The organism is Roseinatronobacter ekhonensis (assembly GCF_900499075.1).
GTDB classification, from domain to species: domain Bacteria; phylum Pseudomonadota; class Alphaproteobacteria; order Rhodobacterales; family Rhodobacteraceae; genus Roseinatronobacter; species Roseinatronobacter ekhonensis.
The window spans coordinates 1-57,671 of the sequence record NZ_UIHC01000002.1 but is presented as its reverse complement, the minus strand read 5'-3'; the positions used below and the strand labels follow the sequence as shown (position 1 = coordinate 57,671).

General features: G+C 62.4%; 46 protein-coding genes and 1 pseudogene (1 of these 47 running past the window's edge). 22 read left to right on the top strand and 25 right to left on the bottom strand.

Translation table 11 applies throughout. The features are described from left to right. The 6 genes from ROE7235_RS01225 to argH form a co-directional block, all read right to left on the bottom strand. Positions 1–547, bottom strand: the 5' portion of a protein-coding gene (locus tag ROE7235_RS01225) for a hypothetical protein (RefSeq protein WP_245963848.1). The gene continues 254 nt to the left of window position 1, outside the view; 547 of the gene's 801 nt are visible here — the first part of the coding sequence; its start codon is at positions 545–547; its stop codon lies off the left edge, out of view. Positions 548–664: 117 nt separating this feature from the next. Then, entirely contained in the window at positions 665–3,217 is a 2,553-nt protein-coding gene (locus tag ROE7235_RS01220; protein ID WP_121092842.1) for a DUF4175 domain-containing protein, read from the bottom strand. A gap of 21 nt (positions 3,218–3,238) precedes the next feature. Beyond that, the gene (lysA, locus tag ROE7235_RS01215; protein WP_121092841.1) at positions 3,239–4,510 is read right to left on the bottom strand and encodes a diaminopimelate decarboxylase; all 1,272 of its coding nucleotides are present in this window, start codon (positions 4,508–4,510) and stop codon (positions 3,239–3,241) included. A gap of 86 nt (positions 4,511–4,596) precedes the next feature. Next, positions 4,597–4,911, bottom strand: a complete 315-nt coding sequence (locus tag ROE7235_RS01210) for a DUF2834 domain-containing protein (protein WP_121092840.1) — start codon at positions 4,909–4,911, stop codon at positions 4,597–4,599. Continuing rightward, entirely contained in the window at positions 4,908–5,045 is a 138-nt protein-coding gene (locus ROE7235_RS20055; RefSeq protein WP_183073238.1) for a hypothetical protein, read from the bottom strand. The genes ROE7235_RS01210 and ROE7235_RS20055 overlap by 4 nt, the downstream gene beginning before the upstream one ends. Further along, positions 5,042–6,433: an argininosuccinate lyase gene (argH, locus tag ROE7235_RS01205; RefSeq protein WP_121092839.1), complete on the bottom strand. Its 1,392-nt coding sequence runs from the start codon at positions 6,431–6,433 to the stop codon at positions 5,042–5,044. Before argH ends, ROE7235_RS20055 begins: the two co-directional genes overlap by 4 nt. Before the next feature lie 183 nt (positions 6,434–6,616). Here argH and ROE7235_RS01200 point away from each other — a divergent pair, with 183 nt between their 5' ends. After that, entirely contained in the window at positions 6,617–7,444 is an 828-nt protein-coding gene (locus ROE7235_RS01200) for an EAL domain-containing protein (RefSeq protein WP_121092838.1), read from the top strand. Between the two features lie 164 nt (positions 7,445–7,608). Further along, positions 7,609–8,034 (top strand): universal stress protein, encoded by a 426-nt coding sequence (locus tag ROE7235_RS01195; protein WP_121092837.1) that lies wholly within the window; start codon positions 7,609–7,611, stop codon positions 8,032–8,034. 50 nt (positions 8,035–8,084) lie between these two features. Here ROE7235_RS01195 and ROE7235_RS01190 read toward each other — a convergent pair whose 3' ends face one another. Beyond that, positions 8,085–9,044: a glycosyltransferase family 2 protein gene (locus tag ROE7235_RS01190; RefSeq protein WP_121092836.1), complete on the bottom strand. Its 960-nt coding sequence runs from the start codon at positions 9,042–9,044 to the stop codon at positions 8,085–8,087. A gap of 69 nt (positions 9,045–9,113) precedes the next feature. Then, on the bottom strand, positions 9,114–9,293 hold the full coding sequence (locus ROE7235_RS01185; RefSeq protein WP_121092835.1) for a hypothetical protein: 180 nt from the start codon (positions 9,291–9,293) through the stop codon (positions 9,114–9,116). Between the two features lie 124 nt (positions 9,294–9,417). On the opposite strand from ROE7235_RS01185, the gene leuB reads away from it, so the two are divergent. Then, on the top strand, positions 9,418–10,524 hold the full coding sequence (gene leuB, locus ROE7235_RS01180) for a 3-isopropylmalate dehydrogenase (protein WP_121092834.1): 1,107 nt from the start codon (positions 9,418–9,420) through the stop codon (positions 10,522–10,524). Between the two features lie 211 nt (positions 10,525–10,735). Next, positions 10,736–12,943 (top strand): NADP-dependent isocitrate dehydrogenase, encoded by a 2,208-nt coding sequence (locus tag ROE7235_RS01175; protein ID WP_121092833.1) that lies wholly within the window; start codon positions 10,736–10,738, stop codon positions 12,941–12,943. A 162-nt stretch (positions 12,944–13,105) separates the two neighbouring features. Here the strand turns inward: ROE7235_RS01175 and ROE7235_RS01170 are convergent, their stop codons facing one another. The 6 genes from ROE7235_RS01170 to betI form a co-directional block, all read right to left on the bottom strand. Then, a complete protein-coding gene (locus tag ROE7235_RS01170) occupies positions 13,106–13,873 on the bottom strand; it encodes an ABC transporter permease (RefSeq protein ID WP_121092832.1) in 768 nt (255 codons plus the stop codon). Next, positions 13,870–14,661 carry an ABC transporter ATP-binding protein gene (locus ROE7235_RS01165; RefSeq protein ID WP_121092831.1) on the bottom strand — a complete coding sequence of 264 codons (792 nt, stop codon included), beginning with the start codon at positions 14,659–14,661 and terminating at the stop codon, positions 13,870–13,872. Before ROE7235_RS01165 ends, ROE7235_RS01170 begins: the two co-directional genes overlap by 4 nt. 53 nt (positions 14,662–14,714) lie before the next feature. Next, the gene (locus ROE7235_RS01160) at positions 14,715–15,719 is read right to left on the bottom strand and encodes an ABC transporter substrate-binding protein (RefSeq protein ID WP_121092830.1); all 1,005 of its coding nucleotides are present in this window, start codon (positions 15,717–15,719) and stop codon (positions 14,715–14,717) included. Between the two features lie 130 nt (positions 15,720–15,849). Next, entirely contained in the window at positions 15,850–17,487 is a 1,638-nt protein-coding gene (gene betA / locus ROE7235_RS01155; protein ID WP_121092829.1) for a choline dehydrogenase, read from the bottom strand. Between the two features lie 256 nt (positions 17,488–17,743). Next, entirely contained in the window at positions 17,744–19,189 is a 1,446-nt protein-coding gene (gene betB, locus ROE7235_RS01150; RefSeq protein WP_121092828.1) for a betaine-aldehyde dehydrogenase, read from the bottom strand. Continuing rightward, positions 19,186–19,770, bottom strand: coding sequence for a choline-binding transcriptional repressor BetI (gene betI, locus ROE7235_RS01145; RefSeq protein ID WP_121092827.1), 585 nt, complete (start codon positions 19,768–19,770; stop codon positions 19,186–19,188). The genes betB and betI overlap by 4 nt, the downstream gene beginning before the upstream one ends. 101 nt (positions 19,771–19,871) lie before the next feature. Between betI and choX the strand changes: the two genes are divergently transcribed. The 13 genes from choX to ROE7235_RS01080 all read left to right on the top strand — a co-directional run bounded on the left by choX (position 19,872) and on the right by ROE7235_RS01080 (position 36,229). Beyond that, positions 19,872–20,795 (top strand): choline ABC transporter substrate-binding protein, encoded by a 924-nt coding sequence (gene choX / locus ROE7235_RS01140; protein ID WP_121092826.1) that lies wholly within the window; start codon positions 19,872–19,874, stop codon positions 20,793–20,795. Positions 20,796–20,851: 56 nt separating this feature from the next. Next, positions 20,852–21,703 carry a choline ABC transporter permease subunit gene (choW, locus tag ROE7235_RS01135; RefSeq protein WP_121092961.1) on the top strand — a complete coding sequence of 284 codons (852 nt, stop codon included), beginning with the start codon at positions 20,852–20,854 and terminating at the stop codon, positions 21,701–21,703. Further along, positions 21,700–22,752 carry a choline ABC transporter ATP-binding protein gene (gene choV, locus ROE7235_RS01130; RefSeq protein WP_121092825.1) on the top strand — a complete coding sequence of 351 codons (1,053 nt, stop codon included), beginning with the start codon at positions 21,700–21,702 and terminating at the stop codon, positions 22,750–22,752. The genes choW and choV overlap by 4 nt, the downstream gene beginning before the upstream one ends. A 348-nt stretch (positions 22,753–23,100) precedes the next feature. After that, positions 23,101–25,389, top strand: a complete 2,289-nt coding sequence (locus ROE7235_RS01125; protein WP_121092824.1) for a glycosyl hydrolase family 28-related protein — start codon at positions 23,101–23,103, stop codon at positions 25,387–25,389. 64 nt (positions 25,390–25,453) lie between these two features. Continuing rightward, complete coding sequence (locus tag ROE7235_RS01120; protein ID WP_121092823.1) at positions 25,454–26,047, top strand: carboxymuconolactone decarboxylase family protein; 594 nt, start codon at positions 25,454–25,456, stop codon at positions 26,045–26,047. Positions 26,048–26,434: 387 nt separating this feature from the next. Continuing rightward, positions 26,435–28,381, top strand: a complete 1,947-nt coding sequence (gene acs, locus ROE7235_RS01115; protein ID WP_121092822.1) for an acetate--CoA ligase — start codon at positions 26,435–26,437, stop codon at positions 28,379–28,381. 4 nt (positions 28,382–28,385) lie between these two features. After that, positions 28,386–29,063: an adenylate kinase gene (locus tag ROE7235_RS01110; protein ID WP_121092821.1), complete on the top strand. Its 678-nt coding sequence runs from the start codon at positions 28,386–28,388 to the stop codon at positions 29,061–29,063. A 167-nt stretch (positions 29,064–29,230) separates the two neighbouring features. After that, complete coding sequence (locus ROE7235_RS01105) at positions 29,231–29,485, top strand: DUF4212 domain-containing protein (protein ID WP_121092960.1); 255 nt, start codon at positions 29,231–29,233, stop codon at positions 29,483–29,485. Between the two features lie 14 nt (positions 29,486–29,499). Continuing rightward, positions 29,500–31,266: a sodium:solute symporter family protein gene (locus ROE7235_RS01100; protein WP_121092820.1), complete on the top strand. Its 1,767-nt coding sequence runs from the start codon at positions 29,500–29,502 to the stop codon at positions 31,264–31,266. 70 nt (positions 31,267–31,336) lie between these two features. Beyond that, complete coding sequence (locus ROE7235_RS01095; protein ID WP_121092819.1) at positions 31,337–33,166, top strand: DUF294 nucleotidyltransferase-like domain-containing protein; 1,830 nt, start codon at positions 31,337–31,339, stop codon at positions 33,164–33,166. Between the two features lie 13 nt (positions 33,167–33,179). Next, positions 33,180–33,734, top strand: a complete 555-nt coding sequence (locus ROE7235_RS01090; protein ID WP_121092818.1) for a hypothetical protein — start codon at positions 33,180–33,182, stop codon at positions 33,732–33,734. Further along, positions 33,709–34,140, top strand: coding sequence for a response regulator transcription factor (locus tag ROE7235_RS01085; RefSeq protein ID WP_121092817.1), 432 nt, complete (start codon positions 33,709–33,711; stop codon positions 34,138–34,140). Before ROE7235_RS01090 ends, ROE7235_RS01085 begins: the two co-directional genes overlap by 26 nt. Beyond that, the gene (locus ROE7235_RS01080; protein ID WP_121092816.1) at positions 34,133–36,229 is read left to right on the top strand and encodes a 3'-5' exonuclease; all 2,097 of its coding nucleotides are present in this window, start codon (positions 34,133–34,135) and stop codon (positions 36,227–36,229) included. The genes ROE7235_RS01085 and ROE7235_RS01080 overlap by 8 nt, the downstream gene beginning before the upstream one ends. A 66-nt stretch (positions 36,230–36,295) precedes the next feature. Here ROE7235_RS01080 and ROE7235_RS01075 read toward each other — a convergent pair whose 3' ends face one another. The 3 genes and pseudogenes from ROE7235_RS01075 to ROE7235_RS01065 all read right to left on the bottom strand — a co-directional run bounded on the left by ROE7235_RS01075 (position 36,296) and on the right by ROE7235_RS01065 (position 38,814). Continuing rightward, positions 36,296–37,222: an electron transfer flavoprotein subunit alpha/FixB family protein gene (locus tag ROE7235_RS01075; protein ID WP_121092815.1), complete on the bottom strand. Its 927-nt coding sequence runs from the start codon at positions 37,220–37,222 to the stop codon at positions 36,296–36,298. After that, a complete protein-coding gene (locus ROE7235_RS01070; RefSeq protein ID WP_121092814.1) occupies positions 37,222–37,983 on the bottom strand; it encodes an electron transfer flavoprotein subunit beta/FixA family protein in 762 nt (253 codons plus the stop codon). The genes ROE7235_RS01075 and ROE7235_RS01070 overlap by 1 nt, the downstream gene beginning before the upstream one ends. 107 nt (positions 37,984–38,090) lie before the next feature. After that, positions 38,091–38,814, bottom strand: a pseudogene (locus tag ROE7235_RS01065) (enoyl-CoA hydratase-related protein). Positions 38,815–38,877: 63 nt separating this feature from the next. On the opposite strand from ROE7235_RS01065, the gene ROE7235_RS01060 reads away from it, so the two are divergent. Next, complete coding sequence (locus ROE7235_RS01060; RefSeq protein ID WP_121092813.1) at positions 38,878–39,294, top strand: PaaI family thioesterase; 417 nt, start codon at positions 38,878–38,880, stop codon at positions 39,292–39,294. Between the two features lie 36 nt (positions 39,295–39,330). On the opposite strand, the gene ROE7235_RS19830 is transcribed toward ROE7235_RS01060, so the two are convergent. From ROE7235_RS19830 to ROE7235_RS01040, 5 genes are all read right to left on the bottom strand, one after another. Further along, positions 39,331–39,678 (bottom strand): hypothetical protein, encoded by a 348-nt coding sequence (locus tag ROE7235_RS19830; RefSeq protein ID WP_147434147.1) that lies wholly within the window; start codon positions 39,676–39,678, stop codon positions 39,331–39,333. A 563-nt stretch (positions 39,679–40,241) separates the two neighbouring features. Then, complete coding sequence (locus ROE7235_RS01055; protein ID WP_121092812.1) at positions 40,242–41,165, bottom strand: hydroxyacid dehydrogenase; 924 nt, start codon at positions 41,163–41,165, stop codon at positions 40,242–40,244. A 20-nt stretch (positions 41,166–41,185) separates the two neighbouring features. Continuing rightward, positions 41,186–41,638, bottom strand: coding sequence for a tripartite tricarboxylate transporter TctB family protein (locus ROE7235_RS01050; RefSeq protein ID WP_121092811.1), 453 nt, complete (start codon positions 41,636–41,638; stop codon positions 41,186–41,188). 3 nt (positions 41,639–41,641) lie between these two features. Further along, the gene (locus tag ROE7235_RS01045) at positions 41,642–43,141 is read right to left on the bottom strand and encodes a tripartite tricarboxylate transporter permease (RefSeq protein WP_121092810.1); all 1,500 of its coding nucleotides are present in this window, start codon (positions 43,139–43,141) and stop codon (positions 41,642–41,644) included. 66 nt (positions 43,142–43,207) lie between these two features. Then, the gene (locus tag ROE7235_RS01040; protein WP_220669528.1) at positions 43,208–44,158 is read right to left on the bottom strand and encodes a Bug family tripartite tricarboxylate transporter substrate binding protein; all 951 of its coding nucleotides are present in this window, start codon (positions 44,156–44,158) and stop codon (positions 43,208–43,210) included. Between the two features lie 124 nt (positions 44,159–44,282). On the opposite strand from ROE7235_RS01040, the gene ROE7235_RS01035 reads away from it, so the two are divergent. Beyond that, on the top strand, positions 44,283–46,718 hold the full coding sequence (locus tag ROE7235_RS01035; protein WP_121092958.1) for a ligase-associated DNA damage response DEXH box helicase: 2,436 nt from the start codon (positions 44,283–44,285) through the stop codon (positions 46,716–46,718). Next, positions 46,715–47,401 carry a ligase-associated DNA damage response endonuclease PdeM gene (gene pdeM, locus ROE7235_RS01030; RefSeq protein WP_121092809.1) on the top strand — a complete coding sequence of 229 codons (687 nt, stop codon included), beginning with the start codon at positions 46,715–46,717 and terminating at the stop codon, positions 47,399–47,401. The genes ROE7235_RS01035 and pdeM overlap by 4 nt, the downstream gene beginning before the upstream one ends. A gap of 17 nt (positions 47,402–47,418) precedes the next feature. Here the strand turns inward: pdeM and ROE7235_RS01025 are convergent, their stop codons facing one another. Then, complete coding sequence (locus ROE7235_RS01025; protein WP_121092957.1) at positions 47,419–48,981, bottom strand: cisplatin damage response ATP-dependent DNA ligase; 1,563 nt, start codon at positions 48,979–48,981, stop codon at positions 47,419–47,421. Beyond that, entirely contained in the window at positions 48,981–49,982 is a 1,002-nt protein-coding gene (locus ROE7235_RS01020) for a ligase-associated DNA damage response exonuclease (RefSeq protein WP_121092808.1), read from the bottom strand. The genes ROE7235_RS01025 and ROE7235_RS01020 overlap by 1 nt, the downstream gene beginning before the upstream one ends. A gap of 454 nt (positions 49,983–50,436) precedes the next feature. Here ROE7235_RS01020 and ROE7235_RS01015 point away from each other — a divergent pair, with 454 nt between their 5' ends. After that, positions 50,437–54,081, top strand: coding sequence for a vitamin B12-dependent ribonucleotide reductase (locus ROE7235_RS01015; RefSeq protein ID WP_121092807.1), 3,645 nt, complete (start codon positions 50,437–50,439; stop codon positions 54,079–54,081). Between the two features lie 208 nt (positions 54,082–54,289). Here ROE7235_RS01015 and ROE7235_RS01010 read toward each other — a convergent pair whose 3' ends face one another. Then, complete coding sequence (locus ROE7235_RS01010) at positions 54,290–54,595, bottom strand: usg protein (RefSeq protein ID WP_121092956.1); 306 nt, start codon at positions 54,593–54,595, stop codon at positions 54,290–54,292. A 193-nt stretch (positions 54,596–54,788) separates the two neighbouring features. On the opposite strand from ROE7235_RS01010, the gene gyrA reads away from it, so the two are divergent. Then, positions 54,789–57,536 (top strand): DNA gyrase subunit A, encoded by a 2,748-nt coding sequence (gene gyrA / locus ROE7235_RS01005; RefSeq protein ID WP_183073236.1) that lies wholly within the window; start codon positions 54,789–54,791, stop codon positions 57,534–57,536. The last annotated feature ends 135 nt before the right edge of the window (positions 57,537–57,671 follow it).

The following is a 57,671-nucleotide window of genomic DNA, read 5'->3' as shown; positions in this document are numbered from 1 at the left end:
CGGTGCGTGGTGCGACCGATGGCAACAGGTCCAACCCGGCACGCGGGAAGGACAGCACGCTTGCATCTTTGGACAAGTTGACCAGCGCGCAGCCATCGCGCGCCGCCAAAAGTTCCAGCCGTGCAGCTTTCGCGCGAAGGTTTTGCAAGGTCGGGTCCGGGCGCAACGGGTCCGCCGTGCCCATACCGTAGAAATGCGTGGCCCCTGTGCCATAGACCATATCGCAGCCCAGATACCCGATGACGCGCGGGCGCAGCGCGCCCAAGGCCCAGTAGCTGGCGCTGAACGCCATGGTCGCACCGGCATAAACCACGCCACCATACCGGTTGTTTTCAGGCACATACACGTCCGACGGAATAAGTGTTTGCTCTGGCCGCAGGTCCAGCGGGCGCCGCTCTGGCGGAAAGTCATCAGGAAACACAAGGTAATCCCAATCAGGGCGCACGGCCCAAGCATTGTTGATCGTCACGATCCGGTCAAACGCGGCGCGTGGCCAGTCGCGACTTGCCATCACATTCGGCCCGCTGCCAAGCATTAACACAATCATCGCGGCAATCCCGTCTTGTCCGCGTTTCGCGCGGTGTGAAGGCTGTTCAGCGCAGGGATGTAGTGCTCAAAACATATTGGCAACGGGCAACAGTTGCGTGACGGGGCCGCCTTGTTGTCAGAACCGGTCGAGCAACCGGCGCAGGTAGTCCAGTTCCGCCTCTGGCCGGTCCAGTTCGGCAGAGCGACGGCGCAGCTCTTCCAGCAGGTCGCGGGCGCGTTCATAGGCATCGTTTTCGGTGAGCATGTCCTGCTCTGTCCCGACCTCTCCGCCTTGGTTGCGGGCGCGGCCCAACGGGTCACGGCCATCGCCATTACCGGTTTCCGACGCGGCATCGCCCTCGGCCTGTTCGCGTTGGTCCTGGCTTTGCGCCTCGTTCATCGCGCGCAAGCCTTCGCGCATCGCTTCCATCGCATCGGCCTGACGGCTCAGGGCCTCGCCGCTATCGCCCTCTTCCAGCGCTTCGGCGGCACCTTCCATGGCGCGTTGCGCGCGCTCCAGAGCGTCAAGGGCGGCATCCCCTTCGGGCATCCCTTCGCCGGGCAGCGGTTGCAACTGCTGTTGGCGCAGCGCCTCAGCCAAGTCGCGCTGGCGCTCGGCCAGATCATTGGCCGATGCGCCGCCGCGTTCCTGCGGGTCGCCTTCACCTTGCTGACCTTGGCCCTGCTGCTCTTGCCCGTCCTGCCCGTCGCCTTGCTGCGGCGGTCCGGGCGGTTGGTTGCCTTGCCCCTGCCCGCCCTCGCGGAATTCTTCCTGCAATTCGCCAAAGGTGTCATCTGCCAGTTCCTGCTGGCCGCGCAGAGTCTCGCCCAACCCTTCCATCGCCTCGCCACCCGGTGTGGGCGGACCATCCCCGCCCTGCCCTTCGGCCACTTGCAGGTTTTCCAGAAGCGCGTTGAGTTGGGCCATCAGTTCCGCCGCTTCCTCCATGCGGCCTTCTTCCATCAGTTCCTGAATGCGGTCCATCAGCTGCTGGATCTGGTCTTGTGTGACCTCTCTCCGCTCGCCTTCGCCTTGCTGCGGTTCACCACGCTCACGGGGTTGTTCGGCCAGTTGCTGCATGTAATCGCGCATGGCCTCGCGCATCTCGTCCATCAATTCCTGAATCTCAGACGGGTCGGCGCCGTTGCGGATCGCCTCGTCCAGCCGTTCTTGCGCGCGTTCCAACCGGGCGCGCGCATCGGCCAGTTCGCCCTCTTCCAGCAGGATCGCCAGATCCCACAATGTCTGGGCCAGATCGTCGCGCGTGGCCGCATCCAGCCCCCCATCGCTCAAGCTGGCTTGCAACAGGTCGCGAGTGTCCATGAAGCGGCTGCGCGCCTGCTGCGACCGGAAAGCCGAATCCGGGCGGTGCGATATCGCGCGCATCAGTTGCAAGCTGCGCGCGCCATTCGCGCGCGCCCATAAAAGGTCGCGGCGCAATTCGATGACCGCCGCCGCCATCGGGTCAAAGAACCGTCGTCCCGGCAAAACAACATGCGCGTCCGCGCTTTGGCCCGTCTGGCCGCGCGCATCTTCCACGCCCATGCGCAGCACGACGGGAAGATTGGCCCAAGGGTGCTGCGAGAAATCCTCGATGAACGCATCCTCGATCGAGTCCCGCGCACCGGAAGCGGGCAAGGGCAGCACAATCTGGAGCGGGTCGCGCGGGTCAGGGTTAGTGGCCAACCCGAAGCGGCGATCCACTGCATCCAAGTCCAGCGCGACGGTGATCTGGCCACCGGTCACGGCGTAATCGTCTTCAGCCGTATAATCCTGCCGCATCAGCCCGCCGCGCTCGCGCACAGGCGCGCCGGCAAGCGTGACGCGGGGTGCGGCGTCGGTCAGCGCGGTAATCTCCCAATCGCGCCCGGCAGGGCCGCGCACCGACAAGCGGCCCGACGATTCTACGGTGAAATCCTGCGCCATTGCGGCAGGGTCAGCCTCGGTGCGGTCCGACAGGCTTTCATCGACGGACATGATGCCGGGCTGGCCGTAAAACCGGATGGTGACAAGGCTGCCCTGCGGCAGTTGCAGCGTGGGGCGGTCCACCTCGTTCAGATACAGGCTGGGCCGGCCGGTATAGTCGGGCGGTTGCACCCATGCTTCCCAGGACGGGCCCAGAGCAATAGCCTCTGCCCGGCCCGGAAGCTGCGCCATCCCGCCCAGTTCTGTCACCCGCGACGGCGCTGCGAACAGCACCGCAACAGCCGCCGCCGTCGCAGCCATGTAGCGCAGCCCGAATCGGTCGAAACGCGACAGCCGCAGGTCGCCCGGCACCGCGCGCGCCTGCGCCAGAATGCGCGACACACGCGCCAGATGCGCGGACCACAGAGCCTGCGTGCCCGGATCGTCGACACCGACAGCCACCTGATCCGCCATAGCAGTTAGCGGACGCCCCGGAAGCGTCTGGTCCAGACGCCGGGCGGCATCGGCGCGGTGCGGAACGTCCAGACGCCATGCGCCCCAGATCATGCTGACCAGAATAGCAGCCAGACCGCCAAGCCCGAGAGCAGAGGACCATGCGGCAGGCATGACATCCTGCACACCAAAGGCAAGTGCGGCCCCAAACAGCAAGCCAAGGGTCACGCAGGGCCAAAACGCGCGCGCCATCCGCTCGGCCCAGAGCCCGATCAGGGTGCCGCGCAAGGCGCGGTCAAATTCCGTGGGATTGCCTTGCGTGTCGGCCATGCACCCTCGCTGCTGGGCTGGTCAACTCGCCAGCCATGTCGGCAATGTATCGCGTGCAAGGATTTCGTCAAAGGTCGGGCGCGCGCGGATGACCGCAAATTGATCGCCATCGACCAGAACCTCGGGGATCAGGGGGCGGGTGTTGTATTCCGAAGACATCACGGCCCCATAAGCGCCTGCAGACCGAAAGGCTACAAGCGCACCGGCATCCAGCGGCGGCATGGGGCGGGCCTTGGCGAAGGTATCACCCGATTCGCAAACCGGCCCGACAATATCGACAGGGCGCTGTTCGGTCGCGGCCTGCGCTTCCAAAACGGGGACAATATCGTGATGCGCGCCATACATGGCGGGGCGGATCAGGTCGTTCATGGCGGCGTCAAGGATCAGGAAATCCCGCCCCTCGCCCGGCTTGGTATAGATCACCGACGCCACCAGCAGACCCGCATTCCCGGCAATCAAGCGCCCCGGTTCGATTTCGATTTCAACATCCAGATCGCCCAGCACACGGCGGATCATTGCACCGTAATCCAGCGGCAGGGGCGGAGTTTCGTTCGAACGGGTATAGGGAATACCAAGCCCGCCGCCCAGATCCAGCCGGGTGATCGTGTGGCCATCCGCGCGCAATTCGCGTGTCAGGTCGGCGATCTTGGTAAACGCCATCTCGAACGGGGCAAGGTCGGTCAACTGGCTGCCGATATGCACATCGACGCCGACAACCCGAATGCCCGGCAAGTGCGCTGCCTGTGCGTAAATCTCTCGGGCGCGCGCAATCGGCACGCCGAACTTGTCTTCTTTGCGGCCCGTGGCGATCTTTTCATGCGTCTTGGCGTCAACATCGGGATTCACGCGCAGGGCGATGGGCGCAGTCGCCCCCAGCCCATGCGCGACCTCTGACAGCACGTGCAACTCTTCCAGCGACTCGACATTGATCTGGCGAATGCCCTCGGACAGGACCAGCGCCATTTCATCGCGGGTTTTGCCGACGCCGGAAAACACGATGCGGTCGCCCGGAACACCCGCCGCCCGCGCGCGGCGGTATTCGCCGCCCGACACAACGTCCATACCCGCGCCCAAGCCTGCCAGCACGCGCAAGACGGCCACATTGGACAGCGCCTTGACCGCGAAACAAACAAGGTGATTAGTGCCCGCCAACGCCTCTTGGAACAGGCGGAAATGACGGGTCAGCGTCGCCGTGGAATAGACGTAGAAGGGCGTGCCGACCTGCGCTGCGATCTCAGCAAGCGGCACATCCTCGGCATGCAGAACGCCAGTCTTGTATAGGAAATGATCCATCAGGGGCTTTCAATCGGGCCGCGGGGCAAATGGCTTGGGACGGACGCCTCCGGCGGGAGTATTTGGGGCAAGATGAACAGGCGTGCCTAGTCCGGTTTGGACCGCAAGAACAGGTAGAGCGGCAAGCCGCAGGACACGCCGATGCAGAAGGTCGCCGGGATCGCGACCAGCCCGATATACCGTTTGCGGCTGATACATTCGGCAATGACGAACACCGTCAGCGCGATGGCCGCGATGGTCAGATCCCACACAAGCCCGGAAGTCGCGGCATTGACATGCCACGCATCGACCATGGCCATGATGGACCAGCCGTTTTCCTGAAACCAGGTCACGAACCAATACATGGGATGGATCGCACCCCAGATCGCAAGGGCAAGGAAGATCAGGCGCAACGGGGTCATAGCTCTGTCCGCACCCCCATACGAACCTCGCCCGAGACATTCAGCCCCGGCTTGGCACGCTCGGCGGCGACGGGCGGGCCGTCAGCGCCGCAAGCGGCGAGGACCAGCACAACAGCTATAGCGGCGAATTTCATACCAAAACCTCTTTCCAGCGGGCTATCTGTGCACGCACATTGTCTGGCGCGGTGCCGCCATAGCTTGTCCGGCTCGCGACTGAATTGTACACGCCCAAGACAGAATAGACCGCATCGGTAATTTCGCCATGCACTTTCTGCATTTCGGTCAAGGACAGATCCGGCAGGTCGCAGCCCTTGTCCTCGGCCAGCTTGACCAAGCTGCCGGTCACATGGTGGGCTTCGCGAAAGGGCAGGTTCAATTCGCGCACCAGCCAGTCGGCCAGATCAGTCGCCGTGGAAAAGCCCGACGCGGCGGCGGCTTCGAGTGCTGCGCGGTTGGCGGTCAGGTCACTGACCATGCCTTCCATCGCGGCCAGACCAAGCGCCAGATTGTCAGCGGCATCAAAGACCTGTTCTTTGTCTTCCTGCATGTCCTTTGAATAGGTCAGCGGAAGCCCCTTCATGATGGTGAACAACGCCACGGTTGCCCCCAGAATACGCCCCAGCTTGGCGCGCAGCAATTCGGCGGCGTCGGGGTTGCGCTTTTGCGGCATGATACTGGATCCGGTCGAAAACCGGTCCGACATGCGCACGAAACGGAACTGCGCCGACGACCAGATCACCAGCTCCTCGGCAAAGCGCGACAGGTGCATGGCGCAGATGCTGGCCGCCGACAGGTATTCCAGCGCGAAATCGCGATCTGACACGCTATCCAGCGAGTTGGCCGTGGGCCGGTCAAAGCCCAACGCTTGCGCGGTCATGTGCCGGTCGATCGGGAAGGACGTGCCCGCAAGCGCCGCAGCGCCCAGAGGGCATTCGTTCATCCGCGCGCGGGCGTCGATGAAGCGCGACCTGTCGCGGGCGAACATTTCGACATAGGCGAGCATGTGGTGGCCCCATGTCACGGGCTGCGCAGTTTGCAGATGGGTAAAGCCGGGCATGACCCAATCGGCACCGGCTTCGGCCTGTGTCAGAAAGGCGCGCATCAACGCTTCCAACCCCGCGATGGCGGTGTCGCATTGGTCGCGCACCCACATGCGGAAATCCACCGCGACCTGGTCATTGCGCGAACGCGCGGTGTGCAACCGGCCCGCCGCCGGACCAATCAGGTCGCGCAGCCGCGCTTCGACATTCATGTGAATGTCTTCGAGTGCGGTAGAAAAGGCGAACTCCCCCGCCTCTATCTCTGCCAGAACCTGCGCAAGCCCGCTGTCAATGGCCGCAGCGTCGTCCTTGGTCAGAATACCAACAGCAGCCAGCATGGCGGCATGGGCGCGCGAGCCGGTAATATCCTGCGGTGCCAGACGTTTGTCATAGCCGATAGAGGCGTTGATCGCCTCCATGATCGCGTCGGGGCCCGCCGAAAACCGACCGCCCCACATGGCATTGGCAGATTTTTCAGACATGCGCGCAGCCCTTTCCCAATTGCACTCCAACGCCACGGCTATAGCCAAGCAGGGCGCGGTTGGCAATGAATGGGGTCAGGCTGTCATGGGGCGCAAAAATAGGAAAACTTTTAGGGAACATCGTAGGTTTAACCGCCGGTTAAGCCCTGTCGGAAATAACAGGGGAAACCGCCGGAGACGCTGATGCAGTTCGATGACACCCCCCGCAAAGGTTCGCCGTTAAGCGTAGCGGCCGATGACACAACACGCGATGCCATCCGGCTGGTGCGCGATGCCCTGCGCGACAAGCGTGCGATGCTTGCCTTTCAACCCGTGGTTCAAGCCCGAATGCCCAAACGCGCCGCGTTTTACGAAGGGTTGATCCGGATCATGGACCCGACCGGGCGGATCATACCGGCGGCGGATTTCATAGACGCCGTGGAAGCGCGCGAACTTGGCCGCCGAATCGACTGCCTCGCGCTGGAGATGGGTCTGGATGCATTGGCCGCGGAACCGGGCATACGCCTGTCCATCAATATGTCGGCGCGGTCGATCGGTTATCCGGAATGGTTGGCAGTTCTGGAACGGGGGCTGCGCCATGACCCGACAATCGGGGAACGGTTGATTCTGGAAATTACCGAATCCTCTGCGATGGACTTGCCGGAACTGGTGGTCGATTTCATGGCAGAGATGCAGGAACGCGGAATCTGTTTTGCGCTGGACGATTTCGGCGCCGGTTATACCGCCTTTCGTTACCTCAAGGATTTCTATTTCGACATCATCAAAATCGACGGCAGTTTCATTCGCGGCATCAGCGCCAGCCCGGACAACCGGGTGCTGACCCAAGCGCTTGTGTCCATCGCGCGGCAGTTCGACATGTTCACCGTGGCGGAGTCTGTCGAAACATCAGAAGATGCACGCCTTTTGGTCGAAATGGGGGTAGATTGCCTGCAAGGCTATTACTTTGGCGCGCCCTCGGTGTCAGAGCCTTGGAAGACCTCGCAACTCAAGACCCGGGGCGCATCAGGCTAAGGCGCCATGTGCCATGGCGAACAATGCCCTGCCCCAAAGGAATACCAGCCCCGGTAGACACGCGCATTGCGCGCGCTGAGTGAAGCAACCGTGACAAGGGTATTGAAATTCGCGGGGCGAACGTGTCCACTCGCGGAACGCAAACCAAATGCAGAGGATATCGCATGGCCATCACAATCCTGCTGCCCATTGACCTGTCATCCCCCGCGTCTTGGGTCAAACCCATGGCAGAGGCGCAAAAGATGCTTCAGGGCGGTGGCGCATTGCATGTCGTGAGCGTGTTGCCCGATTTCGGGATGTCCATGGTCGGCACTTTTTTCAAAGCCGGGTTCGAGCAGACTGCGCTACACCAATTCGGGGAAACCCTGCGCCAATGGGTGTCGCAGAACGTGCCCGGTAGTATCGACGTGAAACCGCACGTTCTGCATGGCAATATCTACGACGAAATCCTGCGCGCGGCGGATGAGTTGTCTGTGGACGTGATTATCATGGCCGCCCACCGGCCCGAAGCGCGCGACTACCTTCTGGGCCCCAACGTGGCCCGCGTGGTGCGCCATGCCAAGCAATCGGTCTATGTCGTGCGGGATTGACGCCAATCGCAACCCTACCCGCGCGGGCTGCAGCCATGCGGCACGGCGCGTCACTTGTATTCGATAAGCCGCCGACGTTGTCCGCGCGTCCGCGCCAGCCAGTAGCTGGCCATGCCTGCTGCTTCGGCAAATTTGCTGAGCATCAGAAGCGACGCCGCCTGCAATGCGCGTTTTGCGCCTAAATCCTGCGACCGGAACCGCCGCCATTGCCGCGCGATCGAGGCGCTATAGAGCGCCACAACCCCAAGCGCGACTGGCCACCATAGCACCAGCCCCGCCAGCGCCAGAACCGGCAGCCCAATGCCCCAAATCAGTGCCCGACGGCGCTGGCCCGCAGCCGCGCCGTGCAGCACTCCAAGTTCGGCATAGCTGTGGCCCGCGCGCAGGCTGCGTCGCCACCACGGCGCGAGCGACAAAAGCCGCGCGTCATGCTCGGTCATGCGCGCTTCGATGCACCATGTTTGCCAGCCCGCCGCCTGCATCCGCAGGCACATATCATCGTCTTCGCCCGCGATCAGCCCTTCGTTATAGCCGCCGATCCCGCGCAACACATCGGTGCGCACCATCAGACAGCCCGCACAAAACGTGTCCGGTCCCAAGGGCTTGTTCCATTCCCAATCGGTCATCCAGTTATAGATCGAGGCGTCGGGCGCTGCTTCAAACTGACGGCCAAAAACCAGCCCTGCGCGCGGCGTTTCGTGCAGATGCGCCAATGCGCGGGCGGCCCAATCCGGGTCCAGCACGCAATCACCGTCAATGAACTGCACAAATTCGGCGTCCGGCAGCGCGGCCAGCCCCGCGTTGCGCCCCCGCGCAGCGGTGAAAGGACGCGAAGGGTCCAGTTCCAACACCGTCACACCCAAGCCGCGCGCGGCATCGGGCGAGCCATCTTTCGACCCGCTATCGACATAGATCACGCGGCGTGCCACCGCCTGCGCGGCAGAGAGCGCGCGCAGCAGCCGCGCCCCTTCATTGCGGCCAATCACGACCGCGTCGAATTCCCGTTCCATTGCAGGGCCTGCCGAGTTGTGAGCCGATCACACAGCCCTAGCAGAAAAACCAAGCCCTGCCAGCCGTGCTTAGGCCGCGCCGCGCGCTATGCGCAGATACGCAGACACCCGCGCCACACTTTGCGTTCGGGGGCGCGCATTGATCACGCGGACGGCCTGCCCGTGGCTTGCAGCCCGCGACATACGCAAGAACCGCGCCAAACGCTGCCCGGCCTCTTGGCGGGGCTGGTCTATGATGTGTTTTGTCATCTCGGTCCCCTTTCGTTCGGTGACGTATCGTAGCACGACTCTGCGATATCCCGAAACCATGTGCGCTTGACGCCCCCGCGCCTTGGGGCTAGCGACATTGCGCATAACATGAGAGGAGACGCCCATGACCACCCCTTCCCTGCTTATCCTGCCCGGCGATGGCATTGGCCCAGAGGTCATGGCGGAAGTCCGCAAGATCATCGACTGGATGGGCGCAAAGCGCGATCTGGCGTTTGACGTGTCAGAGGATCTGGTCGGCGGGGCGGCATATGATGCGCATGGCACCCCCTTGCACGATGACACGATGGCCAAGGCGCAAGCGGTGGACGCGGTGCTGCTGGGTGCGGTGGGCGGCCCGAAATACGATGTGCTCGATTTCAGCGTAAAGCCGGAGCGCGGCTTGCTGCGCCTGCGCAAGGAGATGGACCTTTTTGCCAACTTGCGCCCGGCGCAGTGCTTCGACGCGCTCTCTGATTTCAGCAGCCTGAAGCAAGAGGTCGTGGCGGGTCTGGACATCATGATCATCCGCGAATTGACCAGCGGGGTATATTTCGGTGAGCCGCGCGGCATTCATAAGGAGGGCAACGAGCGTGTCGGAATAAACACGCAGCGCTATACGGAATCGGAAATTGCACGCGTCGCGCGGTCAGCGTTCGAGATGGCGCGCAAGCGCGGCAACAAGGTCTGTTCCATGGAAAAGGCCAATGTCATGGAATCGGGCATCCTGTGGCGTGACGTGGTGCAGGAAATCCACGATGCGGAATACCCTGATGTCGAGTTGAGCCATATGTATGCCGATGCGGGTGCAATGCAGTTGACGCGCTGGCCCAAGCAATTCGATGTAATCGTGACCGACAACCTGTTCGGCGACCTGCTGTCGGACCTTGCGGCCATGCTGACCGGCAGCCTTGGCATGTTGCCTTCGGCCAGCCTTGGCGCGCCAATGGCGAACGGCCGACCCAAGGCGCTGTATGAACCCGTCCACGGGTCAGCCCCTGATATTGCAGGACAGGGCAAAGCGAACCCGATTGCGTGTATCCTCAGCTTTGCAATGGCGCTGCGCTACAGTTTCGATTTGGGGGACGAAGCGACTCGCGTCGAGAATGCGGTCGAGAAAGTGCTGGCAGATGGCCTGCGCACCGCGGACCTGATGGGACCGGATGGCGGCGCGTCTGTGTCCACCTCTGGCATGGGCGACGCGATTGTCGCAGCACTTGACGCAAGCCTTTAAGGCTCACCGACCGTGAGGCCCCGGATCATGTCCGGGGCGCGGTCACGCCTTGGCAGACGGCTGGGCCCCGGACATGATCCGGGGCCGCTTTGCTGGGGGGGCACAAAAAAGCCCGGTCAGGTGAGAATTTCGCTCGGTATACCATTGTGCACTGTTTACCTCTGGTGCGAAACGCCCTATGGTACGGCCAGATTTGCAATAGGGGCCGCACATGACCGACCAGACCATTCCCGACATTATCTATACCAAAGTGGACGAGGCGCCGGAGCTGGCCTCTGCCTCGCTTTTGCCGATTATCGCGCGGTTTGCCGCCGCTGCCGGCGTCAGCGTGGGCACCAAGGATATTTCGCTCGCCGGGCGCATACTGGCGACCTTCCCCGATTTCCTGAGAGAAGATCAACGTATTCCCGACGATCTGGCCGAACTGGGCGAGTTGGTGAAAAAGCCAGAGGCCAATGTCATCAAGCTGCCGAATATTTCGGCCTCTGTCCCGCAATTGGTCGCAGCAGTGCGCGAGTTGCAGGCGCAGGGGTTCGCGTTGCCCGATTATCCGGAAGTGCCCGCGACCGATGCGGAAAAGGAAATCCGCGCGCGCTATGACACCATCAAGGGCTCTGCCGTGAACCCCGTGTTGCGCGAGGGAAATTCCGACCGCCGCGCCGCAGCGCCCGTGAAGAAATTCGCCCAAGCCAACCCACACCGCATGGGCAAATGGGACGCGGGCAGCAAGACCCGCGTCGCTACGATGAGCGCTGGCGATTTCTTCAGTAATGAGCGCTCTGTCACGCTGGCACAGCCCGGTATAGCCACCATCGACCATGTGGCGCTGGACGGCACGCAAACCGTTCTGAAAGACGCCGTCAGCTACCCCGCAGGCACGGTGGTCGATGCGACCTTCATGTCGGCCAAGGCGCTGGGTGCGTTTCTGGCCGATGAGATTGAAAGCACCAAAGCCGACGGCACGCTGTTTTCGCTGCATATGAAAGCCACGATGATGAAGGTCAGTGACCCCATCATCTTTGGCCATGCGGTCAAGGCGTGGCTTGCGCCGGTGTTCGAGCAGTTCGGCGATGACATGGCGGCGCTTGGTGTGAACCCCAATTCGGGGATGGGCGACCTGCTGGAGCGGGTGAAGGACCGCGCCGACATCATGGCCGCGATCGACGCCTGCCGCGCGGCGCGCCCGCCCATGTATATGGTCGATAGCGACCGTGGGATCACCAACCTGCATGTGCCGTCGGATGTGATTATCGACGCATCGATGCCCGCGCTGATCCGCGCAGGCGGCAAGGGCTGGGGGCCCGACGGGGCAGAGCATGACGCCAATTGCGTCATCCCCGACAGCTCCTACGCGACCGTCTATGACGAGGCCATCCGCTTCTTCAAGGAAAACGGCGCGCTGAACCCCGCGACCGCTGGCACGGTGCAGAACATTGGTCTGATGGCCCAAAAGGCAGAAGAATACGGCAGCCACCCGACCACATTCGAGATTCCCGCCACGGGCGTGGTGCGCATGGTGCTGGATGACGGCACGGTGCTGCACGAGCACGAGGTGGAAAAGGGCGATATCTGGCGGTCGGCCAGCGCGCGCAAAGCGCCCATTGAGGATTGGGTAAATCTGGCCATCGCCCGTCAGGCAGAGACGGGCTATCGCGCGATCTTCTGGCTTGACGCAACCCGCGCGCATGACGCGGAGCTGATCAAGCTGATACAGCCGATCCTTGACGCCAAGGGCGTGGCCGACAAGTTCGAGATCATGGCCCCGCGAGAAGCGACCCGCGCCTCGCTGGAGACAATCACCAAGGGCGAAAACACCATCGCGATTACGGGCAACGTGCTGCGCGACTACCTGACCGACTTGTTCCCGATCCTGGAGCTGGCGACCAGCGCCAAGATGCTGTCCATCGTCAAGCTGATGCAGGGCGGCGGGTTGTTCGAGACCGGCGCGGGCGGGTCGGCTCCCAAGCACGTCCAGCAGTTGCAGGCCGAAAACCACCTGCGCTGGGACAGCCTTGGGGAATTCTGCGCCTTGGGCGAATCGTTAAAGTTTCTGGCCGATGCCAAGGATAACGCGAAGGCGCGGGCCTTGGGCAACGCGGTCGAAGCGGCCACGCAAGGGGTGCTGGACCATGGCCGCTCGCCCGGTCGCAAAGCAGGCCAACCCGACAACCGCGACAGCCACTACTGGTTCGCCCGCTACTGGGCCGACGCCTTGGCTGCGCAAGACGAAGATGCCCATCTGGCCGCGCATTTCACGCCCATCGCAGCAAAGCTTGCTGCGCAGGAAGCCGAGATCTTGGCCGAATTGCATGCCGGACGCGGGCAGGCCGTGGATACCGGTGGGTATTTCCACAATGATCCGTCCAAGACAGAAGCGGTCATGCGCCCTTCTGCCACGCTGAACGCGATCATCGGCTGATTGCCAGTTGATACCAAACGGAAAAAAGGCGGCCCAAGGGCCGCCTTTTTGCGAGATACTGGGGGTTTGAGGGGCGCTGCCCCTCTGTCCCGCCAAGGCGGGCCATTCACCCCGGGATATTTTGGGCAAGGATGAAAGACCAGCCTTCGAGGATGGCTTGAGTTATCCCGGCGCGCGCTCTGCCCAGCCGGCGAATATCTTCTCAAGCGCGACGACGATATAGTAGAGCACGATCCCGAGGAACGCCAAGGCGATCAGCACCGCGAACATCAACGGGAAATCGGAATTGGTGCGCCCGCTATCGAACAGCGCGCCCAAGCCGCGCCCATGCGGGCTCACGATTTCCATGAGGTTGGTACCGATGAAAGCCAACGTCACCGCCACTTTCAACGCGCCGAAGAATTCCGGCAGCGTCTTGGGCAGCGCGATTTTCCAGAAAATCGTTGCCTGCGAGGCGCCAAGCGAGCGCAGGATATCGCGGTATTCAGGTTCCAGCGTGGACAGTCCGATGCTGACCGACACGGCAATGGGAAAGAACGAGATCATGAAAGCCAACAGCACCGTGTTGAAATCATGCTGGCCAACAAACATCAGCGCCACAATGGGCACAACGGTCGCTTTGGGAATGGCGTTGAACCCGACCAGAAGCGGATAAAGCGCATCGCGCATGATCCGCGAGAACCCCATGATCATCCCCAGAATGGTGCCAAAGATGACCGCCAGCAACAGTCCCAGGATCGTGCGCCACAGGGTTTGCCAGCCCATGGTCAGAAACAGCGACCAATGACGTTCGAACGCGGCGGGCAAGTCAGAAGGTGCGGCCATTTTATAGGTTGGCCAGCCATTGACCCAGACCAAGGCTTCCCAGAACAGCAGAAACACGACAATCGCCGCCATTGGAACGGCAAAGGCCTGCACATGTTTGTTCATGTCGCCCCCTCCGTCGTGCGGCCTTGGGCGACCTGAATCTGGTGGCGCAGGATGTTGAGCTGTTCCGCGGCCTCTGTGGTATACAGATCATCCAGTGTGGGCGCAGCATTGCGCGGAATATCCAGCACATATTGCGTTTTCGCAGGCCGACCGGATAGCACAACGACCTGATCGGCCAGAAAGATCGACTCGCGCAGGTCATGGGTGATCAGCACGCCGGTGAACGGCTCGCGCTCCTTTACCTTGTGCATGGTCTGCCACAGGTCTTCGCGGGTGAAAGCGTCCAGAGCGCCGAACGGCTCGTCTAGGATCAGCACTTCGGGCTGATGGATCAGCGCACGGCACAGGCTGGCGCGCTGGCGCATGCCGCCCGACAGTTCCGACGGGCGTTTATCTTCAAACCCTTCCAGCCCGACCAGCGAAAGCAACATGCGCGCGCGGTCCTCGGCTTCTTTTTTAGACAGCTTGCTAGGCACGATTTCCAAGGGCAAAAGCACGTTTTTCAGGATGCTGCGCCATTCCAGCAGAACCGGATTCTGGAACGCCATGCCGACGGTGGACCGTGGTCCCTTGACGCGCTCGCCGTGCAGCCAGACCTCGCCATGGTCGGGCTTCATCAGCCCTGCAACCAACCGTGTCAGGGTTGATTTACCACAGCCCGAGGGGCCGACAACGGCTACAAAGCCGCCTTCGGGAACCGCAATTTCCAGCCCGTCGAGCACGGGTAGTGGCCCAGAGTCGGTCCGGTAGGCGTGGCGCACGCCTTTGATTTCTATCAGGTTTTCCATTCAGCCCTCGCATGGAAAGGACCGGCGCAACCCGCGCCGGCCCCAAAGCCCACTCAATCCAGCTTGAATCCGCCCTCGGGCAGATACGCATCGGTGAAATACAGGCTTGCATCCGGCGTGGTCTGGTAGTCATAGGTCAGCGCGATCTGTTCCAGCGCACTTGCGAAACGATCCGCATCAATCAAGCCCATACCATTCGCCTGAACCGCATCGGTCACGATATTGGCGTCCAAGGCAAGTTCAAGGCGCCGCAACTCCAGATCGGAATCCATGGCCGGGTTACGGCTGGCCAGGCTTTCAATCGCGGCGGAAGGGTCTGCAATCGTGTCGACCATGCCTTTTGCGACGGCCTCCAGAAAGCTGCTGACGGCATCGGGGTTGGCGGCGGCAAAATCGGTGTTCACGATAATCGCGTTGCCATACAGGTCCACGCCGTGGTCCGCCATCAGGATGACGGACACGTCGTCCTCTGGCACGCCCAAACGCACGGTGTTCAGGAACGAGGTAAAGCTGAAGCCGGTCACGGCCGCCACGGTGCCTTCGGCCAGTGATGGTTCGCGCGTGGGAAAGCCCACGGGTTCCACGGTCACGCTATCGGCATCAATGCCGGTTTCGGCCACGAAAATCGGCCATTGCGCCCAAGCGCCATCGGGCGGCGGTGCGCCCAGAACCTTGCCTTCCAGATCGGACGGGGTTTCAACGCCCAGCGACTTGCGGCCCACGATGGCGAAAGGCGGCTTGTCATAGACCATCATGGCCCCGATGACCGGCGCACCGGGGTTCTGGTCCAGAAACTTGATCAGGCTGTTCATATCGGCAAAGCCGACGGGGAATGCGCCGGTGGCCACTTTGGGAATGGCATCAAGGCTGCCCTGACCAGCGGCCACCTCAACCTCCAGCCCGGCATCGGCAAAGTAACCCTTGTCAATCGCCACGAAATAGGGTGCGGCGGGCCCCTCGAACTTCCAGTCCAGCGCGAATGGCATAGAGGTCTGCGCCTGCGCGGCCGCGGCAAGCAGGCTCAAGCCAACGGCGGCAGGCAAGGATTTGTAGAACATGACAACTCTCCTGTCGGATTATCTGATAGCGCAACAGCGCATGACCGGCGGGGCTGCGCAAGTCTTGCGCCCGCGTCCAGCCCAGCTTGCGCCCAATCCTTGGGCAGTTACCTGCGCTTTGCAAGAAAATTCAGCGCTGCGCCTGCTGCCAATCCGGGTGTACCCACGGTTCAAGGTTCAGCGCGGGCAGGCTGCGGCCCAGAATATGATCGGCGATCTTTTCTCCCACCATGATCGACGGCGCGTTCAGGTTGCCATTGGTGATACGCGGAAAGATCGAGCTATCTGCCACGCGCAGCCCGTCCACTCCGATCACGCGGCCTTGCGGGTCCACCACCGCGCGCGGATCGTCCCGACGCCCCATCCGGGCGGTGCCACAGGGATGATAGGCGCTCTCGACATGGGCGCGGATGAACGCATCCAGTGCCGCATCTTCTTGCACATGCGCTCCGGGCTGTATTTCACGGTCCAGATAGGGCGCAAACGCCGCCTGCCCCATGATCTCGCGCGTCAGGCGAATGCAATCGCGGAAATCCTGCCAATCCTGCGGGTCGCTCATATAATTGAAGCAGATGCGCGGGGCGTCCTCGGGGCGGGGGCTGGCCAGTTTGACCCAACCACGACTGGCAGAGCGCATCGGGCCGACATGCGTCTGGAACCCGTGCCCTTCGGCCACGGCCTGCCCGTCATAGCGCACGGCGATGGGCAGGAAATGATACTGGATGTCGGGATACTCCACACCCGCCCGCGACCGGATGAAAGCACAGGCTTCGAACTGGTTCGAGGCGCCGGGGCCTTTACGCGCCAGCAGCCATTGCGCCCCGACCCAAGCCTTGCCCGGCAAGTTCCAGTATTTGAACAGGGTGATCGGCTGGCTGGCCGCGTATTGCAGATAAAGCTCCAGGTGATCTTGCAGATTCTGCCCCACACCCGCGCGGTCGGCACGCGGCACGATGCCGTGCTCGGCCAGATGCGCGGCGGGGCCAATGCCCGACAGCATCAACAGCTTGGGCGTGTTGATGCTGCTGGCCGCCAGCACCACCTCTGCGCGGGCATGACAGGTTTGTCCGTCGGCCAAGACCACGCCGGTCGCCCGATTATCTGCATCAAAGACCACCCGCGCGGCGTGACCGCGCACGACGCGCACATGGCCCGTTGCGATAGCAGGGCGCAGGTAGGCACGGGCGGCGGACCAGCGTTGCCCCGCGTGGATCGTCGCCTCCATCGCGCCAAAGCCCTCTTGCTGCGCGCCGTTGTAATCCTCTGTTACGGGGTAGCCCGCCTGCTGCCCCGCCGCGATGAACGCGTCGAATAACGGGTTCTCGCGCTTGCCGCGGCTGACATGCAGCGGACCGCCCTGCCCGCGCCATGCGCTTGCGTCCGACTGCCAATTCTCCATTCGGCGAAAATAGGGCAGCACATCGGCAAAGCGCCATCCATCCGCGCCCTGGTCGGCCCAGTGGTCATAGTCCCGCGCATGCCCGCGCACATAGACCATCCCGTTGATGCTGCTTGACCCGCCCAGCACACGCCCGCGCGGGCAGGCCAAACGCCGCCCGCCCAAATGCGGCTCTGGCTCGGTCTGGTAGCCCCAGTCATAGCGTGCCATGTTCATCGGGTAGGACAGCGCACCGGGCATCTGGATGAACGGGCCGGCATCCGACCCGCCCGCTTCCACCACGATCACGGAATGTCCCGCCTCTGCCAGCCGATACGCCACCGCGCACCCTCCAGAGCCTGCGCCCACAATCACATAATCTGCCTGCATCACGATAGCTCCAAAGCGGGTCAGGCCGGGTCAAGGATCGCGCCAGCGACCGCGCGCCCCGCGCGGCGTGTCCTTGATGCGGCCTGTCCCGCGATACACTCGACATGGCGCGTTCAGGGCAGACCTGGCCCTGAACCGCCTCTCAGCAAAGTCATCCCAAGCCGCCCGACACGACGGCGGGACAACCGCCCGCCGACAGGCGGGCCAGCGTCACATCTCTTCGCGCCGCAAGGCGCGGCAATTTGGTTGACGCCGCTTAATAGGGGGCATCGACATCCCCCATCCCCAGATAAACGGATTTCACCCGTGTATAATGCTCCAGCGCTGCGTGCCCGTTCTCACGCCCAACGCCGCTGGCCTTGACCCCGCCAAAGGGCATTTCCACCGGCGTCAGATTATACGCGTTGATCCAGCATGTGCCCGCCTGCAAGCGCGCCACGACCCGGTGCGCGCGAGTCAGGTCGCGGGTGAACAGACCTGCGGCCAAGCCATAGTCCGTAGCATTCGCGCGGGCGATGACCTCGTCCTCACTGTCGAAGGCCAGCACAGACATCACCGGGCCGAAAATCTCCTCGCGGGCGATGGTCATGTCGTCGGTCACATCGGCGAAAACGGTCGGTTCCACGAACCATCCGCCCGCCGCTTTGCCGCCGCAGACCAGCCGCGCGCCTTCGGCCACCCCGCGCGCGATATAGCCCATGACTTTCTCGGCCTGCGCCGCGCTGACCAACGGCCCCATCTGCGTGGCTTCATCCAGCGGATCGCCCATGACAATGCGCCCCGTGCGCGCGATCAGCCTTTCCAGAAACGGCTCCAGCACTGAGCGCGCCACGAAGACCCGCGTGCCATTGGTGCAGATTTGCCCCGCGGAATAGAAATTCCCCAGCATCGCCGCGCCGACAGCGTTGTCCAGATCGGCATCGTCAAACACGATCAGGGGCGATTTGCCGCCCAGTTCCATGGTAACGGCGCGAATGCCCTCCGCCGCTTGCGCATAGACCTTGCGGCCTGTCGGCACTGATCCGGTCAAGGACACTTTCGCCACGCGCGGATCGCCCACCAGCGACGCGCCGACATCGCCCGCGCCTTGCACCACGTTGAACAACCCCGCGGGCAATCCGGCTTCGGTCAGGATATCGGCCAAGGCCAGCGCGGAAAGCGGCGTCACTTCGGACGGCTTGAACACCAGCGCATTGCCGAAGGCCAATGCGGGCGCGGCTTTCCATGCCGCGATCTGGATCGGGTAGTTCCACGCCCCAATCCCTGCGCAAACGCCCAAAGGCTCGCGCAAGGTATAGGCCATGTCGCGCCCGAGCGGGATGGTCTGGCCGGTCACAGTCGGCGCGAAGCCTGCGAAATACTCAAGCGCATCCGCGCCCGATGCAGGGTCTGCCACAAGCGTTTCCTGCAAGGGTTTGCCGGTGTCGAGGGTTTCCAACTCTGACAAGGCGCGGTTGCGGTCGCGCATGATCTGCGCCGCGCGGTGCAGGATGCGGCCGCGTTCCACCGGCGGGCGGGCAGCCCAATCGGCTTGCGCCGCCGCCGCCGCTTGCAGGGCGCTGTCAATGATTGCGGGTGTTGCCGAATGCAGCTTGGCAATCACCTCGCCCGTGGCGGGGTAATGGCTGTGAAGCGCGGCGCCTGCAGCGTCCTCGACATAGGCACCGTTTATGAAATGGCTGGCTTTGGGCTGTGCTCTCATATCGTGCTCCCTTTGATGGCGGCGTCCAGCCAGTCTTGCACTCGCGCGCAAACGCGGGCGCTGTCGGGCTCTCCGGTGCCGAGCGCTTCGTGCAGGTACGCGCCGTCGATCATGGCGGCAGCCGCTTCGGCCAAATCGCCCGCCCGCGCGCCCACGACGGGGCGCAGCGCGTGGCGCAGGTTCGACCGCAAGCGCGACTGGTAGATGCGCAGCAGCCGCGCGGCATCGTCCTGACGTTGCGCCAGAACGTAGAAATTCAGCCATGCCGCCACGACCTCGCGCCGGAAATTGCTGCCTGTGAAGGACACACGCACCAGCGCGCGCAGCCTGTCGCAGGGCGCGTCGCAAGCGACCAGCGCGCCGCGGACTTCCGCACCGTAAACCGACAGCACATGCCGCATGGCCGCCAGAAACATCGCCTCTTTCGACCCGAAATAGTGATGCGCCAGCGCCGCAGACATGCCCGCGCGCTTGGCGATCCGGCTGACGGTCACGTCCAGCGACCCCGCCTGCCCGATCTCGACAATAGCGGCTTTGATTAGCGCGTCGCGCCTGATAGGTTCCATTCCAACCTTCGGCATGGCGGTCCTCGCACGCTTTTTGCAACAAATTGGTTGCAGGATTGCTATCCGATTGTTTATTGATTGGTCAATCAAGAAAAACGCAACATGGGAGAAATACAATGACCCTTCGTCTGACAACCCTTGCCGCCGCCGCGACCCTTGCCGCCGGACCGGCATTTTCCGCGTGCGATTCCGTGACATTCTCGGATGTGGGCTGGACCGACATCACCGCCACCACCGCAGTCGCGACCACGCTGCTGGACGCGTTGGGCTACGACACCGACACGCTGGTTCTGTCGGTGCCCGTGACCTACACATCCATGGCCAATGGCGATGTCGATGTGTTCCTGGGCAACTGGATGCCCACGATGGAGGCCGACATCGCCCCCTACCGCGAAGCTGGCACCGTCGACACCGTGCGCCGCAATCTGGCGGGCGCGAAATACACGCTGGCGACCAATGCTGCCGGTGCGGCGCTTGGCATTACCGATTTCGGCAGCATCGCCGCGCAATCCGACGCGCTGGACGGCAAGATCTACGGGATCGAACCGGGCAATGACGGCAACCGACTGATCCTGGACATGATCGACGCCGATGCTTTCGGCCTGTCGGGGTTCGAGGTGGTCGAGAGTTCCGAACAGGGGATGCTGTCCCAGGTTGCCCGCGCCGACCGCCGCGATGAGCCGGTTGTTTTTCTGGGCTGGGAACCCCACCCGATGAACGCCGCCTATGACATGACCTATCTGGCGGGCGGCGATGACTGGTTCGGCCCGAACTTCGGCGGCGCGGAAGTGTATACCAACACCCGCGCGGACTTTGTGACCGAGTGCCCGAATGTCGGTGCGTTCCTGAACAATCTGGAATTCACGCTGGCCATGGAAAACGAGATCATGGGCGCGATCCTGAATGACGGCACCATGCCCGAAGAAGCCGCGACCGCGTGGCTGTCGGCCAACTCGGACGCTATTGGCCCGTGGCTGGACGGCGTGACCACCGCCGATGGCGGCGATGCCATGGCCGCCGTCATGGCCGCCCTGAACTGACCCTTTCGCGCCCCGGTCCAATGGTCCGGGGCGTTTTTTCAAACAAGGGGCACCGCATGGCCGACGCATTTACCCAACCGATTATTGATGCGAAGATTCCCGTGGGCCGTGTGGTCGCCACCGGGTTCGAGTGGTTACAAGACACGTTCATCACCGCCTTCGACGCGCTGGAATTGACCCTGCGCAGTATGATCGGGGGCTTGGAGACCGCGCTGATCGCACCGCACCCGTTCATCATTGTCGCGGTCTTCGGGGCGCTGACATGGCTGTTGCAGCGCAAATGGGTGTCGGTGCTGGTCGTGGTCGCCTGTGCCTTGTTCGCCCTGAACCAAGGCTATTGGGAACTGACCATGCAGACGCTGACGCTGGTGCTTGCATCCTGCGTGGTGTGTATGGGCGTGGGCGTGCCGCTTGGCATTTACGCCGCGCATCACCCGCGCTTTTACCGCGCGCTGACGCCGGTGCTGGACCTGATGCAGACACTGCCGGTCTTTGTCTATCTTATACCGGTGCTGGTGCTGTTCGGACTGGGCATGGTGCCGGGGCTGGTGGCGACGGTGATTTTCGCTATGCCCGCCGCGATCCGGCTGACGGAGCTTGGCATCCGGTCCACCCCGCAAGCCTTGTCAGAGGCCGCGACCGCGTTCGGCGCGACCACATCGCAGCGCATCAGGAAGGTGGAACTGCCCTTTGCCTTTCCGCAGATCATGGCTGGGCTGAACCAGACGATCATGCTGTCGCTGTCGATGGTGGTGATCGCAGGGCTTGTCGGCGCGCCGGGTCTGGGCGTGTCCATCGTGCGGGCGCTGAACACGGTGAACGCAGCACTTGGGTTCGAGGCGGGCGCGGTCATCGTCGCCGTGGCCATCATGCTCGACCGCATGTTGCGGGTGGAGGCGAAACAATGAGCGATCCGGCAGTCCGCTTTCAGAACGTCTCTATCGTGTTCGGCAACAACCCCTACAAAGCCATTCCGCTTATGGAAACCGGCCAGAGCCGTGACGCCATCAAGGAAAAGACGGGCCAGGTTCTGGGCGTGCATGACTGCTCGCTGGATGTGGGGGCGGGCGAGATTGTGGTGCTCATGGGCCTGTCAGGGTCCGGCAAATCCACGCTGCTGCGCGCGGTGAACGGGCTGAACCCCATTTTGCAGGGCGATGTGCTTGTCAATGACGGCAGCGAACTGGTCAGCGTGCCCAATGCCAGCCGCGCCACGTTGCGACGCTTGCGCACGCAGACGGTTGCGATGGTGTTTCAGCAATTCGGCCTGCTGCCGTGGCGGTCGGTGCGCGAAAACGTCGGCCTTGGGCTGGAACTGTCGGGCATGGGAAAACGCGCGCGGCGCGACAAGATCGACGCGCAGTTGGAGCTTGTCGGCCTGACGCAATGGGCCGACCAGCCGGTCAGCGCTTTGTCAGGCGGGATGCAGCAGCGCGTCGGGCTGGCACGGGCCTTCGCCACCGATGCGCCGATCCTGCTGATGGACGAGCCGTTCTCGGCCCTCGACCCGCTGATCCGCGCGCGGCTGCAAGACGAATTGCTGGAACTGCAAGAGCGGTTGAAACGCACGATCGTTTTCGTCAGCCACGATCTGGACGAGGCATTCAAACTGGGCAACCGCATTGCCATTCTGGAAGGCGGCCGGATGATCCAATGCGGCACACCCGCAGAGATTTTCCAGACCCCCGCGAACCAATATGTGGCCGATTTCGTCGCCAACATGAACCCACTGGGCGTGTTACGCGCTTGCGATGCGCTGGTGCCCGCCAGCGTGACCGGCGCGCCCACGCGCAGTGTTGCGCCGGACATGCCCATCCGTGACGTGATGGACCTGTTCGACAGCCAGCATGACACATTGACCGTGGCGCAGGGCGACCGCGTGCTGGGCCGCGTCACCCGCGGCTCGGTCCTGAATGCGCTCACCGCCAAACGTGGGGTGGTCGCTGACCACGGTTGATGCGGCAATAGCGCGTTTGTTCGCGTCATCTTGGCCCTGCTACCTGTAGATGCAAACTGGGCCACGCTGCAAAATCCGTGCCTCGGTCTGACAACGAAGACCGCCGCGACACGATGCACCGCGCGACCCGATGTGTTTCGGGCAACATGGTTGCACACTGTCCCATAACTAGTTGCAGCGCGCCCCACGCAAGGACGTTGGTGCGACACTGCCGCAGCCCCCACCGCACGCTGGTCTGACCGGCGTTTAACGGCTTTGGAGTATCCCTTGGTCCATCCGGCCGAGCGACCTGCCACTGGCAGGCCCCTCGTGCCCTATGCGTGGAACATACCAAAAAGGATCGTCCGCATGAACATGGCCGTTACCCAAGGGCTGGACCTGATGCCCCCTCCATTCTCTGCCGGGCTGGGCGCTTGGTCGCAAACCACCGGCAGACCGGGCACACCGACGTATGACACTGCGGCCTTCGCCGCGTTTGTGCCCTCCGACCCGGATTTTGACGGCTGTCTGGAAGTGCAGAAAATCTCAGCCACCACGCGCCTGCGCTGGATGGTGGAACTGCCGGTCACACCGGGCTGCTATCTGCGGGTTCGTGCGCGTGTCAAAGGCATGGCGGGCGTACTGCCCGATGTCGCTGTGGGTGCTTGGGTCGGCAATCAGGCGGCGGCAGAACTGACGGCGCTGCCAAACTCCGGCCCCGCCACCAGCCTGACAAGCTATGGCGAGATTGTCGAGATTTCGGCCATCATAGGAACCGGCGCGCGGGCGGGTGTCGATCTGGTCTGGAGCACCGATGCGCGCCGTGCGCATTTCGGGCTGGACCTGACAGGGCCGACAGGCGGCGTGATCCGCATTGACGACATCATCATAGAGGATGTGACGAACGCCTACGCATCCGACCTGCTGGGCGTGGTCGATGTGGTGGATTACGGCGCCAAGGGCGATGGTACGACCGACGACCACGCGGCCTTTCTGGCGGCGATTTCAGCGGCAGGCGCGCGCCGCCTGCTCATCCCGGAAGGCGTGTTTCGGATCACATCCGACCTGACCATCCCCGGCCCCGTCACGTTTCGCGGCACGCTGGACATGCCCGACAGCGCGCTGCTGATCCTGCACAATGATTTCACTCTGCCCGCCTATGAATCCGCGCTCGGCAACGATGAAGCGGGCTTTCGCAAGGGGCTGCAAGCGCTGTTCCACACCAACCAGCATATTGCATTCGACCTCAAAGGGGGGCGCGTGAACCTGACAGCGCCGATTGACCTGCGCGCGCTGGTCGGCTTTGACAATGCAAATGTGCACCTGGTGCTGGAAAACGGACAGTTGCGGGCTGCCGATATCGGTGACTGGGATACGGTATCGCTGACACGGACGGCGACCTACACCCCCGCCAATCCCTATTTGCTGAGCGGTGTCAGCAACGTTGCAGGCGTGCCCGTGGGCGCGCGCGTGTCAGGCGTCGGTGTCGGGCGCGAGGTCTATGTGCGCGCGCGCAACACCGCAGCGGGCACCCTGACCCTGTCGCAACCGCTACATGGCGGCGCAGGCACCCAGAATTTCACATTCGAGCGGTATCAATACCTGCTGGATTGCTCAGGCTTCTCGAAGCTGTCGAATTTCGAATGCCGCCATATCGAGTTTCTGTGCCGGGGCCGGGCTTCTGCTGTCATGCTGTCCGAAGGCGGCAGCATAGCCCGCTTCACCGATTGCGATTTTGACCGGCCCAAGGATCGCGGCATCACGTCCATCGGGCGCGGCTGTCAGGGGCTGACGGTGGATCGCTGCCAGTTCGCCTCTTCGCAAATGACATTGCGCGCGCAGGATCGCACGGTGATCGCGTTCAACACCAACAACAATGACGCCAAGATCCGCAACAACCGCGCGGTGCTTTGGGCGCATTTCGGGGTGATGGGCGGCACCGGCCATATCATCACCGGCAACCATTTTTTCGCGGGCGATGACGAAGCGCAGGGCGTGCGTCAGGCCGGGATTGTGCTGACAGATGTGAACCTGAAAACGACGATCACCGGCAACTACATCGACAACTGCTATATCGAGATGTCGAATGAATACGCGCCAGAGCCGAATTTCAGCGGCGGGTTTTCCTTTGGCGGGCTGACCGTGACCGGCAATATCTTTATCGCCAGCGGGGTTCCGCCCTGGTTCAACTGGATCGTGCTGCGCCCGTTCGGGTCGGGCCAGTTCGTGCAAGGGCTGCATGTCTCTGGCAACGTATTTCGCACCGTGGGCAACCGTATTGACCGGGTGGATGCTGTCGACACCACCTTCGGCGCACTGGATTACGCCCGCTTTCGCAATGTGATATTCGACAACAACGCCTATAACGGGGTCGATTACCCAACCGAAAGCCCCTGCGTGGTTCTGCATGACCAGAACACGGATGCCACAACATGGGTGGTTGATACCGGCGACAAACTGCCCTTCGGGGGCTGGGCGCGCACCGTGTCGTCGGTGGTCATGGAAGGGGCGGCGCAAGACGCCAGCAACGCCACACGCTACGAGATGCCCTTTGTCGAGATCACCCAAGGGCCGAACAATGACCGGGTCAACCTGCGTTGGCCAGCCGCCACGCGCGGGCGGGCGGTGGTCACGGTGCGGGTGGACCGACCGCTCTAAAGGGTCTTGAACGGCGACGTTAATTCGCGCCTATTGGGCGGGCATCTTGAACAGGAGCCCGCCCATGCCGCTTGTCGCCCCCTTGACCGAGGACCAGATGGACCCTGCCCTGCGCGATGAGGTGCAGTTCTTCAAAGGGCCTTTGGGCGTGATCCCGAATTCCGTGCGCACCATGGCGCACCGGCCCGAGATTGCCCGCGCCTTTACCGCGTTGAACATCGCGGTCATGACGTCAGAGGCTGGCGTCACGCCAGAATTCAAGCGGTTGCTGGGCTATGTCAGTTCGTTCGCGTCGGGCTGCATGTACTGTCAGGCACATATGATCTTGGCGTCAGAGCGTTTCGGCGCGTCAGAGGCGCGGCTGAACGATGTCTGGAATTTCACGGACAGCCCGCATTTCTCTGATGCAGAGAAAGCCGCACTGGCCTTCGCCCATGCCGCCACCCAAGTGCCGAACGCCGTCACCGAAGACCACCATGCCGCCCTGCGAGCGCATTGGCCAGCGGACGAGATTGTCGAGATCATGGGCGTCGTTGCCCTGTTCGGTTTCCTGAACCGCTGGAATGATTCGATGGGGTCCGCGCTAGAGGATTTGCCACGCTCGAAAGGCGAGGAACGGTTGGGCACGACTGGCTGGACCGTGGGAAAACACATCTGATTCGGAATACCCGAATCGCTTTAATGCGCGAAGCCTGCGCGCAGCTTTGCGAAAATGTCGCGCCCCTGTTGGGAAATGCGCCACAGAGGATGGTCGAAACTGATAGCGCCAACACTCCAACGACCTGTTTTCGGCCGCCCTGAAAAAGCCTTGTTTTTCGGCACTCTCTGCACCGCAGCGCAAATTAGTTTTCATTTTTGACCACTTATCTGTGAAACCTTTTACAAAAAAATCGTTATTTCAAAAAAAGTTACACATTTCTTGACGAATGCGTTATGGTCTCGACGGGGATAGGTGTTGAGGCGTCCAACCGCCAACACACCGAGACAAAGGGGGGCACCTGCGCAATTTTGCGCAATCACGCTCCCCACGACTGGAGGAGCATTCATGTCAAAGACCTACCCGGCATCCGATGAATTCATCGCAAACGCCCATGTGAACGCGGCGCAATACGAAGAGATGTACGCCGCATCTGTCGCAGACCCGGACGCATTCTGGGCCGAGCATGGCAAGCGTATCGACTGGATCAAGCCGTTCACCAAGGTGAAGAACACCAATTTCGAGTTCGGCAAGGTCGACATTAAATGGTTCGAGGACGGCACGCTGAACGTGGCCGCCAACTGTGTCGACCGTCATGTCGCCACGCGCGGCGACCAGACCGCGATCATCTGGGAGCCCGATGACCCCAAGACGCCCGCCCGCCACATCACCTATGCAGAGCTGAAAGACGAAGTCAGCCGCATGGCCAACGTCTTCAAGGCGCAGGGCATTGGCAAAGGCGACCGGGTCATCATCTACCTGCCGATGATCCCCGAAGCCGCCTATGCCATGCTCGCCTGCGCGCGCATCGGCGCGGTCCATTCCATCGTTTTCGCAGGCTTCTCGCCCGATGCTCTGGCCAACCGCATCAACGATTGCGGCGCCGTGGCCGTCATCACCGCCGACACCGCCCCGCGTGGTGGCCGCCGCACCGCGCTGAAATCGAACGCCGACAAGGCGCTGTTCGACTGTTCGGACAAGGTGAAGTGCTTTGTCGTCAAACACACCGGCGACCAGACCACATGGGTCGAAGGCCGCGATCTGGACGTGAAGGCCATGATGGCCGACGCCAGCACCGATTGCCCACCCGAAGAGGTTGGCGCGGAAGATCCGCTGTTCATCCTCTACACCTCCGGGTCCACAGGGCGCCCGAAGGGCGTTGTGCATACCTCTGGCGGTTATCTGGTCTATGCCGCGATGACGCAGGAACTGACCTTCGACTATCACGACGGCGACATCTTCTGGTGCACTGCCGATGTGGGCTGGGTCACGGGACACAGCTACATCGTCTACGGCCCGCTGGCCAATGGTGCGACCACCATCATGTTCGAAGGCGTGCCAACCTACCCCGATGCGGGCCGGTTCTGGGAAGTCTGCGCCAAGCACAAGGTCAACCAGTTCTACACCGCCCCCACTGCCATCCGCGCCCTGATGGGCCAAGGGCCGGAATGGGTTGAAAAGCATGACCTGTCATCGCTCAAGCTGCTGGGCTCGGTCGGTGAGCCGATCAACCCCGAAGCCTGGAACTGGTACAACACCCATGTGGGCAAGGGCAAATGCCCCATTGTCGATACGTTCTGGCAGACCGAAACCGGCGGCCACATGGTCACGGCGCTTCCGGGCGCGACCCCTGCAAAGCCCGGCGCGGCGACCAAGCCATTCTTTGGCGTACAACTGGAAGTGCTGGACCCGGCGACCGCCGAGGTGCAGACAGAGACCGCCGCCGAAGGTGTGCTGTGCGTAAAAGATAGCTGGCCTGGGCAGATGCGCACCGTCTGGGGCGACCATGAGCGTTTCATGGAAACCTATTTCAGCCAATATAAAGGCTACTATTTCACCGGCGACGGGTGCCGCCGCGACGCCGATGGCGACTACTGGATCACGGGCCGCGTCGATGACGTGATCAACGTGTCCGGCCACCGCATGGGCACCGCCGAAGTGGAATCCGCCCTTGTCGCGCATGAAACTGTCGCAGAGGCTGCCGTGGTCGGCTACCCGCATGACATCAAGGGGCAAGGCATCTACGCCTATGTCACCCTGATGAACGGGATTGAGCCCACGGATGAGCTGCGCAAGGAGCTGGTCAAATGGGTCCGCACCGAAATCGGCCCCATCGCCAGCCCCGACCTGATCCAATGGGCGCCGGGCCTGCCCAAGACGCGTTCGGGCAAGATCATGCGCCGTATCCTGCGCAAGATCGCTGAAAACGACTATGGCGCGCTGGGTGACACGTCCACGCTGGCCGATCCGTCGGTGGTTGATGACCTGATCGACAACCGCATGAACCGGGCCTGAGGGGATGGACACCATGACAAAGACCACCGTTCTGATCCTGCTTGGCCCGCCGGGCGCGGGCAAAGGCACGCAAGCGCGTATGCTGGAGCAAACATTCGGGCTTGTGCAACTGTCCACCGGCGACCTGCTGCGCGCAGCGGTCGCGGCTGGCACGGATGCGGGCAAACAGGCAAAGGCGGTGATGGATGCGGGCGGGTTGGTCAGCGACGAGATCGTTCTGGCCATCCTGCGCGACCGTATGGGCGACCCGGACTGCGCGAAGGGCGTCATTCTGGACGGCTTTCCACGCACTGCGGGGCAAGCCGAAGCGCTGGATGCGCTTCTGGCAGAGCAGGGCATGACACTTGGGGCCGCCATCTCGCTAGAGGTAGATGACGCCGCCATGGTTGAACGCGTCTCGGGTCGCTACACCTGCGCAGCCTGCGGCGAAGGGTATCATGACAGCTTCAAAACCCCGGCAATTGAAGGGGTGTGCGACGCCTGCGGCGCAACCGACTTCAAGCGCCGTGCCGATGACAACGCCGAAACCGTCGGCGCGCGGCTGAGCGCCTATCATGACCAGACAGCCCCGCTGATTGCCTATTATGACGGCAAGGGCGCGCTGAAACGCGTGGATGCGATGGGAGAGATCGACCGCATCGCAAGCGATCTGGGTGCCATCGTGACCAAGGTCACGGCCTAAAAGTTCCGGGCAACCGGGCTTGGTGCAGCGATGCGCCAACACCTGCGGGACCGGCCCAAGTGTCTGGCCCGCACCCGCCCCGCCACCATAGCGTGCGGGGTCCGGGAGACGAGAGGATGCCTGCCTCATACCGGGGCAGGCGCAGGAGGAAACTGGGAGACGTCACAATGTCAGACAAATCACGGGGCGCCTATTGGTCGGCCAACCTCAGAATTATCAGCATCAGTCTGGTAATCTGGGCGTTGGTGTCCTTTGGGTTCGCCATCATACTACGCCCGCTTCTGTCGGGTATTCCGGTCGGGGGTACTGATCTTGGGTTCTGGTTCGCGCAGCAAGGCTCGATCCTCACCTTCATCGTGCTCATTTTCAATTACACCCGCTACATGAACAAGCTCGACCACGAGTTTGGCGTGGAAGAATAAGGGATATCCGAGCAATGGATCAATTTGTAATCAACCTTATCTTCGTGGGCGCGTCTTTCGCGCTTTACGTCGGTATCGCGATCTGGGCACGTGCCGGATCAACGTCTGACTTCTACGCCGCGGGCCGTGGCGTTAACCCCATCGTCAACGGCGCGGCGACGGCAGCCGACTGGATGTCGGCGGCATCGTTCATCTCGATGGCGGGCCTGATCGCCTTCGTGGGCTATGGCAACTCGACCTTCCTGATGGGCTGGACGGGCGGCTATGTGCTGCTGGCCATGCTGCTGGCGCCTTACCTGCGCAAGTTTGGCCGTTTCACCGTGCCCGACTTCATCGGTGACCGCTACTACAGCCAGACCGCGCGTACGCTTGCCATCATCTCGCTTCTGGTCGCCTCTATCACCTATGTGATCGGTCAGATGACCGGTGCGGGCGTGGCCTTCTCGCGCTTTCTGGAAGTGGACAACACGACCGGCCTGCTGATCGCAGCCGCAGTTGTGTTCGCCTATTCGGTTCTGGGCGGAATGAAGGGCATCACCTACACGCAGCTTGCACAATATTGCGTGCTGATCGTGGCCTACACCATTCCGGCGATCTTCATCTCGCTGCAACTGACCGGCAACCCGCTGCCGCAGCTTGGCCTGTTTGCCACGCATACCGGGTCGGGGCAGCCGCTGCTGCAAACCCTGAACGAAGTTCTGGTCGAGCTGGGCTTCAACGACTACACCGGCAACCACGGATCAACCTTCAACATGGTGCTGTTCACCCTGTCGCTGATGATCGGTACCGCGGGTCTGCCCCACGTCATCATCCGCTTCTTTACCGTTCCGAAAGTGTCGGATGCGCGTAAATCGGCAGGTTGGGCGCTGGTCTTCATCGCGCTGCTTTACACCGTTGCTCCGGCAGTTGGTGCCATGGCACGCCTGAACATCATCACAACCATTTTCCCGAATGGTGTGCAGGAAACGCCGTTGGCCTTTGCTGACAAGCCTGACTGGATGGCAAACTGGGAACAGACCGGTCTGCTGGCGTTCGAAGACAAGAACGGCGACGGGTTCATCCAGTACTATAACGACAGCAACGCGCCTGCATTCGCCGACGAACTGGGCTGGGCCGGCAACGAGATGGTCACTTTCAACCGTGACATTCTTGTGCTTGCAAACCCTGAAATCGCACAGCTTCCGGGCTGGGTGATCGGCCTGATCGCGGCTGGCGGTCTGGCAGCGGCACTGTCCACGGCGGCAGGTCTGTTGCTGGCAATCTCGTCTGCCATCAGCCACGACCTGATCAAGTCCATGCTCAACCCGTCCATCTCGGAAAAGGGTGAGCTGATGGCCGCCCGTATCTCCATGGGCTTTGCCATTGCGCTGGCGACCTATCTGGGCCTGAACCCTCCGGGTTTTGCAGCGCAAACCGTGGCACTTGCTTTCGGTCTGGCAGCAAGCTCGCTGTTCCCGGCGATCATGATGGGCATCTTCTCGAAGAAGATGAACTCGACTGGCGCTGTGGCAGGTATGATCGTGGGTCTCGGCTCGACCGTGCTCTATATCTTCACCTACCTGGGTTGGTTCTTCATCCCCGGCACCAACATGCTGGCCAACACGCCGGACAACTGGATCTTCGGCATCTCGCCGCTGAGCTTCGGTGCAGTTGGCGCGGCCCTGAACTTTACCGCTGCATTCGTCGTCAACAAGATGACGGGCGATGCACCGGCAGAGATCCAGGAGATGGTCGAAGGTATCCGCGTTCCGAAAGGTGCCGGCGGCGCTGTCGCCCACTGATCTGGCGCAAAGACAAACGGCCTGTCCCCGTGCTACGGGGGCAGGCCACCCCAAACCCCGGAAACATGTCATGCCCGATGTCAGCCCCAAGGTTCTGGATTTCCTGCAGTCGGTGCACCCGTATGACAGCTTGCCGCTTGACGAATTGACGCGTGTCGCCAATTCCTTCAGCCGCATCGAATACCCCGCAGGCACCACGATATATACCGAAGGTGAACCCATCGGCGGTGTCTGGCTGGTCAAATCCGGCACGGTCGAAGTGACGGATACGCATGGCGCGCTGGTGTCCATCCTGAACCCTCGCAATTCCTTTGGCGAGCGTGGCTTGCTGCGCGACGGGCGCGCGGCGACGACCGCCACCACCACATCCGACACGGTTCTGCTGCAACTGCCCGGCGGTGAATTGCGCCACCTGATCGCCAATTTCCCGGCGTTCGAGCGGTTCTTCAGCCGTGGTCAGGGCCAGAACAAGCTGGGTCGCCAGAATGATCTGGCCACGCTGAAAGTGGCCGATCTGATGGTGCGCAACCCGCGCAGCGCAACCCCCGAGACCACAGCGCAAGAAGCAGCGCGCCTGCTGCGCGAATACCGCATTTCGTGTGTGCCTGTGGTCGAGGGCGATGCGCTTGTCGGTATTGTCACCACGCGCGACCTGTCGGGCAAGGTGCTCGCCGAAGGACGCAGCCCCGACACGCTACTGTCAGACTTCATGACCCGCGAGCCCATGTCGCTCGACCCGAGCGCCTTGGGGTCCGACATTTTACATATGATGCTGGAGCACCGCATCGGGCATGTTCCCGTCACGCGCGGCGGCAAGCTGGTGGGCATGATCACCCAGACCGACCTGACCCGTTTTCAGGCGATCAGTTCGGCCCAACTGGTGCGCGACGCGGCCAATGCCAAGGATTACGCAGGGCTTGCCGATGTAACCGCCCGCATCCCGCAACTGTTGATGCAGCTGGTCGGCGCGCATAACGCGCATGACGTGGTGACACGGCTGATTACCGATATTGCAGACACCGTCACCCGACGACTGCTGCGCTTGGCCGAGGACGAATTCGGCCCCGCCCCCGTGCCCTATCTGTGGGCCGCCTGCGGCAGCCAGGGACGGCAGGAACAGACCGGCGTCAGCGATCAGGACAACTGCCTGATTATCGACGACAGCGCCACGCCCGATGACATGGCCTATTTCACCAAGCTGGCGCGCTACGTCAGCGACGGGCTGGATGCGGCGGGCTATTTCTATTGCCCCGGCGACATGATGGCCACGAACCCGCGCTGGTGTCAGCCTGTGTCAGTCTGGCGGCGCTATTTCCAAGGCTGGATCAACACCCCCTCGACCGAAGCGCAGATGCTGGCGTCGGTCATGTTCGACTTGCGCCCTATTGGCGGACAGGTCAGCCTGTTCCGCGAGTTGCAGGCCGAAACACTCGAGGCGGCATCGAAAAACTCGATCTTTGTCGCGCATATGGTGTCGAATTCCATCAAGCACGCGCCGCCCTTGGGGTTGTTGCGCGGCTTTGCCACCATCCGTTCGGGCGAGCATAAGAACCATGTCGACATGAAACATGGCGGCGTGGTCCCGATCACCGATCTGGCCCGTGTCTATGCCTTGCGCGGACGCATCCCAGCGGCAAACACGCGCGCGCGCTTGCTGGCGGCGGAAGAGCTTGGGATCATCTCTGTCTCTGGCGCGCGCGACCTGATCGAAGCCTATGACCTGATCGCCGATCTGCGGCTGGAAAATCAGGCCACGCTGGTGCGCATGAACCGCAAACCCGACAATTTTCTTGCGCCCTCGGACCTGTCCGATTTCGAGCGCAGCCACCTGCGCGACGCCTTTGTCGTCGTGCGCACCATGCAATCTGCCGTGGGGCAGCTTGCAGGCACATTGGGCTGAAAGGGCGCAATCCATGTTTCTCGAATTCTTCGCGGTGGTCGTGGCAGGGGTGGCAGGCTTTGGCCTTGCCCTGATCGCGCACCGCCTGACGCTGCGCCGCCTGCCCGACTGGACCGCCCCATTTGGGGCCGCCGCAGCGATGGTGCTGATGGTGATCTATCTGGAATATAGCTGGGCAGGCCGATTTGAAGCCGGTCTGCCAGAGGATGTGACCGTCGTCAGCCGCAACGAACACCGGGTCTGGTACCGGCCATGGACTTTTGCGGTGCCGTTGACCACGCGCATCATCGCGATCGACAACCGCATCCGCCAGACCAATGCGAACATCCCCGACTATGTCATTACAGGGGTAATCCTGAAAGAACGCTGGGCGCTGACCTTCGGCTTCCAGTCTGTGTTTGACTGTGCGGGCGCGCGCCGCGCCGACCTGTCGGATGGCACAACGCTGGACGCGGAGGGCATTCCGCAGGATGTGGATTGGTTCAAGATGGCGCCGGACGACCCGTTTCTAACGACTGCTTGTGGAGGAGGAGGAGAGGAAAATGGAGGATCAAGCGCGCAGGGCTGAGATATTGGTGATCGAGGATGAGGACAATATCGCTATTGCCCTCGATTACCTGCTGACCCGCGAAGGGTATGCCCAGACCCGCCTTGCCACCGGCGCGGGCGCGGTGGACATGATCTGCACCCGCAAGCCCGATCTGGTGTTGCTGGATGTCATGCTGCCCGAAGTGTCGGGCTATGAGATATGCCAAAGCGTGCGCGCGCGGGCGGAATGCGACGGGGTGCGCATTCTGATGATGACGGCGCGCGGTTCTGCGATGGAACGCCGCAAGGGGCTGGCGATGGGCGCGGACGGGTTCATATCGAAGCCGTTCGAGCTGAAAACACTGCGCGAGGAGGTGCGGCGCATGCTGTCTGTCGACCGCGCATCCTTGGCAGAGCGCGCGCCCGAGGGCGCACACAATGCTTGACCGTCTGTCGCTTCGTATCCGTGTTCTGCTGTTTTTCCTGCTGATCGCATTGGGCGGCATTGCGGCTATCGTCGCTGGCGGTTGGCTGACGCTATCGCGCAGCCCGCAGCCCGGACTGGACGGGCCGCTATTGCAGGCCGGTCTGATCGCAGGCTTTCTGATCGTGTTCATAACAACGGGCATCTGGTATCTGTTCGATGCGAATGTTGCCCGTGCGATCGACGGTCTGTCGACCGCCATACGCAGCCGCGCCCATGCCGATGTGACAGGGGGGCTGACCCGCGAAGCGGCGCAGGCGCGGTATCTGGGCGATCTCGCGCCGGCGGCAGAAGCGATTTCGGCATCCTTGGCGCAGACGCGCTCGGCCTTGGCCGAATCCGTCGCGCGCGAGACCGCCCGCCTTTCGGCTGAAAAGTCCCGTCTGGAAAAGCTGCTTTCGGATGTTCCGGTCGCGGTGCTGCTGTGCAATGCCGATTTCCAACTGGCGTTCTACAACGGGCAGGCCGTGACCATTCTGGAAGCGGGCGCCGCCCCCGGTCTGGACCGCAACCTGCTGGACTATCTGCGCGAAGGGCCGGTGCGCCATGCCTATGATCGGCTGGCAAACATGAACGACCCCGATGCGGTGTCGGACCTGATGTGCGCCACCACCGCCAGCGGGCGGCTTTTATCAGGGCGCATGCGGGTGCTGCGCCGGACCGACAACACCCGCCGCCCCGGCTTTGTGCTGACCCTGCGCGATGTGACCGCCGATCTGTCTGCCCATGCTGCGCGCGAGGCGCTTTTGACAGAGGTCTTCGACCGTGTGCGCCGCCCTGCGGCCAATCTGCAAACCGTCATCGGCGTGCTGTCGGACAGCCCCGAGCTTGCACAGCAAGGCGACCTGACACAGGCCATGCAGACAGAAGTGCGCGTGCTGACCAGTGCCATCACCCAACTCAGCGCCCGCCATGACGCCACGCGGGGCGAGTGGATGCCGCAAACGCGGACCCGCTCGCGCGACCTGCTCGACGGGATACAGGCGCAATTCGCGGCTCAGGATCTGGCTCTGACCACCGAAGGGCCGGAACTGATTTTGACCTGCGACGGGTTCGAGTTGGCACTGTTCTTCCGCTGGCTGGGCACCAAACTGGCCGAAACCGGTCGCGCCAACAGCTTCCGACTGGTTCTGAGCGAAGAGGATGGCCCCGGTGCGATCCTTGATCTGGACTGGCTGGGCGCACCGCTGCCGGTGGGCGAATTCGACGGCTGGCTGACCGAGAGCATAGACCCAGAATTGCCCGATGTGACCGCGCGCTCTGTGCTGATGGCGCATCTGACCGAAGCCTGGACCGAAACCCGCCCCGACGGGCGCGCCACGGTGCGCCTGCCGATCCCGCAAGCCCGCCGCGCGACGCGTCGCCCCCCGCCGATAGAGCGCGAAGTGGTCTATGATTTCGAATTGCTGTCGAAAGAGCGCAACGCAGGCGTGCTGGAAAGCCGGTTGCAAGACCTGACCTATGTGGTCTTCGACACGGAAACCACGGGGCTGACCCCGTCAGCCGATGAAATCGTTCAAATCGCCGCCGTGCGGGTGGTCAATGGCCGCCGTGTGCGGCGCGAGGTGTTCGACACGCTGGTCGATCCGGGCAGGCCGATTCCGAAAAGCTCTACCGATGTGCACGGCATTACCGAAGACATGGTCAAGGGCGCGCCGTCGATGGTCGAGGCCGGAAAAAGCTTTCACGAATTCGCCCGTGGCGCGGTGCTGATCGCGCATAATGCGCCGTTCGACATGGAATTTCTGCGCCGCTACGAAAAGGCGATCGGCGTGCAGTTCGACAACCCGGTGCTGGACACGGTGCTGTTGTCGGCCGTGGTCTATGGCCAGTTGGAACAACATTCGCTGGATGCACTGACCGCACGGCTGGGCATTACCATCCCCGAAGAGGCGCGCCACACCGCCATTGGCGATACGGTGGCAACGGCAGACGCGTTCCTGAAGCTGTTGCCGATGTTGCAGGCACAAGGGCTGGAAACCTTCGGCGCGGTGTTGGCAGAGGTGCGCAGGCATGGGCGACTTTTGAAGGATCTGAACACGCAGATGTAAGGGCACAAGAGGTTATGAAAAAGGGCACCCAGATGGGCGCCCTTTCGCATGTAGTATCCGAAGTTCTCAGAGCTTCTCGGTCAGTTCCGGCACCAGCGTGAACAGGTCGCCCACCAGCCCGTAATCGGCAACTTGGAAGATCGGCGCTTCCTCGTCCTTGTTGATGGCGACGATGACTTTGCTGTCCTTCATCCCGGCCAAGTGCTGGATTGCGCCGGAAATACCCACCGCGATATACAGGTCGGGTGCCACGACCTTGCCGGTCTGGCCCACCTGCCAGTCGTTCGGCGCATAGCCCGAATCGACTGCTGCGCGCGACGCACCGACGGCAGCACCCAGTTTGTCGGCCAGCCCTTCGATGATCTTGAAATCATCCTCGGACCCGACACCGCGCCCGCCCGACACAACGACCTTTGCGCTGGTCAGTTCGGGGCGGTCGGATTCGGCGACCTTGTCCTCGACCCATTCCGACAGGCCAGGGTTCTCGGCAGCGGAAATGGTTTCCACCGGGGCGGAACCGCCCTGCCCTGCCGCCTCGAATGTCGAGGTGCGGATGGTCATGACCTTGGTCGCATCCGCCGATTTCACGGTCTGGATGGCGTTACCCGCGTAGATCGGGCGCTCAAACGTGTCGGCATCGACCACTGCGGTCACATCCGACAGCACCATTACATCCAGCAGTGCCGCGACGCGGGGCAGGATGTTCTTGGCGTCTGTGGTCGAGGGGGCCACGATATGGCTGTATTCGCCAGCCAGCGACACGATCAGCGCCGCGGTCGGTTCGGCCAGACGGTGGCCAAGGCTGGCATCCTCTGCAACCAGCACTTTTGACACACCGTCAATCGTTGCCGCCTGTGCAGCGCCATCGGCTGCCTGCGCACCGGCGCATAGCACCGTCACATCGCCCAGTTGCTTTGCCGCGGTTGCTGCCTTGGACGTCGCATCCATATTCAGCGCGCCATCGGTGATTTCGGCCAGAAGAAGAACCGCCATCAGATTACCCCCGCTTCATCCTTGAGTTTCGCCATCAGCTCATCGACAGAGCCGACCTTCACACCAGCAGCCCGCGCTGCGGGTTCCGATGTCTTGACCACGCTCAGGCGCGGGCTGACATCGACGCCGTAATCGGCGGGCGTCTTTTCATCCAAAGGCTTTTTCTTGGCCTTCATGATGTTGGGCAGCGACGCGTAGCGCGGCTCATTCAGGCGCAGATCGACGCTGATGATCGCGGGCAGCTTGACCTTGATGGTCTGCAAGCCGCCATCCACTTCGCGTGTGACGGTGGCATGATCGCCATCCACGGCCACATCGGATGCGAATGTCGCCTGCGCCCAGCCGGTGAGCGCACCCAGCATCTGGCCGGTGGCGTTCATGTCATTGTCGATCGCCTGCTTGCCGCACAGAACCATGCCCGGCTCTTCGGCGTCGATCACGCCCTTGAGCAGTTTGGCCACGGCCAGCGGTTCGATATCGGTGTGCACATCATCAGCGGCCACGATCAGGATGGCGCGGTCTGCCCCCATGGCCAGAGCCGTGCGCAGGGTTTCCTGCGCCTGTTTTACGCCGATGGACACGGCTACGACTTCGGTGACAACGCCTTTCTCCTTCAGACGAATCGCCTCTTCGACGGCAATTTCGTCGAACGGGTTCATCGACATCTTCACATTGGCCAGATCGACACCGCTGCCATCCGCTTTCACACGGACCTTCACGTTATAGTCGATCACGCGCTTGACAGGCACAAGAACCTTCATAAGCGTATCTCTCCCTCATGTAATACTGCGACAGGTTTAGCGGCATGATGCGGCAAGACATAGTGTAAAATCGACGCATCCCCAGCCGCCGACGCCACGTCGCGCATTCACGCCCAATCGGGATAGCGTTTTTCAAGGAACGCGGTTATGCCGTCATCCGTGTCGCGCAGCAGCTTATTGGCGTCCATGACCTGCCCTATATGGGCATATGCGGTCGCCAGATTTATCTGTGCTTGCTCATAAAACGCCCGTTTGCCACTACGCTCGGCAGCACTCAGTTTTGCGGCGGCACTCTGGGCAAGGAAGCGGGTGTTGGCCTGCAAACTTTCGGCGGGCACCGCGCGGTTGGCTAAGCTTAGCTCGACCGCGCGCGCTGCGTCAATGAACTGCCCCGTGCTCAATAACTCAAACGCCGCTTTGCGCGTGATATTGGCGCCGTTTACGCCAAAGCGCGTGCCATCGGCGGCAACAGCTATGTCGCAACTGGCACCCTGCGGCGGTGGCGATGGCGTGGACCTCGGCAATCACCGGCTGCGGCGAGGACGGGATAAGCTGCATCAGCGCGCCGCAGCGGGCGAACAGGTCGTTGAAATAGGCCGCGCCCCCGTCTGGCGCGGCGTGTCCGGTCTGCATTTCTTTCAAATCGTGACCCGCGCGGAACGCCTTGCCTGCACCGGTAAGGATAGTGACGCGCACATCTTGGTCATCGCGCAAGGCCGTCAGCGGAGCGGTCAGCATCGCATCCGACAGCGCGTTCAGCTTGGCGGGGCGGTTCATCACCAGCCGGGCGATCCCGTCCGTCACGTCACATATCAGGATTTCATCTTCCATTCCGCCCCCCTTTGGTTTGTAACTTCGGTTTGCACAGCGCGGTTCACCCGCAAAGGAGATGCGATGGAAATGGACCGCGACGCGCTGAACGCGTTTCTGGACCGCGATTTTGCCGAAGTCGCGCATATGTTCCGGGTCGAGACGGCGCAGGACAATGCGCTGACCCTGCGCCTGCTGCCCAGCCCCGCCCATTTGCGCCCCGGTGGCACGGTGTCGGGGCCGACCCTGTTCGCGCTGGCGGATGTGGCGATCTACCTGACGATCCTGAGCATGATCGGCCCCAAGGCGCTGACCGTGACCACCAATGCGGGCATGGATTTCATGCGCAAACCGGCGGCGGGCGTGGACCTGCTATGCGAAACGCGGCTGTTGAAACTGGGGCGGGTTCTGGCTGTGGGCGATGCGCTGATCTTTGCCGAGGGGGATGCGCGCCCGGTGGCACGCGCGTCGATGACCTATTCCATTCCGCCGGAGGGGTGATGGACTTAGCCCCACAGATGATGCATCGTTTTAGGATTAAGCTTTCAGACATGAGCCAAAACCGTTCAAAGCTGCTTGGTTTAGAACTTGGTTTGTTGCCGTATCAAGGAGGGCGTTTGCGTTGTCAGAGCTGAAAAATCCCAAGTTCAGCTCAACAGCAGAATATTCGATGGTCCAGTAAGGCCTACAGTTTCTAGAGAGCCTTTCACCAAGCCGTCTGCCTTCGCTTTTTAGTTGGAACGTGTTGAGATCGCCTACCCCGATGAGCAGCCATTTACTAGCACGATCTGGACCGACTTTTTTAACCATAGCCAAACCGTTGTCGCCAGCTTCGTGTGTATAGATTGTGGATTCGTAGGGTTCTGATATAAAGGGGTCCATCATGAAAATTGCTGACGCTAGAAAGGGTCAAATTGGACGCTTCAGAGAAGCCACCCGCTATTGGGAAACAAACGACGGCGAAGCTAAGCTCGAAAAAACTTCGCAATCTAGTGGAGACTAAATTGAACGACAAGAGCAAGACATGCGACGACTGATGGTCTGCGTATTGTGTGCTGTTGTTTATGCTCCTGTATCGGCGCAAGTTGCAGAACAGAGCAAGTGCTGGATAGGCAGTCTTAGCTTCTCTCCGGGTGCCATAGCTCATACGGGAGGGCGGACTGCGGTCTGCTCCACGGATTTCACATGGGAACCCACAGAAGGCAGAGCGTCTGGGTGCATCGCTGCTGATGAATTTTACAGTGTCGGGGCGATCGAAAATGGGCCACGCTCGGATAGCATTAAGATGGAGTGCAAAGACAGTGGAACGTGGGAGCGCCTATCTGAGTAACGAGTTTGTCAAATAGGGAGCCCCTTTTTCGTCAGCTTTTTCAATGATATAAGCAAGATTCCAAAAACTCCTTTTTTTAGCATTTTTTCCGAACTATAAATCTGCGTGCATAAGTGTGCTACCCGCCCAAGGCCCCATCGACATTGCGCACCGTGATCAAGCTTATCCGTGTGTTCGATTCGACAGTGACACCCGCGATATGGGGGGTGGCGATCAGGTTGGGCGCGCCTGCAAGCGGGCTGCCCGCGCCCAAGGGCTCAGACGCGAACACATCCATTGCCGCCCCGCCCAGATGGCCCGCGCGAAGGGCGTCCGCCAAAGCGCTTTCATCCACGATCTGCCCGCGCGCGGTGTTGATCAGGACAGCCCCCGGTTTCATTGCTGCCAGCCGGTCCGCCCCGAACAGCCCGCGCGTGGTGTCGGTCAGCGGCACATGCAGGCTGAGCGCATCGGCATGGCCAACCAGTGCATCCAGATCGTCGAACCGGGCGGCACCGTCCCAAGCCGAGGCATCGGCGGGCAAAAACGGGTCATAGGCCGCGACCGACATGCCAAGGGCGCGCGCGCGCTCTGCCGTGGCCTGCGCAATCGCGCCAAAGCCCACAAGGCCCAAGGTCGCGCCCGCCACCTCCAGCCCCATCATGCGCTGGCGCGGCCATGCGCCCGACAGCACGTCGGCGCTGCCCAGCCACGCGCCCCGGCGCAACACCATGACGGCCGTGATGACATATTCCGCGACAGAGGTGACATTGCCGCCGGTGGCCGGAAACACGGCAACCCCGCGTGCCTTGGCGGTTTCAGTGTCGATATTGTCCAGCCCCACGCCCAAGCGCCCGATGGCGCGCAGGCCGGGGGCGGCATCCATCAGCGCCGCATCGACCTGCGTCCGGTTGCGCACGATCAGCGCGCTGGCCTCGGCACAGGCCGCGCGCAAGGCGGCGGGATCGTCGATCAGCGTCGGGTCATAGGTCACGTCATGACGCGCACGCAGCCAGTCGATTGCGGGTTCGTCCATGAATTCGGAGATGACGACACGAGCCATTCAGGGTCTTTCCTTGGTTATCACAGCAATGGTGCGCGGAAGGGGCGAATGCCCAGAACTTCGGTAAACACCCAGAAAAAGCCGCCAACGACAACAAGCGCAACGGCCAGCGCGATCAGGTAGTCGCGCGGCGCAAGCGGACCGGCGCGCCGTTTCATGACCAGCGCCAGCGCCGCGAAGAGCGGCACAGAGGTCGTGACAAAGCCGACATATTTGATCCCGATCCACCAGAGCGCCATGACGGCGATCCCGAACAGCACCGATCCTGTGCCCTCAAGCGACAGCGTGGTGGGCTCGCCCGCGATCAGCCCGCGCAGAATCAGAACGGCCGATAGCACGCCAAGAATTGCCAGCACCGTGTTGGGGAAAACCGCGCTGAGGAACCCGACATTGCCCCGGTTGAAGTAGAAGATCGCGGCCAAGGCCATGCCGAACAATCCGCCCAGCAATTCGGTATTCAGTCGTACGCGCATGGGTCAGTCCTTTCGCCTGCGGCTTTTGGGCCACGCCGTCCAGCCGATGACCGCAACAGTCAGCACGATCAGGATCTGGCTGAGGGTGTTTTCCAGCAACCGCAGTTGTGGGATGTCCATTGCCATGCCGCCCAATATGGTCTGCACATAGCCCTGTTCGGCGATTGTGCCGAGGATCAGGCCCAGCACGATGGGCGCGGCATCCAGCCCCAGCCCACGAATGCCGAAGCCCACGACGCCAAGCCCGAGCATCAGCGCGACATCGACAAGGTTGTTGCGCAGCGCGTAGGTGCCCAGCATGGTGATGACAAGAATGGTCGGCACAAGGAAATAGTGCGGCGTGCGCATGATGACCTGATAGATCAACCGTCCGCCCAGAAGCCCCACGGGGATCAACATAAGCGCGGCAAGGCCCATCGACATGATAAACCCGTTGGCCAGAACGCCGGTTTCGGCAAACAGGTCCAGACCGGGGCGCAGCCCGTGCAGCAGCATGACGCCAAGGATAACGGCATCGGGCGGCGCGCCGGGAATGCCCAGCGTCAACAGCGGCACCATAGAGCCGGCAACCATCACATTGTTGCTGGATTCTGACGCGACCAGCCCCTCGGGGTTGCCTTTGCCGAAGCTGTCGGGGTCGTCCGATCCGCGCTTGGCCTCATTATAGGCGACAAGCGATGTGATCGACCCGCCCGCCCCCGGAATGATCGCAATGATCTGCCCGACCACGCAAGAGCGGATCAGGTTCACGGGTTTTGCAAACACCGTTCGCAGCGCGGTGCCGAACCGGAATCCACCATCGCCAAGGCCGGTGGTCGTGTCGATGGCGGCGCGGCCCTGCCGCATCATGCTTAGTAGTTCGGGGATCACGAACAGGCCGATCAGTGCCACAATCAGCGAAATACCAGCCTGCAAAGGGACCCAACCGAAGGTAAAGCGCGTTTCGCCACCGATAGGCGAAATCCCGATGGTGCCGATGATCAGCCCGATCGCGCCGCCCAGCAGCCCTTTCAGCACCGATCCGGTGGCCAGCGATCCGATCAGCGTCAGGCCCAGAATGGCAACCCAGAACATTTCTGATGGGCCGAATTTCAGCGCCAGCTGCGCCAACGGCGGCGCGGCGAGAAGAAGGAATGTCACACCAACCACGCCCCCTACCACAGAGGCAATCGTGGCAATGCTGATCGCTTCCAGCGCGCGGCCCTGTTTGGCCATTGGGTGCCCGTCAAACGTGGTTGCAATAGACGACGGCGTGCCGGGGGTGTTGATCAGGATCGCCGTGAAAGCGCCGCCATAGATCGTGCCCATATAGACCGCACCCAGCGCAACCAGCCCTTCCAGCGCGTCCATCGCGAAGGTGAAGGGCAGCATCAGTGCCAGCGCCATGGTGGCCGTCAGCCCCGGCAGCGCCCCGACGAACAAGCCCGCCGTAACACCCAGCAGCACGATCAGCAGCATATGCGGTTGCATGACGGCCAAGGCCGCCGCGATCAGGACATCCATGATCGGTCCTTATGGGTTGAAGACATAAAGACCCCCGGCGAAAGATCCCGCCGGGGGAATTGACGATTACTGCGTCAGGAAATCGCCATACTGGTCGCGCAGGCGCGCCAGCAGATCGACCGCAGCCTGACCGCGAATATCGGTCATCTGGAAGCCCATTGGCACCTGACGCTCGGCCATTGTCTCGTTCATGTCGGTGAACAGGTCAGCCAGCATGTCGATACGCTCTTGCGGAGTTCCCTTTGGCGCGGCCACCCCACGGAATGTGCCACCGACAATGTCGTAGCCAAGTTCTGTAAAGGTCGGCGCATCGGGCAGAACGTCTAGCCGCTCTTCTGCGGCCACGGCCAGCACGCGCACATCATCGCCCATCTGCACACCCAGCGTGGAGTTCGAGATCACCGCGCCTACGTGCCCACCCAAAATGGCAGCGGGCAACGGGCCTGTGCCGGTGAACGGAATGTAGGTCACGTCGGCTTCGGTCAGTTGTTCCATCCGCAGGGTTTCCAGATGGTTGCCAGAGAAGGTGCCGGACCCGCCAACGGTCAGCGATTGCGGGTTCTCCTTGGCGAAGGCCACAAGGTCTTCCAGCGACTGGAACGGGCTGTCTGCGCGCACAACCAGCACATGCGGCGTGAAGTGGAACCATGTGATGATGTCGAAGCCTTCGGTTTCATACCCGGCGTTGTCACGCTGGATCGGCTGACCCACGATGTGCGGCAGGTTGATGCCGATAATCTCGTGTCCATCGGGCTCGGCATTGCCTTGGAACTCGGCCCAGGCGACCGCGCCGCCACCGCCGGGCTGGTGGCGCACATTGACGCCGACGCCCAGCGCCTCTTCCATCATCGGTTCCTGCATCCGCGCGGTGATGTCGGATTCGCCGCCCGGATTGAACGGAATGATATATTCGATCGCACGTTCGGGGAAATCCTGCGCATAGGCAGGCGCGGCGAGGGCCACCCCGGCCGCAGCCCCAAGCATACAGGCAAAACTTGTGTTCATCGTCTTTTTCATAGTCCATCCTCCCTAGTGATGTGGGCAGAGCCTAACAGGGCAAATTACACATGTATACTATAAAGTTTATATGTAATTCCGGCCACTTCCCGTGCCGTCACAGCGCGCTAACTTGCACCGCAACATGACACAGATCGCCCCGCCCCCAACGATTCCCGCAGCACTTGAACAGTGGTTCGCCGACCAAGGCTGGCAGCCCCACCGGCACCAGCTAGAGATGCTGCATGCGGCCGGCCATGCTCTGCTGATTGCCCCCACCGGCGGCGGGAAAACGCTGGCGGGGTTTCTGCCCACGCTGGCCGATGCCTGCACGGGCGACATGGGGGCGGGAATGCACACGCTCTATGTCTCACCGCTGAAGGCCCTGACGCATGACATTGCGCGCAACCTGTCACGGCCTGTGGCCGATCTGGGGCTGGATTTGCGGATAGAGGATCGCACCGGCGACACCTCTGCCACGCGCCGCGCCCGCCAGCGCGTGGACCCGCCCCATATACTGCTGACCACACCCGAAAGCCTTGCGCTGATGCTGTCCTACCCCGAAGCACCGCGCATCTTCCAAGGCTTGAAGCGTGTCGTGATCGATGAAATCCACGCGCTGGCCGACTCCAAACGCGGCGACCAATTGGCGCTTGGCCTGTCGCGGCTGATAACCCTTGCGCCCGGCCTGAGCATAGCGGGGCTCTCGGCCACGGTCGAAAGCCCTGCGGCCTTGGCACAGTTCATCGGCGGCGCCGAAATCGTGCAGGCAGACCCCGGCCCGCCCCCCGACATTGCCATGCTGCCCACAACCGGCATTCCGCCATGGTCAGGCGCAGGCGGTGCCTATGCCGCGCGCGATGTGCTGGCCGCGATCCGCGATGCCCGCCTGACGCTTGTCTTCATCAACACCCGCGCGCAGGCAGAGCTGTTCTTTCAGGCGCTCTGGGCCGTGAACGACGAAAACCTGCCCATCGGCTTGCACCATGGCAGCCTGTCGCGCGACGCCCGCCACAAGGTCGAAACGGCGATGGCACAGGGCGCATTGCGTGCCGTGGTGGCGACCGGCAGTCTGGATCTGGGCCTCGATTGGGGTGATGTGGATCTTGTAGTGCAAATCGGCGCGCCCAAGAATATCAAGCGGCTGGTCCAGCGCATTGGCCGCGCCAACCACCGTTTTGATACCCCCTCGCGCGCTCGCATCGTGCCCGCAAACCGATTCGAGGTGCTGGAATGCCTCGCCGCCCTGCAAGCCGTGCAAGCGGGCGAACTGGATGGCGACGGGCAGCCGCCCGTTGGCGGGCTGGATGTGCTCTGCCAGCATATCCTGACGCTGTCCTGCGCGGGGCCATTCGATGGCGATTCCCTGTTCCATGAAATCCGCCGCGCTGGCCCCTACGCATCACTTTCCCGCGCCCAATTCGACGATTGTCTGGATTTCGTCGCAACCGGCGGCTACGCCCTGCGCGCTTATGACCGCTGGCAACGGCTGATGCAAAAGAGCGGCCAATGGCAGCTTCGCGACCCACGCGCCGCGCGCGACATCCGCATGAATATTGGCACCATCGTCGCCCCCGAACTGCTGTCGGTGCGCCGAGGCCCACGCGGCGGCGCGCCCCTAGGCGAAATCGAGGAAAGCTTCGCCGCCGCCCTCTCGCCCGGTGATACCTTCCTGATCGGCGGGCAAACCGTACGCTATGACCGCCTGCGCGACATGGTGGTTGAGGTCACGCCCCAACCCACGCGCGAGCCGAAAATCGCCGTGTTCAACGGGTTGAAAATGGCCACCTCGACCGAACTCTCCGCCCGCGTTCTGGCCCTCATTGGGGACCGCAGCGCATGGGCCGCCCTGCCCGGTCATACCGCTGACTGGCTAGCCCTTCAGACAGAGGTCGCAACCCTGCCGACCCCCGGCACCATGACCTGCGAAAGCTTCTCGCGCGGCGGGCGGTGGTATTTCGCGCTGTATTCCTTCGCGGGGCGCAACGCGAACCAGACCTTGGGCCTGCTGATGACTCACCGCATGGAACAAGCAAAGCTCGCCCCCTTGGGCCTTGTCGCCACCGATTACGCGTTGCTCGTCTGGTCGCTCGACCCGGTGCGCGACCCGGCACCGCTGTTGGACCCCGACGGCCTACGCGACGGGATGGAAACGTGGCTTGCCGAAAACGCCGTGATGAAACGCACCTTCCGCGCGGTCGCCACCATTTCGGGCCTGTTGCAGCGCAACCTGCCGGGGCAGCGCAAATCCGGCAAACAGGCCACATTTTCCAGCGATATCCTCTATGACACGCTGCGCAAATTCGACCCTGATCATCTGCTCTTGCGCATTACGCGCAGCGAATCCATGCGCGGGCTGGCAGATTTCGGCCGGATAGAACAGATGCTGCGCGCCCGGCCGCATATCGTGCATTCCCTACCGCCGCATGTCACGCCCTTCGCCGCACCGCTGATGTTGGAAGCAGGCCGCATCCCCATTCGCGGCGCGGGCACGGAACGCCTGCTCGACGAAGAGGCGGCGCGCATGATGGCAGAAGCGGGCTTGCAGCTTGACGAAACCCCCTCCAAAACCAGTGCATGACGCGTTTCACCTTTCACGGTCAGAGCTTCACCGCACTTCCCACGGGTGCACTGCACTGGCCCGCCCAAGACGCGCTTCTGGTGGCCGATCTGCACTTGGGCAAATCCGAGCGCATGGCGCGGCGCGGCGGTGCGCTCCTGCCGCCTTATGAGACGCAGGCGACGCTGGACCGCCTGATAGCCGATCTGCACAGCACCGCCGCCTGCCGCCTTGTCGCCCTTGGCGACAGCTTCGACGATGACGCGGCCGCAAGCGCGCTTTCCCCAGACGCGCGCGCCACGCTCGACCAGATCACGGCGCGGCACAACTGCCTCTGGATCACCGGCAATCACGACCCGCGCGCACCGGGGCTCGCCGAGATCACGCGCGCTGGCCTGACACTGCGCCATATCGCCGCCCAAGGCCCCGACATCTCGGGCCATTACCACCCCAAGATCACGCTGGCAGGCCGCCGCCTGCCCGCGTTCCTGATCGGAGCAGACCACGTCATCCTGCCGGCTTATGGCGCATATACCGGCGGCCTCGACGCGACCGACCCCGCGCTGACAGCCCTCATCCAAAATGGCCATGCCATCACGACCGGAACCCGCACCCGCATGGTGCCCCTGATTTCATCTTGCCCCAAATACTCCGGGGGGCACGCGCGCCACGCGCGTGGGGGGCAGCGCCCCCCTAAACCATAGCCTTGGGGCGCAGCCCCTCAATCTGGTAACAGCTTGCGCAACGTCTCCAGCGTATCGGCCTCGGCTGCGGTTTTGTCATTCCGGATACGGGCAATCCGCGGGAACCGCATGGCGACCCCCGATTTGTGCCGGGGCGAGCGGTTCAAACCCTCGAATGCGACTTCCACCACCATCTTGGGGGCGACCGCGCGCACCGGGCCGAACCGCTCGACCGTGTTGCTTCGTACAAAACGGTCCAGTTCTTTCAACTCGGCATCGGTAAAGCCGAAATAGGCTTTGCCCACCGGCACCAGCGCGTCCCGGTCCCAGACACCGAAGGTGAAATCGGAATAGTAGCCCGAGCGTTTGCCATGCCCACGCTGAGCATAAAGCAGGACCGCATCCACCCGCATCGGGTCGCGCTTCCACTTGAACCAATGGCCTTTGATCCGCCCGCCCAGATAAGGGCTGGCGCGGTGCTTGAGCATCACCCCTTCGATCACGGCCTCGGGTGGGTCGGCGCGCAGGGCGGCCAAGTCGTCCCATGTGGCGAAACGCAATAACGGCGACAGGTCAACGCGCATTGGGTCCAGCCCGGCCACCGCCCGCTCCAGCGCCGCGCGGCGGGCGGCAAAGCCTTCCCCACGCAGATCATGCCCACCCCACAGCAGCAGATCATAGGCCCGCAGCGTCGCCGGATGGCTGGCCTGCATCTTGGCGCTGGGGGATTTGCGGCCAAGGCGCGTTTGCAATTCGTTGAAGGGTGCCACCGCATCCCCCCGCCGCACCAGCAATTCGCCGTCGATGACACCGTCAAACTCCAGCGCGGCCAGCAGGTCCGGGAACGCGCCAGAGATGTCATCGCCCGTGCGCGAATACAGCCGTCTTGTGCCTTGGTCCGACACCGCTTGCACGCGAATGCCGTCCCATTTCCATTCGGCGGCGAAATCGGCAGGGTCGAGCGTCTGCACCCCCTCCAGATCAATCGCCGTCGACAGCATCACAGGACGGAACGGCGCGCGCGCCGCCGAGACGGGTTTCGCGCCGCCCTCGGCCCATGCGAACAGCGCGGTATAGGGCTGCTCCAACCCGTGCCAGAGTTCCTCGACCTCAGCCAGGTCCAGACCGCCGAAATCCGCCACCGCCTGCCGCGCCAGTCGGGCCGAGACGCCGACGCGCAAGCCGCCTGTGGCCAGTTTCAGATAGGCATACCGCTGCGACGGGCCAAGCGCGTCCAGTCGCGAAGCGATCAACTCGGGCAGCCGCACCTTGGGCGTGTCGCGCAATTCGGCGACCAGGTCGGACAAGGCAACCTCCTGCGCCGGCACCGCATCGGGCCAGGCCAGCGCGATGGTTTCGGCCAGATCGCCGACGAAATCATAGCTGATGGCGAAGAGCTCTGGGTCCAACCGGTCGCTCGCCAGCCCGCGCAGCAAGGACGGCGTGACCGCCCGCAGCCCCAGATCGCCGGTCAGCGCGGCCAGCGCCAGCCCGCGTTCGGGGTCGGGCTGAGTGGCGAAATGGCGCTTCAAATGGTCCAGCTTGCGCAAGCGTTGCGGGGTGAAGGCCAGCCGCTCCAGAAGGTCCGCAAACGCGCCGATCATTCCGGTTCATCCTCAAAGCCGATCAGCCGCAAGGGCTTTGCCGCCAGACCTTGCAGCGCGCACCAGCGCAGGATCGCATCCTCGCGGCCATGGGTGACCCATGTCTCATCCGGGTTCAACTCGGTGATGGTGGTGGTCAGTTCCGGCCAGTCCACATGGTCAGAGATGACCAGCGGCAATTCCACGCCGCGCTGCCGGGCGCGGGCACGCACCATCATCCAGCCAGATGCGAAACAGATGACCGGATCGGGGAACCGCTGCGCCCATGTTGCGGCAAAGGCCGAGGGCGGCGCGATAACGATCGCGCCCGCGAAATCGCCCTTCTTGCCACGCGCGACGGTGGCGGGGCGCAGATCGCCCAAGGCCACCCCTTGGGACAGGTGGTAGTCGCACAGTTTTTGCAACGCGCCGTGAATGTAGATCGGCGCATCGTAGCCTGCCTGCCGCAGCAGCATGATGACCCGCTGCGCCTTGCCCAGCGCATAGGCCCCGACCAGATGCGCACGCTCGGGGAAGGCCGCGACCGACGCCAGCAGCTTGCCGATTTCCTGCGCCGGGTCGGGGTGGCGAAAGACCGGCAGGGCAAATGTGGCCTCGGTCACGAAGATGTCGCAGGCGACCGGCTCCCACGGGGCACAGGCCGGGTTCGTGGTGCGGGCGTAATCGCCCGTGACAACCACACTTGGTCCAGCACCCGCGACCTTGATCTGGGCGGACCCCAGAACATGCCCGGCCGGATGGAAGCCTACCGTCACGTCACCGATTCGCAGCGGACCTTCGGCCACCTGCCGCGCCCCCGCAAAACCCTCGCCATAGCGCAGCGCCATGATGTCGAGCGTTTGCGCCGTGGCCAGCACCGCGCCGTGACCTGCGCGGGCGTGATCAGCGTGGCCATGAGTGATCAGCGCCCGCGCGACAGGGCGCATCGGGTCGATGTAGAAATCTCCTGCGGGGCAATACAGCCCTTCTGGGCGGGTGATCAGCGGTGTCGCGGTCATGGGCCGGTGCATTTTTGGTCTATCTCTGCTACAGAGTGTAGCACGGCGGCATGCCATGCCCAGATATTGCGCAGCCACGTTGACCTAACCGCGCCGGCTGGTGATGGTGGCCAAGCTGCCACAGCCCGCCGCAACGATTTTCCGAGTCTTTCCAAAGCCCTGTATAGGCTTGTGGCAGTCAAGCGAAAATACACTCACAGAAACGTAATTTTTCCGTTGACGCATAGGGTAAAAATACGTCAGTTTGTGCCAGTCAGCACAATGCCCACTACATCTAGTAAGCGACACGAAGCGCATGTGGGCAGTGGGACAGGAGAAGCATCATCTTGGAAAACGTCCGGTGTGAAAACATCGGTCGCCTGCGTTCAGCAGCCGATGATGCGTGTCTTGTCCGGCCGACACACGACCGCGCCGAAGTGGCGCAAGTTTTAATGCAGTCAGGGGCGACAGGCACATGAAAATCGAACGGCATTTCACCACGGCAACGGCAGACGCATACGCGGCGCTGGAGTTCACGACCACGGTTTCCGAAATCCGCAACCCGGATGGCACAGTTGTGTTCCGCAATGACGCGGTCGAAGTGCCCAAAAGCTGGAGCCAGGTCGCAAGCGACGTGATCGCCCAGAAATATTTCCGCAAGGCCGGGGTGCCCGCCCGTCTGAAACCCGTGGCCGAAGATGGTGTGCCAGAATTCCTGTGGCGCTCGACCGCCGATCTGGACGCACTGAAAGAGCTGCCGGAAGATGAGCGCTACATTGGCGAATCGAGTGCCAAGCAGGTGTTCGACCGTCTGGCCGGCGCATGGTGCTATTGGGGCTGGAAGGGCCAGTATTTCGCCACCGAGGAAGATGCCCGCGCCTATTTCGACGAGATGCGCTTCATGCTGGCCGCACAGATGGCCGCCCCGAACAGCCCCCAGTGGTTTAACACCGGCCTGCATTGGGCCTATGGCATCGACGGCCCAAGCCAAGGTCACTTCTATGTCGACCCGTTCACCCACAAGCTGGTGAAATCGAAATCCAGCTACGAGCACCCGCAGCCGCATGCGTGCTTCATCCAGTCCGTGTCGGATGATCTGGTCAATGACGGCGGCATCATGGATCTTTGGGTGCGCGAAGCGCGCCTGTTCAAATATGGTTCCGGCACCGGGACCAATTTCAGCTCACTGCGTGGTGAAGGTGAGAAACTGTCGGGCGGCGGTAAATCCTCTGGGTTGATGGGTTTCTTGAAGATTGGTGATCGGGCCGCTGGCGCGATCAAGTCGGGCGGGACCACGCGCCGCGCGGCCAAGATGGTCATTTGTGACATGGACCATCCCGATGTAGAGGAATTCATCAACTGGAAGGTGATTGAAGAACAAAAGGTCGCCTCGCTTGTTGCCGGCTCCAAACTGCACGAAGCGCGCCTGAACGATATTTTCGGCGCGATCCGGGCTTGGGATGGCAGCACGGAGGATGCCGTCGACCCGGCAAAAAACCCCAGCCTGAAAGCCGCGATCAAAGCCGCGAAGAAGGCCATGATCCCGGAAACCTATACCGCACGCGTGTTGCAATACGCGCGGCAAGGCTATGACAGCATCGAATTCCCGACCTATGACACCGACTGGGATTCGGAAGCCTACACCAGCGTATCGGGCCAGAATTCGAACAACTCTGTCCGCGTGACCGATGCCTTCTTGCAAGCGGTCAAGGACGATGCGGATTGGGAGCTTCTGCGCCGCACCGATGGCAAGGTTGCCAAAACCGTGCGCGCCCGCGAATTGTGGGATCAGGTTGGCCATGCGGCTTGGGCCTGTGCGGACCCCGGCATCCAGTTTCATGATACCGTCAACGCGTGGCACACCTGCCCCGCCGATGGTGCGATCCGGGGGTCGAACCCATGCAGCGAATATATGTTCCTCGATGACACGGCCTGCAACCTTGCGTCGATGAACCTGCTGAAGTTCTACGACGGCACCCGGTTCGATGCCGAAGCCTATATGCACGCCTCGCGGCTATGGACAATCACGCTCGAAATCAGCGTGATGATGGCGCAGTTCCCGTCGAAGGAAATCGCGCAGCGGTCCTATGAGTTCCGCACCTTGGGCTTGGGCTATGCCAATATCGGCGGTCTGCTGATGAATATGGGCTATGGCTATGACAGCGTTGAGGGCCGTGCGCTGGCCGGTGCCCTGACTGCGATCATGACCGGCGTCAGCTACGCGACAAGCGCCGAAATGGCGTCCGAACTGGGCGCCTTCCCCGGCTACAAGAAAAACGCCGACCACATGCTGCGGGTGATGCGCAATCACCGCCGCGCGGCCTATGGCGATAGCGACTACGAAGGCGTGAACGTCGCCCCCGTCGCGCTGGATGCCGCCGGTTGCCCCGACACGCGCTTGGTCGATCTGGCCCGCGCGGCTTGGGACGAGGCGCTGAGCCTTGGCGAAGCGCACGGCTACCGCAACGCCCAAGCCACCGTGATTGCCCCCACAGGCACGATCGGTCTGGTCATGGATTGCGACACCACCGGGATCGAGCCTGACTTCGCACTGGTGAAGTTCAAGAAACTGGCCGGTGGCGGCTATTTCAAGATCATCAACCAGTCCGTGCCAGCAGCATTGCGCAAGCTCGGTTACGGTGAAGCGCAGATTGGCGAGATCATAGCGCATGCGGTCGGCCACGGCAGCCTGGGTCAGGCGCCCGGCATCAACCACACCAGCCTGATCGGGCACGGGTTCGGCCCCGAAGAGATCAAGAAAGTGGAAGCGGCGCTGCCCTCTGCCTTTGACATCCGCTTCGTGTTCAACCAGTGGACGCTGGGCGAGGAATTCTGCCGCGAAACCCTTGGCATTCCGGCGGCGGAACTGAACAACCCCGGCTTTGACCTGCTGCGCCATCTGGGCTTCACCAAGGCGCAGGTCGAGGCCGCCAACGATCATGTCTGCGGCACGATGACGCTGGAAAATGCCCCGCATCTGAAGACCGAGCATTACGGCGTGTTCGATTGCGCCAACCCCTGCGGCAAGACCGGCAAACGCTATCTGTCGGTGGACAGCCACATTCACATGATGGCGGCGGCGCAAAGCTTCATCTCTGGCGCGATTTCCAAGACGATCAACATGCCGAACTCGGCCACGATCGAGGAAACGCTGGCGGCATACGAGTTGTCATGGTCGCTGGGCATCAAGGCCAATGCGCTTTACCGCGACGGGTCCAAGCTGTCGCAGCCTCTGGCTGCCGCGCTGATCGAGGATGATGAAGACGCCGAAGAGATCATGGAGTCGGGCACCCAGCACGAGAAAGCCCGCGTGCTGGCCGAGAAGATCGTCGAGAAGGTCATCATCAAGGAAGTCGTGCGCTCCAACCGCGAAAAGCTGCCGGAGCGCCGCAAGGGTTATACCCAGAAAGCGGTTGTCGGCGGGCACAAGGTTTACCTGCGCACCGGCGAATACGGCGACGGCAAGCTGGGCGAGATCTTCATCGACATGCACAAGGAAGGCGCTGGCTTCCGCGCGATGATGAACAATTTCGCCATCGCCGTGTCAGTCGGCCTGCAATACGGCGTGCCGCTGGAAGAGTTCGTCGATGCCTTCACCTTCACCCGGTTTGAACCGGCGGGCATGGTGCAGGGCAATGACAGCATCAAGAACGCGACGTCCATTCTGGACTACATCTTCCGCGAACTGGCCGTCAGCTATCTGGACCGCACCGATCTGGCGCATGTCAAACCCGCTGGAACCGCGTTCGACGATCTGGGCGCGGGCGAGGCCGAAGGCCAGCGCAACGTGGCCGAACCGGCCGATGACGCGGCCTCTCGCTCGTTGGAAGTGCTGCGGCAGATCTCATCCACAGGCTACCTGCGCAAGCGCCTGCCGCAGGAACTGACAGTGCTGCAAGGCGGTCAGGCGACGGGGTTTGCTTCGGACGGCTCTGCCGCCGTGGCCTACCAGACGCGTTCGGTGGAAAGCGTATCCGTCGCGCCGATGAACGCCCGGACCAAGGCCAAGATGCAGGGCTACGAGGGCGACCCTTGCGGCGAGTGCGGCAACTACACGCTTGTTCGGAATGGGACGTGCATGAAGTGCAATACCTGCGGCGGGACGAGCGGGTGTAGCTAAGCGACCTCTGAGGGAAACTTGAAAACCCGGCCATGATGGCCGGGTTTTTTCTTTGCGTTTGGACCGTGGAAAGCGGCAATCCGCGACCGACCGAGGGGGGTGAGGGGAACCCGCGCCCGCCTGGGGGGCGGGCGGTCGCGGGTTGTCGCGCGGGGCGCGCGACTGGCGCTTGGCTAACCTGGTATCTGAAGTGTTGTGCAGTCAGACACTACTGCAACCGCAATCGCATATCCCGTGCATGGCGGCCGCCGACCTCGAACTCCCCCACGACATGCCGCCATTCCCCCGCCGACATCCGCTTGCGGTGCGAAAACCGCACCGAATGCAGCGGCCCGTCGATCTGGTCGTGCCAGAACTCGATAAACTCGAACAGGCGCGGATAGTCCGGCGCCAGATCGTAATCCTGCCACAGAAACGTGTTCAGCACATGCGTGTGGTCGGGCATGCGGTAGATCATTTCCGCCGTGGTCAGCCCGTAGCCTTTCAGCATAAGTTCGGTGGGGGATGCGGTCATCTGTAACCCTTTCACAAGTCCTGATCCGAAAATCATGCCCCGAAAAATATAATTTTCAATGAAAACATGTTGTTAGCCACCATGCCCGGTGGCTGCCAAAATGCCGGGTCACTGCCCATTGCACCCCATATCCTGCTTCTGATACTGTGCCATCAACCAGATGTAGATCATCCCAACAGCCCAAGAGGGTCCAGTGAGCGACACGCCCGAAACCCCTGAAAACACTGACGAAATGCCGCCATCGGGTCCGAGCGGTCCGAGCATTTCCATCGCGCAGGAAATGCGCGCCAGTTATCTTGACTACGCGATGAGCGTGATCGTCAGCCGCGCGATCCCCGATTTGCGCGACGGCTTAAAACCTGTGCACCGGCGTATTTTGTACGCGCTGCACAAGGCGGGCAACACGCATGACAAGCCCTACCGCAAATCCGCGCGCGGGGTGGGTGATGTGATGGGCACGTTCCACCCGCACGGCGACAGCGCGATCTATGACGCGCTGGTGCGCATGGCGCAGCCCTTTTCGATGTCGCTGAAGCTGCTGGACGGGCAGGGCAATTTCGGGTCCATGGACGGCGATAACCCCGCCGCCATGCGCTACACAGAAGTGCGGATGGACAAATCCGCAGGCGCGCTTCTGGCCGATATTGACAAGAACACAGTCGATTTTCAGGACAATTACGACGGGCGCGATCAGGAACCCACCGTGCTGCCCGCGCGCTTTCCCAACATGCTGGTCAATGGCGCGGGCGGGATCGCGGTCGGCATGGCCACGAACATTCCGCCGCATAATCTGGGCGAGGTCGTCGATGCAACGCTGGCGCTGATCGAGAATCCCGACCTGACAAGCACCGATCTGATCGAATATATCCCCGCCCCTGATTTCCCGACGGGCGGGCTGATTCTCGGTCGCTCCGGCGCGCGCAAGGCTTACTTGGAAGGGCGCGGGTCGGTCATCATCCGCGCCAAGACCCACATAGAGGAAATCCGCAAGGACCGTTTCGCGATCATCATTGATGAGATCCCCTATCAGGTGAACAAATCCACGATGGTCGAACGCATTGCCGAAGCCGTGCGCGACAAGCGGATCGAAGGGATTTCCGGGGTTGCCGACGAATCCGACCGGGTGGGCGTGCGCGTTGTGGTGGAGTTGAAACGCGACGCGACGCCCGATGTCGTGCTCAACCAGTTGTTCCGCTTCACGCCCATGCAGACCAGCTTTGGCTGCAACATGCTGGCGCTGAACGGGGGCCGCCCCGAGCAGCTCACCCTGCGCGATTTTCTGACGGCCTTTGTCAGCTTCCGCGAGGAAGTTGTCACCCGCCGCACCGCTTACGAGCTGAACAAGGCGCGCGAGCGGTCCCATTTGCTGTGTGGTCTGGCTGTTGCGGTGTCGAACGTGGATGAGGTGGTCGCCACCATCCGCGGCTCTGCCGACCCGGCGGAGGCCCGCGAAAAGCTGATGACGCGGCGCTGGCCCGCCGGTGACATCGCGCAATATATACGGCTGATCGACGACCCAAGCCATACGATGAATGACGACGGCACCTATAACCTGTCGGAAGCGCAGGCCCGCGCCATTCTTGAACTGCGTCTGCAACGCCTGACTGCGATGGGCGTGAAGGAAGTGACGGACGAGCTGGAATCGCTGGCCGCCAAGATCAAGGACTACCTTGATATCCTGCGGTCGCGCGCCCGCGTGATGGAGATCATCTCGACCGAACTCAGCGAAGTGCGCGAGCAATTCGCCGTGCCGCGCCGCACCGAAATCGTCGACTGGGCCGGCGATATGGACGACGAAGACCTGATCGAGCGCGAAGATATGGTCGTGACCATCACCTCTGGCGGCTATATCAAGCGCACGCCTCTGGCCGATTTCCGCGCCCAGCGTCGGGGCGGCAAGGGGCTGTCGGGCATGTCCACCAAGGATGATGACGTTGTCACAACGCTGTTCGTGGCCAACACCCATACGCAGCTTTTGTTCTTCACCACCGACGGCATGGTCTACAAGCTGAAAACATGGCGCCTGCCCTTGGCCGGTCGCAACGCGCGCGGCAAGGCGATGGTCAATATCCTGCCCATTGCGAGCGGCGTCAGCATTGCCGCCATTCTGCCCGTGGAACGGCCAGAGGAAGAGTGGGAAAACCTGCAAATCGTCTTTGCGACCTCAGCGGGCGATGTGCGGCGCAATGCGCTGTCCGATTTCACCAATGTCATGCGCAACGGCAAGATCGCCATGAAACTGCCCGAGGGCGTGACCATGGTGAACGCGCGCATTTGTGACGAGAATGACGATGTGATGCTGGTCACATCGTCTGGGCGTGCGATCCGCTTCCGCAGCACGGATGTGCGGGTCTTCAAGGGCCGCGATTCGACGGGTGTGCGCGGCGTGCGGCTGGGGACCGATGACAGTGTCGTCTCTATGGCTGTGATCCGCCATTTCGAGACGACGCCGGAAGAGCGCGAAGCCTTCATCCGCCAGCGCCGCCTGATTGCCGGCGTAACCGAGGATGACGCGGAGGACACTGACGAGTCCGTCGAGGCCGGTCAGCTTTCGCCCGAACGCTATGCCGAAATGTCAGCAGCCGAGGACTTGCTGCTGACGATCACGGAAAACGGCTTGGGCAAGCTGACCTCGAGCCACGATTACCGCATCACCACCCGCGGTGGGCAAGGTGTGGGCGCAACCGACAAGGCCATGCGCGGTGGTGCTCTGGTTGCGCTCTTCCCGGTCGATGCAACCGATCAGGTCATGCTGGCCACGTCCAAGGGCCAGTCTATCCGCGTGCCTGTGGATGGCATCCGCTTCTTGCGGCGCATGGGCGGCGGCGTAAAGGTGTTCAACACCGGCGCGGGTGAACATGTCGTCTCTGTCGCGCGGATTGCCGAAACCGGCGACGAAGATGCGGTTGCAGAGCCGCCAGAGGACGGCACGGACGTGTGATCAACGAGCTAGTGTTCTGAGTCTGACACTTCCTACCTGTTTCCGCGAATTTCATCGAGCGCGTTCAGAGCGCGGCGTTCCCGGGTGAGGATGTCCTCGGCGGTTTTGGTCCATTTGAAGGGTTTGGGCTTGTCG

What these genes read in the sequence shown, in the direction of transcription:
- ROE7235_RS19830 (WP_147434147.1), bottom strand. Translation starts at nt 39,678, where the DNA reads ATGATGGACCCCTTTATATCAGAACCCTACGAATCCACAATCTATACA.
- ROE7235_RS01105 (WP_121092960.1), top strand. Translation starts at nt 29,231, where the DNA reads ATGTCAGACAAATCACGGGGCGCCTATTGGTCGGCCAACCTCAGAATT.
- ROE7235_RS01045 (WP_121092810.1), bottom strand. Translation starts at nt 43,141, where the DNA reads ATGGATGTCCTGATCGCGGCGGCCTTGGCCGTCATGCAACCGCATATG.
- choX (WP_121092826.1), top strand. Translation starts at nt 19,872, where the DNA reads ATGACCCTTCGTCTGACAACCCTTGCCGCCGCCGCGACCCTTGCCGCC.
- ROE7235_RS01110 (WP_121092821.1), top strand. Translation starts at nt 28,386, where the DNA reads ATGGACACCATGACAAAGACCACCGTTCTGATCCTGCTTGGCCCGCCG.
- lysA (WP_121092841.1), bottom strand. Translation starts at nt 4,510, where the DNA reads ATGGATCATTTCCTATACAAGACTGGCGTTCTGCATGCCGAGGATGTG.
- ROE7235_RS01185 (WP_121092835.1), bottom strand. Translation starts at nt 9,293, where the DNA reads ATGACAAAACACATCATAGACCAGCCCCGCCAAGAGGCCGGGCAGCGT.
- betA (WP_121092829.1), bottom strand. Translation starts at nt 17,487, where the DNA reads ATGCAGGCAGATTATGTGATTGTGGGCGCAGGCTCTGGAGGGTGCGCG.
- ROE7235_RS01060 (WP_121092813.1), top strand. Translation starts at nt 38,878, where the DNA reads ATGGAAATGGACCGCGACGCGCTGAACGCGTTTCTGGACCGCGATTTT.
- ROE7235_RS01035 (WP_121092958.1), top strand. Translation starts at nt 44,283, where the DNA reads ATGACACAGATCGCCCCGCCCCCAACGATTCCCGCAGCACTTGAACAG.
- ROE7235_RS01200 (WP_121092838.1), top strand. Translation starts at nt 6,617, where the DNA reads ATGCAGTTCGATGACACCCCCCGCAAAGGTTCGCCGTTAAGCGTAGCG.
- ROE7235_RS01095 (WP_121092819.1), top strand. Translation starts at nt 31,337, where the DNA reads ATGCCCGATGTCAGCCCCAAGGTTCTGGATTTCCTGCAGTCGGTGCAC.
- ROE7235_RS01160 (WP_121092830.1), bottom strand. Translation starts at nt 15,719, where the DNA reads ATGTTCTACAAATCCTTGCCTGCCGCCGTTGGCTTGAGCCTGCTTGCC.
- ROE7235_RS20055 (WP_183073238.1), bottom strand. Translation starts at nt 5,045, where the DNA reads ATGAAATTCGCCGCTATAGCTGTTGTGCTGGTCCTCGCCGCTTGCGGC.
- betB (WP_121092828.1), bottom strand. Translation starts at nt 19,189, where the DNA reads ATGAGAGCACAGCCCAAAGCCAGCCATTTCATAAACGGTGCCTATGTC.
- ROE7235_RS01055 (WP_121092812.1), bottom strand. Translation starts at nt 41,165, where the DNA reads ATGGCTCGTGTCGTCATCTCCGAATTCATGGACGAACCCGCAATCGAC.
- leuB (WP_121092834.1), top strand. Translation starts at nt 9,418, where the DNA reads ATGACCACCCCTTCCCTGCTTATCCTGCCCGGCGATGGCATTGGCCCA.
- choV (WP_121092825.1), top strand. Translation starts at nt 21,700, where the DNA reads ATGAGCGATCCGGCAGTCCGCTTTCAGAACGTCTCTATCGTGTTCGGC.
- ROE7235_RS01085 (WP_121092817.1), top strand. Translation starts at nt 33,709, where the DNA reads ATGGAGGATCAAGCGCGCAGGGCTGAGATATTGGTGATCGAGGATGAG.
- ROE7235_RS01080 (WP_121092816.1), top strand. Translation starts at nt 34,133, where the DNA reads ATGCTTGACCGTCTGTCGCTTCGTATCCGTGTTCTGCTGTTTTTCCTG.
- ROE7235_RS01220 (WP_121092842.1), bottom strand. Translation starts at nt 3,217, where the DNA reads ATGGCCGACACGCAAGGCAATCCCACGGAATTTGACCGCGCCTTGCGC.
- ROE7235_RS01190 (WP_121092836.1), bottom strand. Translation starts at nt 9,044, where the DNA reads ATGGAACGGGAATTCGACGCGGTCGTGATTGGCCGCAATGAAGGGGCG.
- ROE7235_RS01100 (WP_121092820.1), top strand. Translation starts at nt 29,500, where the DNA reads ATGGATCAATTTGTAATCAACCTTATCTTCGTGGGCGCGTCTTTCGCG.
- ROE7235_RS01070 (WP_121092814.1), bottom strand. Translation starts at nt 37,983, where the DNA reads ATGAAGGTTCTTGTGCCTGTCAAGCGCGTGATCGACTATAACGTGAAG.
- ROE7235_RS01125 (WP_121092824.1), top strand. Translation starts at nt 23,101, where the DNA reads ATGAACATGGCCGTTACCCAAGGGCTGGACCTGATGCCCCCTCCATTC.
- ROE7235_RS01010 (WP_121092956.1), bottom strand. Translation starts at nt 54,595, where the DNA reads ATGACCGCATCCCCCACCGAACTTATGCTGAAAGGCTACGGGCTGACC.
- ROE7235_RS01210 (WP_121092840.1), bottom strand. Translation starts at nt 4,911, where the DNA reads ATGACCCCGTTGCGCCTGATCTTCCTTGCCCTTGCGATCTGGGGTGCG.
- ROE7235_RS01120 (WP_121092823.1), top strand. Translation starts at nt 25,454, where the DNA reads ATGCCGCTTGTCGCCCCCTTGACCGAGGACCAGATGGACCCTGCCCTG.
- ROE7235_RS01075 (WP_121092815.1), bottom strand. Translation starts at nt 37,222, where the DNA reads ATGGCGGTTCTTCTTCTGGCCGAAATCACCGATGGCGCGCTGAATATG.
- ROE7235_RS01175 (WP_121092833.1), top strand. Translation starts at nt 10,736, where the DNA reads ATGACCGACCAGACCATTCCCGACATTATCTATACCAAAGTGGACGAG.
- acs (WP_121092822.1), top strand. Translation starts at nt 26,435, where the DNA reads ATGTCAAAGACCTACCCGGCATCCGATGAATTCATCGCAAACGCCCAT.
- ROE7235_RS01165 (WP_121092831.1), bottom strand. Translation starts at nt 14,661, where the DNA reads ATGGAAAACCTGATAGAAATCAAAGGCGTGCGCCACGCCTACCGGACC.
- ROE7235_RS01015 (WP_121092807.1), top strand. Translation starts at nt 50,437, where the DNA reads ATGAAAATCGAACGGCATTTCACCACGGCAACGGCAGACGCATACGCG.
- ROE7235_RS01050 (WP_121092811.1), bottom strand. Translation starts at nt 41,638, where the DNA reads ATGCGCGTACGACTGAATACCGAATTGCTGGGCGGATTGTTCGGCATG.
- pdeM (WP_121092809.1), top strand. Translation starts at nt 46,715, where the DNA reads ATGACGCGTTTCACCTTTCACGGTCAGAGCTTCACCGCACTTCCCACG.
- argH (WP_121092839.1), bottom strand. Translation starts at nt 6,433, where the DNA reads ATGTCTGAAAAATCTGCCAATGCCATGTGGGGCGGTCGGTTTTCGGCG.
- ROE7235_RS01170 (WP_121092832.1), bottom strand. Translation starts at nt 13,873, where the DNA reads ATGAACAAACATGTGCAGGCCTTTGCCGTTCCAATGGCGGCGATTGTC.
- betI (WP_121092827.1), bottom strand. Translation starts at nt 19,770, where the DNA reads ATGCCGAAGGTTGGAATGGAACCTATCAGGCGCGACGCGCTAATCAAA.
- ROE7235_RS01195 (WP_121092837.1), top strand. Translation starts at nt 7,609, where the DNA reads ATGGCCATCACAATCCTGCTGCCCATTGACCTGTCATCCCCCGCGTCT.
- ROE7235_RS01090 (WP_121092818.1), top strand. Translation starts at nt 33,180, where the DNA reads ATGTTTCTCGAATTCTTCGCGGTGGTCGTGGCAGGGGTGGCAGGCTTT.
- ROE7235_RS01040 (WP_220669528.1), bottom strand. Translation starts at nt 44,158, where the DNA reads ATGAAAAAGACGATGAACACAAGTTTTGCCTGTATGCTTGGGGCTGCG.
- choW (WP_121092961.1), top strand. Translation starts at nt 20,852, where the DNA reads ATGGCCGACGCATTTACCCAACCGATTATTGATGCGAAGATTCCCGTG.
- ROE7235_RS01020 (WP_121092808.1), bottom strand. Translation starts at nt 49,982, where the DNA reads ATGACCGCGACACCGCTGATCACCCGCCCAGAAGGGCTGTATTGCCCC.